The sequence below is a fragment of the Enterococcus sp. DIV0213h genome (assembly GCF_051711285.1).
Classification (GTDB): domain Bacteria; phylum Bacillota; class Bacilli; order Lactobacillales; family Enterococcaceae; genus Enterococcus_D; species Enterococcus_D casseliflavus.
This window is the reverse complement of the sequence record NZ_JBIOMH010000001.1, coordinates 1,576,807-1,634,477: the sequence shown is the minus strand read 5'-3', so window position 1 is coordinate 1,634,477 and position 57,671 is coordinate 1,576,807. Positions and strand designations below refer to the sequence as shown.

The 57,671-nt window shown below is 42.2% G+C and carries 51 protein-coding genes (2 of these 51 only partly in view); 6 read left to right on the top strand and 45 right to left on the bottom strand.

Features of this window, described 5'->3' with window-relative positions:
* On the bottom strand, positions 1 to 132 hold the 5' portion of the coding sequence (locus IGI77_RS07365; protein WP_008378424.1) for a 6-phospho-beta-glucosidase. Its footprint begins 1,302 nt before the window's first position; only the first 132 of its 1,434 coding nucleotides appear in the window; the start codon lies at positions 130 to 132; its stop codon lies off the left edge, out of view.
* 20 nt (positions 133 to 152) lie between these two features.
* Complete coding sequence (locus IGI77_RS07360) at positions 153 to 1,544, bottom strand: 6-phospho-beta-glucosidase (RefSeq protein ID WP_005225822.1); 1,392 nt, start codon at positions 1,542 to 1,544, stop codon at positions 153 to 155.
* 260 nt (positions 1,545 to 1,804) lie between these two features.
* Between IGI77_RS07360 and IGI77_RS07355 the strand changes: the two genes are divergently transcribed.
* Positions 1,805 to 2,725 (top strand): MurR/RpiR family transcriptional regulator, encoded by a 921-nt coding sequence (locus IGI77_RS07355; RefSeq protein WP_010748037.1) that lies wholly within the window; start codon positions 1,805 to 1,807, stop codon positions 2,723 to 2,725.
* Between the two features lie 78 nt (positions 2,726 to 2,803).
* On the opposite strand, the gene IGI77_RS07350 is transcribed toward IGI77_RS07355, so the two are convergent.
* From IGI77_RS07350 to IGI77_RS07265, 18 genes are all read right to left on the bottom strand, one after another.
* Positions 2,804 to 4,723 carry a beta-glucoside-specific PTS transporter subunit IIABC gene (locus tag IGI77_RS07350; protein ID WP_081116556.1) on the bottom strand — a complete coding sequence of 640 codons (1,920 nt, stop codon included), beginning with the start codon at positions 4,721 to 4,723 and terminating at the stop codon, positions 2,804 to 2,806.
* Positions 4,724 to 4,923: 200 nt separating this feature from the next.
* Positions 4,924 to 5,766 (bottom strand): BglG family transcription antiterminator LicT, encoded by an 843-nt coding sequence (licT, locus tag IGI77_RS07345; RefSeq protein ID WP_438769787.1) that lies wholly within the window; start codon positions 5,764 to 5,766, stop codon positions 4,924 to 4,926.
* 415 nt (positions 5,767 to 6,181) lie between these two features.
* Positions 6,182 to 7,291, bottom strand: a complete 1,110-nt coding sequence (locus IGI77_RS07340; RefSeq protein WP_438769786.1) for a LacI family DNA-binding transcriptional regulator — start codon at positions 7,289 to 7,291, stop codon at positions 6,182 to 6,184.
* Positions 7,292 to 7,439: 148 nt separating this feature from the next.
* Positions 7,440 to 8,174, bottom strand: a complete 735-nt coding sequence (locus IGI77_RS07335; protein ID WP_438769785.1) for a hypothetical protein — start codon at positions 8,172 to 8,174, stop codon at positions 7,440 to 7,442.
* A complete protein-coding gene (locus IGI77_RS07330; protein WP_438769784.1) occupies positions 8,171 to 10,300 on the bottom strand; it encodes a hydantoinase/oxoprolinase family protein in 2,130 nt (709 codons plus the stop codon). The genes IGI77_RS07335 and IGI77_RS07330 overlap by 4 nt, the downstream gene beginning before the upstream one ends.
* Positions 10,301 to 10,362: 62 nt before the next feature.
* Positions 10,363 to 11,715, bottom strand: a complete 1,353-nt coding sequence (locus tag IGI77_RS07325) for an SLC13 family permease (protein ID WP_167822444.1) — start codon at positions 11,713 to 11,715, stop codon at positions 10,363 to 10,365.
* A gap of 673 nt (positions 11,716 to 12,388) precedes the next feature.
* A complete protein-coding gene (locus tag IGI77_RS07320) occupies positions 12,389 to 14,164 on the bottom strand; it encodes an ABC transporter ATP-binding protein (RefSeq protein ID WP_010748035.1) in 1,776 nt (591 codons plus the stop codon).
* Positions 14,164 to 15,912, bottom strand: coding sequence for an ABC transporter ATP-binding protein (locus IGI77_RS07315; protein WP_128488598.1), 1,749 nt, complete (start codon positions 15,910 to 15,912; stop codon positions 14,164 to 14,166). Before IGI77_RS07315 ends, IGI77_RS07320 begins: the two co-directional genes overlap by 1 nt.
* A 200-nt stretch (positions 15,913 to 16,112) precedes the next feature.
* Positions 16,113 to 16,331, bottom strand: a complete 219-nt coding sequence (locus IGI77_RS07310) for a YneF family protein (RefSeq protein ID WP_005235432.1) — start codon at positions 16,329 to 16,331, stop codon at positions 16,113 to 16,115.
* Between the two features lie 107 nt (positions 16,332 to 16,438).
* A complete protein-coding gene (locus IGI77_RS07305) occupies positions 16,439 to 17,242 on the bottom strand; it encodes an ABC transporter permease (RefSeq protein ID WP_005225815.1) in 804 nt (267 codons plus the stop codon).
* Positions 17,243 to 17,244: 2 nt separating this feature from the next.
* Positions 17,245 to 18,153 (bottom strand): ABC transporter ATP-binding protein, encoded by a 909-nt coding sequence (locus IGI77_RS07300; protein WP_438769783.1) that lies wholly within the window; start codon positions 18,151 to 18,153, stop codon positions 17,245 to 17,247.
* 240 nt (positions 18,154 to 18,393) lie between these two features.
* Positions 18,394 to 19,917 (bottom strand): helix-turn-helix domain-containing protein, encoded by a 1,524-nt coding sequence (locus IGI77_RS07295; RefSeq protein ID WP_438769782.1) that lies wholly within the window; start codon positions 19,915 to 19,917, stop codon positions 18,394 to 18,396.
* Between the two features lie 297 nt (positions 19,918 to 20,214).
* Positions 20,215 to 21,267 (bottom strand): LPXTG cell wall anchor domain-containing protein, encoded by a 1,053-nt coding sequence (locus IGI77_RS07290; protein WP_438769781.1) that lies wholly within the window; start codon positions 21,265 to 21,267, stop codon positions 20,215 to 20,217.
* 182 nt (positions 21,268 to 21,449) lie between these two features.
* Positions 21,450 to 22,856: an Ig-like domain-containing protein gene (locus tag IGI77_RS07285; protein WP_438769779.1), complete on the bottom strand. Its 1,407-nt coding sequence runs from the start codon at positions 22,854 to 22,856 to the stop codon at positions 21,450 to 21,452.
* A 305-nt stretch (positions 22,857 to 23,161) separates the two neighbouring features.
* Complete coding sequence (locus IGI77_RS07280) at positions 23,162 to 25,252, bottom strand: ABC transporter permease (protein ID WP_438769778.1); 2,091 nt, start codon at positions 25,250 to 25,252, stop codon at positions 23,162 to 23,164.
* The gene (locus IGI77_RS07275; RefSeq protein ID WP_016610278.1) at positions 25,224 to 26,000 is read right to left on the bottom strand and encodes an ABC transporter ATP-binding protein; all 777 of its coding nucleotides are present in this window, start codon (positions 25,998 to 26,000) and stop codon (positions 25,224 to 25,226) included. The genes IGI77_RS07280 and IGI77_RS07275 overlap by 29 nt, the downstream gene beginning before the upstream one ends.
* Positions 26,001 to 26,089: 89 nt before the next feature.
* Positions 26,090 to 27,037 carry a sensor histidine kinase gene (locus tag IGI77_RS07270; protein WP_154694402.1) on the bottom strand — a complete coding sequence of 316 codons (948 nt, stop codon included), beginning with the start codon at positions 27,035 to 27,037 and terminating at the stop codon, positions 26,090 to 26,092.
* On the bottom strand, positions 27,034 to 27,729 hold the full coding sequence (locus IGI77_RS07265) for a response regulator transcription factor (RefSeq protein ID WP_005225805.1): 696 nt from the start codon (positions 27,727 to 27,729) through the stop codon (positions 27,034 to 27,036). The genes IGI77_RS07270 and IGI77_RS07265 overlap by 4 nt, the downstream gene beginning before the upstream one ends.
* A gap of 162 nt (positions 27,730 to 27,891) precedes the next feature.
* Between IGI77_RS07265 and IGI77_RS07260 the strand changes: the two genes are divergently transcribed.
* Complete coding sequence (locus IGI77_RS07260; RefSeq protein WP_005225804.1) at positions 27,892 to 28,509, top strand: FMN-dependent NADH-azoreductase; 618 nt, start codon at positions 27,892 to 27,894, stop codon at positions 28,507 to 28,509.
* Between the two features lie 134 nt (positions 28,510 to 28,643).
* Here the strand turns inward: IGI77_RS07260 and IGI77_RS07255 are convergent, their stop codons facing one another.
* From IGI77_RS07255 to tyrS, 4 genes are all read right to left on the bottom strand, one after another.
* Complete coding sequence (locus tag IGI77_RS07255) at positions 28,644 to 29,030, bottom strand: cytidine deaminase family protein (protein ID WP_284591247.1); 387 nt, start codon at positions 29,028 to 29,030, stop codon at positions 28,644 to 28,646.
* Positions 29,031 to 29,074: 44 nt separating this feature from the next.
* Entirely contained in the window at positions 29,075 to 29,968 is an 894-nt protein-coding gene (locus IGI77_RS07250; RefSeq protein WP_005225802.1) for a deoxyribonuclease IV, read from the bottom strand.
* Between the two features lie 88 nt (positions 29,969 to 30,056).
* On the bottom strand, positions 30,057 to 30,968 hold the full coding sequence (locus tag IGI77_RS07245) for an AEC family transporter (RefSeq protein WP_005225801.1): 912 nt from the start codon (positions 30,966 to 30,968) through the stop codon (positions 30,057 to 30,059).
* Between the two features lie 69 nt (positions 30,969 to 31,037).
* Positions 31,038 to 32,300: a tyrosine--tRNA ligase gene (gene tyrS / locus IGI77_RS07240; protein WP_005225800.1), complete on the bottom strand. Its 1,263-nt coding sequence runs from the start codon at positions 32,298 to 32,300 to the stop codon at positions 31,038 to 31,040.
* Positions 32,301 to 32,562: 262 nt separating this feature from the next.
* On the opposite strand from tyrS, the gene IGI77_RS07235 reads away from it, so the two are divergent.
* Positions 32,563 to 35,007, top strand: a complete 2,445-nt coding sequence (locus tag IGI77_RS07235; RefSeq protein ID WP_034868505.1) for a transglycosylase domain-containing protein — start codon at positions 32,563 to 32,565, stop codon at positions 35,005 to 35,007.
* Positions 35,008 to 35,149: 142 nt separating this feature from the next.
* On the opposite strand, the gene ccpA is transcribed toward IGI77_RS07235, so the two are convergent.
* Positions 35,150 to 36,148, bottom strand: a complete 999-nt coding sequence (gene ccpA, locus IGI77_RS07230) for a catabolite control protein A (protein WP_005225798.1) — start codon at positions 36,146 to 36,148, stop codon at positions 35,150 to 35,152.
* A 194-nt stretch (positions 36,149 to 36,342) separates the two neighbouring features.
* On the opposite strand from ccpA, the gene IGI77_RS07225 reads away from it, so the two are divergent.
* The gene (locus tag IGI77_RS07225; RefSeq protein WP_438769777.1) at positions 36,343 to 37,443 is read left to right on the top strand and encodes a M24 family metallopeptidase; all 1,101 of its coding nucleotides are present in this window, start codon (positions 36,343 to 36,345) and stop codon (positions 37,441 to 37,443) included.
* Between the two features lie 54 nt (positions 37,444 to 37,497).
* On the top strand, positions 37,498 to 38,376 hold the full coding sequence (locus IGI77_RS07220; protein ID WP_438769776.1) for an NAD-dependent epimerase/dehydratase family protein: 879 nt from the start codon (positions 37,498 to 37,500) through the stop codon (positions 38,374 to 38,376).
* Positions 38,377 to 38,457: 81 nt separating this feature from the next.
* On the opposite strand, the gene IGI77_RS07215 is transcribed toward IGI77_RS07220, so the two are convergent.
* The 6 genes from IGI77_RS07215 to hprK form a co-directional block, all read right to left on the bottom strand.
* On the bottom strand, positions 38,458 to 39,138 hold the full coding sequence (locus tag IGI77_RS07215) for a YtxH domain-containing protein (RefSeq protein ID WP_087627328.1): 681 nt from the start codon (positions 39,136 to 39,138) through the stop codon (positions 38,458 to 38,460).
* A 14-nt stretch (positions 39,139 to 39,152) separates the two neighbouring features.
* Positions 39,153 to 39,578: a DUF948 domain-containing protein gene (locus tag IGI77_RS07210; protein ID WP_005235398.1), complete on the bottom strand. Its 426-nt coding sequence runs from the start codon at positions 39,576 to 39,578 to the stop codon at positions 39,153 to 39,155.
* A gap of 160 nt (positions 39,579 to 39,738) precedes the next feature.
* Positions 39,739 to 40,656: a UTP--glucose-1-phosphate uridylyltransferase GalU gene (galU, locus tag IGI77_RS07205; RefSeq protein ID WP_428206345.1), complete on the bottom strand. Its 918-nt coding sequence runs from the start codon at positions 40,654 to 40,656 to the stop codon at positions 39,739 to 39,741.
* A 17-nt stretch (positions 40,657 to 40,673) separates the two neighbouring features.
* Entirely contained in the window at positions 40,674 to 41,702 is a 1,029-nt protein-coding gene (locus IGI77_RS07200; protein ID WP_005225792.1) for an NAD(P)H-dependent glycerol-3-phosphate dehydrogenase, read from the bottom strand.
* Positions 41,703 to 41,777: 75 nt separating this feature from the next.
* The gene (gene lgt / locus IGI77_RS07195; RefSeq protein WP_010748008.1) at positions 41,778 to 42,608 is read right to left on the bottom strand and encodes a prolipoprotein diacylglyceryl transferase; all 831 of its coding nucleotides are present in this window, start codon (positions 42,606 to 42,608) and stop codon (positions 41,778 to 41,780) included.
* Between the two features lie 14 nt (positions 42,609 to 42,622).
* The gene (hprK, locus tag IGI77_RS07190; protein ID WP_005225790.1) at positions 42,623 to 43,558 is read right to left on the bottom strand and encodes an HPr(Ser) kinase/phosphatase; all 936 of its coding nucleotides are present in this window, start codon (positions 43,556 to 43,558) and stop codon (positions 42,623 to 42,625) included.
* 157 nt (positions 43,559 to 43,715) lie between these two features.
* Here hprK and IGI77_RS07185 point away from each other — a divergent pair, with 157 nt between their 5' ends.
* The gene (locus IGI77_RS07185; protein WP_142967236.1) at positions 43,716 to 45,416 is read left to right on the top strand and encodes a M3 family oligoendopeptidase; all 1,701 of its coding nucleotides are present in this window, start codon (positions 43,716 to 43,718) and stop codon (positions 45,414 to 45,416) included.
* A 63-nt stretch (positions 45,417 to 45,479) separates the two neighbouring features.
* On the opposite strand, the gene IGI77_RS07180 is transcribed toward IGI77_RS07185, so the two are convergent.
* The 14 genes from IGI77_RS07180 to IGI77_RS07115 form a co-directional block, all read right to left on the bottom strand.
* Positions 45,480 to 45,839, bottom strand: coding sequence for a phage holin family protein (locus tag IGI77_RS07180; protein ID WP_005225788.1), 360 nt, complete (start codon positions 45,837 to 45,839; stop codon positions 45,480 to 45,482).
* On the bottom strand, positions 45,839 to 46,147 hold the full coding sequence (locus tag IGI77_RS07175; protein WP_010748006.1) for a PspC domain-containing protein: 309 nt from the start codon (positions 46,145 to 46,147) through the stop codon (positions 45,839 to 45,841). The genes IGI77_RS07180 and IGI77_RS07175 overlap by 1 nt, the downstream gene beginning before the upstream one ends.
* A gap of 49 nt (positions 46,148 to 46,196) precedes the next feature.
* Positions 46,197 to 47,759: a daptomycin-sensing surface protein LiaX gene (gene liaX, locus IGI77_RS07170; protein ID WP_010748005.1), complete on the bottom strand. Its 1,563-nt coding sequence runs from the start codon at positions 47,757 to 47,759 to the stop codon at positions 46,197 to 46,199.
* Positions 47,760 to 48,287: 528 nt separating this feature from the next.
* The gene (gene phoU, locus IGI77_RS07165; protein ID WP_005225785.1) at positions 48,288 to 48,965 is read right to left on the bottom strand and encodes a phosphate signaling complex protein PhoU; all 678 of its coding nucleotides are present in this window, start codon (positions 48,963 to 48,965) and stop codon (positions 48,288 to 48,290) included.
* Positions 48,966 to 48,976: 11 nt separating this feature from the next.
* Positions 48,977 to 49,735: a phosphate ABC transporter ATP-binding protein PstB gene (gene pstB, locus IGI77_RS07160; RefSeq protein WP_005225784.1), complete on the bottom strand. Its 759-nt coding sequence runs from the start codon at positions 49,733 to 49,735 to the stop codon at positions 48,977 to 48,979.
* Between the two features lie 31 nt (positions 49,736 to 49,766).
* Complete coding sequence (gene pstB / locus IGI77_RS07155; protein ID WP_005225783.1) at positions 49,767 to 50,573, bottom strand: phosphate ABC transporter ATP-binding protein PstB; 807 nt, start codon at positions 50,571 to 50,573, stop codon at positions 49,767 to 49,769.
* 13 nt (positions 50,574 to 50,586) lie between these two features.
* Positions 50,587 to 51,471, bottom strand: coding sequence for a phosphate ABC transporter permease PstA (gene pstA, locus IGI77_RS07150; RefSeq protein WP_005225782.1), 885 nt, complete (start codon positions 51,469 to 51,471; stop codon positions 50,587 to 50,589).
* A complete protein-coding gene (gene pstC, locus IGI77_RS07145) occupies positions 51,471 to 52,391 on the bottom strand; it encodes a phosphate ABC transporter permease subunit PstC (protein WP_005225781.1) in 921 nt (306 codons plus the stop codon). Before pstC ends, pstA begins: the two co-directional genes overlap by 1 nt.
* A 97-nt stretch (positions 52,392 to 52,488) precedes the next feature.
* Positions 52,489 to 53,343, bottom strand: a complete 855-nt coding sequence (locus IGI77_RS07140; protein WP_010748000.1) for a phosphate ABC transporter substrate-binding protein PstS — start codon at positions 53,341 to 53,343, stop codon at positions 52,489 to 52,491.
* 400 nt (positions 53,344 to 53,743) lie between these two features.
* Positions 53,744 to 54,475, bottom strand: a complete 732-nt coding sequence (locus IGI77_RS07135) for an alpha/beta hydrolase (RefSeq protein ID WP_201290572.1) — start codon at positions 54,473 to 54,475, stop codon at positions 53,744 to 53,746.
* Positions 54,476 to 54,570: 95 nt separating this feature from the next.
* On the bottom strand, positions 54,571 to 56,244 hold the full coding sequence (gene recN, locus IGI77_RS07130; protein WP_016610293.1) for a DNA repair protein RecN: 1,674 nt from the start codon (positions 56,242 to 56,244) through the stop codon (positions 54,571 to 54,573).
* Between the two features lie 15 nt (positions 56,245 to 56,259).
* Positions 56,260 to 56,709 carry an arginine repressor gene (gene argR / locus IGI77_RS07125; RefSeq protein ID WP_005225777.1) on the bottom strand — a complete coding sequence of 150 codons (450 nt, stop codon included), beginning with the start codon at positions 56,707 to 56,709 and terminating at the stop codon, positions 56,260 to 56,262.
* A 97-nt stretch (positions 56,710 to 56,806) separates the two neighbouring features.
* Positions 56,807 to 57,628: a TlyA family RNA methyltransferase gene (locus tag IGI77_RS07120; RefSeq protein WP_005225776.1), complete on the bottom strand. Its 822-nt coding sequence runs from the start codon at positions 57,626 to 57,628 to the stop codon at positions 56,807 to 56,809.
* Positions 57,625 to 57,671, bottom strand: partial view of a polyprenyl synthetase family protein gene (locus tag IGI77_RS07115; protein ID WP_081116532.1) — the end only. Its footprint extends 850 nt past the window's final position; only the last 47 of its 897 coding nucleotides appear in the window; the start codon falls outside the window, past its right edge; it ends in the stop codon at positions 57,625 to 57,627. Before IGI77_RS07115 ends, IGI77_RS07120 begins: the two co-directional genes overlap by 4 nt.

The window sequence follows — 57,671 nt, the reverse complement described above, 5'->3', positions numbered from 1 at the left end:
GACTGGAAAACGATCTTTGCCGATCGGTACCACGTCAACGTTTGCCAAGCCGCGTCCGCCTTCTTGGTAGCCTCCTTCACATTGATTGGCAGCTGTTGCGCCGCCCCATAAAAAGTCTTTTCTAAATGCCATGTTTCTTTCCTACTTTCTCTTTATTTAACTAGTTCGCGATCAAGTTCGCGGGCTACTTCATCTTGTACTTCTACGCCTTCTTTTTCAAGACGTGCGATCGTTTCCTTAAATTTAGGCAAGTGATCTTTGTGGGCAATAAACAGTTCGTCCATGACACGTTTTGCCGTATCACCTGATGGAACCAATGGGTTGATGGTGAAGGCTTGTAATGCGATATTGTAATCCCCCGTCACAGCTGCTTCGATCGTTAATAATTCCATTGCTTTCATTACCTGTAACCAACCTTTTTCAGCTGTCGGTAACTCACCAAAGGCAACATTTCTAGCCCCTTGTCCGCCAACGTAAGCTGTTACTTCGACTACGCAATCGGCAGGAAGATCTGGAACGGCGCCTTCATTTTTGGTTGAAACGACGATTTGGGTATTTTTATTAGCATAAATGGAAGCAATCGTTTCACACGCTGCATCTGAGTAGTAAGCACCACCACGTTTTTGCAGCTGTTCTGGTTTATGATCTAATTCAGGATCTTTGTACAACTCAAACAATTCGGCTTCGGTTTGTTTCACTTGCTGTGCGCGTGTACCGACAGTCTTGTACTCTTCGATCGCATGATTCAACATTTCTTCTTGACGATAGTAATAACGGTGATACCCGCAAGGAATCATCTTCATTTGTTCCAGCTGTTCTTTGTAAAATGGTACATCAAAGATATTCTTCGGTAAGCCATTGTCTTCTTCATACATTTTATCAATAATGTCCATCGTAACGTCATTGCCGTGTGAGTCGGTAACTTTGTGCCAGTGAAAGTGGTTCAATCCTGCAAATTTGTAAATCAATTCGTCAGGTTCTTTGCCAAGCAACGCAGGTTCAACCATCGTTGCCATGACAGGCACGTTACACAACCCGATGACTTTGTCCCATTTTCCGTAACGCACGATTGCTTCAGTCACCATACCGCTTGGATTCGCAAAGTTGATCAACCAGGCATCGGGACACAAGCGTTTCATGTCTTCAACGATTTCAAGAATGATTGGAACCGTACGAAACGCTTTGAACATACCACCAGGGCCGTTGGTTTCTTGACCAATCATGCCGTAATAGGCAGGAATTCGTTCATCTTTGATACGGGCATTCAGCAATCCTACTCGGAATTGAGTCGTAACGAAATCAGCATCTTTTAACGCTTCTTCTCGATCCAATGTCATGTGGATTTTTACATCGTAGGGTGACGCATCCCACATCCGTTGTGCCATCGCACCAACGATTGCTAATTTTTCTTTTCCTGCTTCGATATCTACTAGCCAAATCTCACGAATCGGCAATTCTTCATAGCGTTTGATAAAGCCTTCCATTAACTCCGGGGTATAGCTGCTGCCGCCACCAATGGTTGCAATTTTAATTCCTTTTGTCATTGTATTGCTCCTTTGCTATTTTATTTACATTCTTATTATCATTCATAAAAACATTTGATTCAATGTAAATAGCATATTTAGAAAAAGCGTTTGCAAATCTCGCTTCTTCTTGCAGGTGTTTTGTAAAAAAGATTTACAAAGAGCATCAAATAAGGAATAATTAGGATGTAAACGATTCGCTAGGTACTGAATAAAAACGAACTTCTGTAAAAACCATTTACAAATAATCATAAAAAAATGTAAAAAGGAGCATATACACCATGTTGTTACAAGAAAAAATGCGCCAAATCAAACTAGCCCCCGCCGAACGATCGTTGATTGATTATTTATTAGCCAATCCGACCGCGATGGCGGATCAAACCATCAAGGAATTATCTGAAAAAACCTATGTTCATCCTTCTACTTTTATTCGGATCGCCAAAAAATTAGGCTTCAATGGTTGGCTCGACTTAAAAACGGCCTTTGTGGAAGAGCAAACATATATGAGCAGCCATTTTACCGATGTGGATGCGAACTTTCCCTTCTCTTCCCATGACGGGATTATGACCATTGCCAAAAAGTTGGCAAAGCTTGAACAAACAACGATCGAAGATACGCTTTCCTTGATCCATCATGATGAATTACAAAAAGCGAAACAATCGTTGCTCAATGCCAACCATATCAGGATTTTCGCCAGCAATGCCAACACCTTGATTTCTCAAGACTTTGTTTTGAAGATGCGGCGTTTAGGAAAAAGTATCCACGTCTGCGATACCTTCGGCGAAAGTGCCTATGAGGCATCCAACTGTACCTCCGATACGACCGCGATTTTGATTTCTTACACAGGTGAAAACAAAATGGTTAAAGAAATCGGTAAGATCCTCGCCGAACGGCAGGTCTCCATCATTGGGATGACCAGTATTGGCGAGAATGCGTTAGCGAAATTAAGCGATTGTGTCTTAAATATCACAACAAGAGAAAGGCTTTATTCAAAGATTGCGAATTTTACGATCAATACCTCGGTTTGCTACTTACTAGATTTGTTGTATGCAGTCGTTTTTTCGGAACATTATGAGAAAAATCTGCAGCATTTGATCGATATTGGGATGGCGTATGATAAGCGCCCCACTTCATCAACGATAATCGCTGAACCAACCTATGATAAAAACCTTCATTATAAAGACTCACTATTTCCCAATTAAATGACTGTCAAAAAGCGATCGAGCCTTCACGACCGATCGCTTTTATCCTTATATAGCTGTTTTGCAAGTAAACATTTCCTAAACTAAAGCCGTGATCAAGTCATCGGAACAACCAACTTCTCGTTTGTCAGACTCGATGATATCCAAATAATCCGCTGAGTTGGTCACTAGCACTGGGGTCTCAATATTGAATCCTGCTTTGATCAATGCATCTTTATCAAAGCTGATCAATTTTTGCCCACGAGTGACTTTATCGCCTTGCTTCACATGCGCTTCAAAGAACTCACCATTCAATTGAACAGTATCCAAACCAATATGGATCAAAAGTTCTAAACCATTCTCAGAAATCAACCCGATGGCATGTTTGGTTGGGAACAATGTCATCACAGTACCATCAAAAGGAGCCACGACTTCGCCTTTTGAAGGATGGATCAGGATGCCTTTTCCTAGCACTCCTTGAGCAAAGGCTTCATCTTTGGCACTGCTTAGTGGCGCGATCGTTCCTTCCACTGGAGAAGTGATCACTTCTTTTCGAACAGTCATCGCTGGTTGTCCTTCTGCGATTTCTTCTTCCACTGCATCATCTTTCCAGAAAGCCATGGTCAAACCAAAGCCAATCGCTGCAGCGATCAAGATTCCGAAGACAGAGAACCACATGCCACTAGCGTCGCCTTCTGGAGTGATGTAGTTGAAAATGCCAAAGACCCCTAACCCACCAGAGGTGTAGCTCGTTGTTCCATTGATCATCAAGAAGGCACCTGCGACCGCACCACCAATCATTGAGTAGAAGAACGGCATTTTTTTCGGTAACGTGATTCCATAAATCGCTGGCTCCGTTACACCGAAAAGCCCTGAGATAATAGCTGGTGGACATAGTGCTTTCAGTTTTTTATCTTTCAGTTTAAAGTACATCGCCATCACTACGGCTGTTTGAGCAAAGCTGGCACCAAACGTAGCTACCAAAATCTGACTGTAGCCTAGTTGTGTCACTTGCATAATGTGTAGCGGAACAACTGACCAGTGAAGACCGAAAATAACCAATACTTGCCAGAAGAAACCTAGCAACAAGCCATAGGCAGCTGGTGAGAAGTCCATCAGCGCTTCAAATCCTGAGCTCAAAAGATCCGTCAACATACTGATCACAGGTCCAATCACCAAAAAACCAATTGGCAATGCAATCAAGAGAACTAAGAACGGTACTAAGAACGTTTGGACAACAGAAGGAATGATTTTTTTTGCAAATTTTTGAACTTGTGCAGCAAAGGCAATGATAAAGATGACCGGCACCACACTGCTAGTATACGTTGCGCCAACCCACGGAATCCCTAAGAACGTTTCGTACGCTGGCAAGCCTAACAAGCTATACGGTGCAGCAGCTCCCTCGCCAGCCCCTGCAAGAAATGCGGCTTGCAAAGCAGATCCTTGAATCGTTGGGTAACAAAGCGCTGATCCGATCACGATTCCCACCATTGGATTTAAGCGAAACTTTTTCGCTGACGTATACCCTAAAATCACTGGCATAAACATGAAGATCGAATCGCCGATCGCATTGAACATAACGTAGGTACCTGTCGTCGTTGTAAAATCGATCAAGCCTGTTGTACCAATAAAAAGCAACAGTGCGTTTAGTCCTTTGATCATCCCCGCCGCACACAAAGCACCTAAGAAGGGTTGGAAGCAGCCGCTCAAAATATCGATCAAACGATCAAACAAGTTGCCACCTGAAGCTGTTTCTTCAGCATCACCACTGATTCCTGCAACATCGATCACTTCTGCATAGACATCTGGCACATGGTTTCCGATAACCACCTGGTATTGACCGCCACTCTTCATGACCGTCACGACCCCATCCATGTTCTTTAAGACTTCATCATTTGCGACGCCTTCATCCTTTAATTTAAAACGCAGGCGTGTGATACAATGCGTCAAGCTATTGATGTTCTCTTTCCCACCGACATTTGCTACGATTTTTTCTGCTAATTCACGATATTTTCCCATTTTTGATTCCTCCAATTTTTTTGTATTGAAGGTTTAGCCAACTGAATGTCACTATCCAAAATGTTTTCTTTTTTTGATTTCTTGCTACATGGTCAGATGCCTTGAAGCTGACGTTTGATAAGAATCATTGCGAAGAAATTCTTCTTTTTCGACACCTTCTCATGAATCAAGAAATCCTTCTCCTTTCTTGTTTTTTTCAATCAACGATTCTTTTGCACAAGTCTGGCAATATGAATCGTTAAATACAAACTTTCGTCACTGGACATTTGATACTGATACTGATTTTCTAATAGCTCAGCGATTTTTTGTACGCATTGATACGCATTTCGATACTTCACTTTGACCATAGCCAAAAGATCTTCATCGGTTTCATCCACATGAGTACTATGGTTTTGCATTCTTGAGACAAAAAATTTCAAATGCGTAGTGAAGCGATAAAAATAAACGGACTCTTCATCAAAGGTTGTTTTGAAAAAATATTTAACAATGTTTATGATGTCTTGCATCGTTTGGGTTAGTTCAGCAATATTGCCTTGTTCACCATTCTCAGTTTGCGCATTGACGAGATGCAGAGCAATAAAGCCAGCTTCGTCATCTGGCAGCTGAATCCCGTAATGTTCTTTGATTTTCTCTACTGTTTTGCAGCCTATTTGGTACTCATCGGGGAAAAAACGCTTGATATCCCACAATAAGACATTTTTGACCGTCATTCCTTTTTTCGATCGTTCAATGGCACAGTGCATGTGATCCGTCAACGAGATATAAATGGAATCATTGATTGGGGATGACAATTCTCGCCGAGCATACTCAATGATCTCATTGGATAATTCAAGATATTCCAGTGGTAAGTCAGCAAGCAGCTCTTGAAATTGAGATAAGATCGTCTGATTTTCTAAGCGATACACTTTATCGACCGTTTCTGAAGAAATTTCATCTCCCACTTTTTTCTTAAATGCAATCCCCCGCCCCATAACAATAATCTCGTTTTGACTTTGATCGGTAGTGATCACAACATTATTGTTTAACACTTTACTGATTTTCATGTCCTACCCCCACTTACTTTATCATTGCGGATATGGTTCATTGCTTGTCTTTATTGCTGAGCCAACAGTCAACACAGAAAAAACCTCATGAAAGCAGCGCAAATACCGCAGCTTCATCAGGTTTAGCTTGTTAAAAATCAACAATCACTATCCATTAGAACCAGTTTTATTATCTTTATCATAGCAAAGGTGGAAAGCGCTGTCAATCGTTGTTCGTTATTTTTACCGACACCTAATACGAATCTATTGATCGTTTCTTAAATACACGAGCGATCAATTTTTATTCGTTCTTATCTTAGATAAAGACAAAACCCTTAGCGAACGAAAAAAAACCGCTCCCCAAAGACTTGACTGATCAGTCTAATCTTTGGGGAGCCGGCTATGGTGTCATTTGTTTCTTGTTTTTCAAAAAAACCTAATCATCTTGTTTACGATAATTTTTTTTGATGTAGGGCTGGTTTTCTTGGTTCATACGGATAACGATCTTATCAAAACTATTGTCACTCACTTGTGTCGAACCATTCATTTTGATTTTTGGCTGTACTTCGATCACCTTTGGTTTATACTGCATTTTCCCTTTTGAGATCCGCTTGACTAAGAGTTCAGCAGCTTGCGAACCAATCTCATACGACGGTTTTTCAATCACAGACATTTCATGATGATAAAGTTTGTTCCAGCCTAAATCATCATAGCCCCCGATCGCAACATCTTCTGGAATCCGTAAGCCCAAGCTATAGATCACATGGATCAACGCAAACATCAACTCACTGTTTTCAGCTAGTATTGCTAAACGATAGCCTTGATTTTTTTTCAACAATTCGTTTAGTGATTCCTTACACGCGTCAAATGCCGCTTGTGTTTCTTCGATCTCAAATGCTAGTTGTTCAGGATTTCTAACTGCGATTTTAGAACTTTCCAGAAAAAGAGCGAGCTTTTTCTTCCGACTAGGCGTTGTGAGCGGTGGTGTAAAGTAAGCGACTCGATCAAAGCCTTCGGAATAAATACGTTGAATCATCTCGGCCGTCGCTTTTTCATTATCAACGATGACTGTATCAATCATCCCTTCTTCGATCGTGCAATCAGCCAGCACGACCTTGACCTTTTGCTCAGTCAAGCTTTTCACGAATGCTTCGTCCTGATTCGACGACAGAATCAGCCCTTCCACTTGACGGTCGATCAACGCTTGAATTTGATTCTGCTGAGAAATATTTTTGTGATCGGTTTCAACAAGAATCACTTGAAAAGATTTTCGTATACAATAATCATTGACGCCTCGAACTAAAGCTGCTACTTCCGGGATCATGATATTGCTGACAACGATGCCGATCAATCCCGTTTTATTGTTTTTCAACCCCTGTGCTAGCGCATTTGGACGGTATTCAAGCTCTTCGATCACTTCTTCGATGCGCTTTTTTGTCTCTGCTGACATAAATTCATATTTGCCATTCAAATATCTAGAAACGGTGGTTTTTGAAACATTTGCTTTTTCTGACACCATCTTAATGGTGATTTTCTCATTTGCCATTCAATCCACGCCTTGCTTTTTGCTGTTGGTCAATTATATCATGGAACCCTTGAAAAATGAACAAGGACCGATTTCGTTCGACATGGACTGTCCTATCTCAATAGTGACGGATCGTAAAGAAGCCGGTAAGTGAGCGATTTTCAAAGAACTAGCCCATTGCTTCAATGTGGCGCATTTCTTGCTGCACGACTTCATATATACTTTTTGAAAAGTCGACTTCCAACGGATAAGAAAGCAAAATATCTAACATTTGAGGCACAAAGTCTGTCTCACACAGTTCTTTTGCAAAGGCCATCGCCGCAATTTCCGAAGCACAACCAACCGTTGAACGATGCTCGTAGGAAAATAAGCGCCACAGTGGAATCGTTTTGGTGATATGGTACATCGTTGCCCCATGTTGCTCTTCTAAATAGTGAAAAATTTCATGAGCGATCAAGACTCCTCGGATAACTTCTGGTTTAGGCAATATTTCCGAAGATTGAGTCAGCTCGGTGTAAGCAGCAATGGGTTCAGTGATCAATTCAATGGAGCGCTCCATGATAAACTGCGCAAAGACCATACGAAACTTCGTCGGTTTTCCAGATCTTTCCGTAATCGTTAAACCAAGCTTATTCGCCAAATACCAGGCACGATCTGCCTTTTCCTGTTTTTTTAAATCAAACTGGTCGAGCATTTTTTGCGCCCATGTTCTCCCACATAAAATGGCTTCTTCAATGATTTCGTTTTTTTCCTCTTCACTCACTTTATTACGCAGCATCTCGCGGGTAAACTCAAATACTCCCCAACTGAATTCGTTGATGGGCATGAGCTGTTCATACCACGTTTCTAATAATGCCAGATCAACCGTATGTTGCTGTTTTAAGAAAAACCTCTGCTTGATCATAGGGAATTCGCCGCCAGAACCATCACTTCTTCATTTGGATCTAAAGTCGACATTTCGATATCGATCAACAACATCAATGCCTCCAAATCGTTTACTGAAAAATCCATCACCCGTGGTCCGGCACAAATATAGAAATCTGGACGCAAAATCACTTCTGTCTGATAGATCGCCAAGTCATCCCACAGTTGCTCGACTGCTTGCACATAGTTCTCCGCGGTTGTTTTGATGACCTTCCCTGAAGCTCGTTGTACTTTAATAAAGCCTTTTTTATCAAGGATTCGAATTGCCGGATTGTCTCCTGAAGAAACACGGGTTCCAAACACATAAAAATGCGAGCTTTTCTCTAAAAGATCAATTTCGTTGGTAGGTAGCCCCAAATCGCCTGCTGCTAATTCTTGGGCTTCCTCGACGGTCGCCTCTGCTAAAAGATCCGTCGTCTTGACTTCGGTGGAACCAGTCGCAATGGCTGTGACTTTAGACGTTTGAGGATCGATTTCGATAAAGACTTCCACACTTTCTGGGGTAGCCCCACTCTCAATGGCTTTATTGATAGCCTCTGTTTTGATTGATCGCAAGTCTTCTTTCGAAGGGGAAGGAATGATCCGTTCAACGACATCTCGCACCATCGCTAGGGCGACGCCAATTGAGGAAATCACCTCAGCATTCTCCGGAATCGAATATTTTACGCCCATTTTTTCTGACAAGTAAATAATTAATGACGAAGCGCCGCCACCCACTCCTACTAATGAAATTTGGCTTTTTTCTAATTTGTATTTTTCTGCTAAAGCCAAAATGACTGGCTCTAATTTTGCATAAGAACGCTCCATGATTTGTGTCGCGATATCTTCGATCGTCGTGCCACAATAATCCGCTAATACGCCCATCGCTTTTCGAGCCGCTTCGATATTCCCATAAGAAAAATGTTCCGGTTTGATCAAGCCCAACACATTCGCTGCACACGAATTGGTGATAGTTACCCGCTCACCATTATCAAATTTAATTGCAACATAATCCGCAGGATCTCCTTCTTTCGGACTAAAGAATTCCACCTTTCCTCCTGTCCAATTGGTTGGATCAGAGTAGACTGCGTAGTCCAGACCGGCAATATGAGCAGAACGAGGTCCTACATCTACCACTCCATTAGCAGTTGCACGAATCATGGAACCCCCTGCACAGCCCGTGATCCGAACATCCAAACTGGAAATGTATGTTTCATGTCCGCCAACGACAGAATAGTCGATCGCTGGCCGTCCGTTTTTAATGACACCGATATTGGTGGTTGTGCCGCCTACTTCAAAATACACACCATTTGATGCTCGTAAATACATCAGTGAACCCATTACTGAAGCTGCTGGACCCGAGAGCATAGTCAGAACTGGTCGCTTTTTCATCTCAGCAATCTCCATAACCCCACCATCGCCGCGCATGATCATTAAAGGTACATCTACTCCCGACTCCTTCACAGAGACTTCCGTTGAATTTGCGACAGATAACATTTTAGGTAAAATACTTGCATTGATAGTGGCCGTTCGTGTTCTTCTGGTCAATCCATATAGTTTCGTAATATCCGAAGCAACGGTACAAGGAATTCCTTTTTCTGTACAAACTTCCATCACTAGATTCTCAGCATCATTATTATCTACTCCAAAAGCCATACTAGCGACGATCACTTCTGATCCTTGCCTCACTAGATCATCGATCATCTCTTCCACACTCGCTTTATTCATTCCTTTGAGTTTTGAGAAGGCATTGATGATCTTAATGGATCGCTGATTCCCTAGGACGATATCGGCAATTTTTAATTGACGCTTTGCCAGAAACCCTTCGAAACCACCACGAGCCATACCGAAAACACCAATGTCAGCCACATCCCCTTCAATCAAAGCGTTCGTGGCTTGGGTGGTTGAATGAGCAACAAAAATCACACTTTTTGGGTCAATATCATTTTCTTTCATACAATTTTGAAAACTCTCGACAACGCCAGCAGCTACCCCCCGTTCATGATCATGGGTGGTCTTCACGCTGGATTTTCCTATGATCTCGTGAGTCAGATTATCGATAGCGACAGCTTTTGTATGGGTACCGCCTACATCGATCCCCATTCTAACTTTTCTTGATTCACTCATTTCCACTTTCCTCCTACATCCATAGTTGCATGATTTATTGATCAGCTACGTTCTTTCATCGACTAGTTATTCAATCCGAACAAAATGAGCGCAATGATACACAGGATCGCACTAGAAAGCCACCCAGCTGGTATCGAAAACTTCATGAAATCTTTAGAACCAACTTTATGATGTCCTAGCCCCCATGCTACCCATGACTGAGTAATATCTAAATGCTGAGGAGCGATCGTGACCACAGCGAAAAGTGGAAAAATGAATGCCAGATCCCAATTTGTGGCAGCTAAGATCACTGCCGCTACTGCGCCTCCTGATCCAACTAAGTTCAAAGGACCACGGAAGAAACCAAGGGGTGCTAAGATGGCAAATAAGATCGCAAGAGCCACGGTACTATGAGGAACTAGACCGCCAACGATTGGTTCAAAGAAAGGAACCGCGAGACTTGCAGCTGAATTAAACATAGCCAGTACTAATAAGAAACCTACTAGGGGCGCAACATCGACAGCACCATCTGCAAATTGTTTAGCTAACATACGGCAAATATTTACGAAGCCACCTTTTAATTTTCCGCAAGTCAGTAAGGCGTACAAAGCTGCCAGAATAAATGCAGGAATAATAGGAAACTCAGCAAACACAACGAGTAAGACTGGTGCGATCACAGCCACCCAAGAATACCAAGGAGCATCGCCTGAAGTTGCACCAGGTGTGGAAGCCCACGCTTTGACTTTTGATGATTTCGCACGACTTAAAGCAATATTGGCAAAAATCAATGTCACAAGTAAGGAAACGACTAGTGCGATCATGCCGAATGTGAAATAGTCGGAAAACCCATATTCCATCATGGATTGACTTCCTTCAGGTTGTAATGCTGCTAAAATACCTTGGTATTGCACAAAATTTGTTACATTGGCAAAAATTCCCGCCATGATGGAACCCATAAAAGCGAATAAAGCAATCGCTGTTGGAATACCCAACGCTTGCAAAATCGGCATAACGATCACTGCGATAGAGATTACAGGACCAATGCCCGTCATGGAAGTGAAACATAAGGCAGTAACAGTACATAAAAGGGTCATGGTGATTCGTGGTTTATCTCCACCAAGTTCAACAACCTTCCGAATCAGCGTTGCTGCGATCCCTGTATCCATCAAAATCCGACCAAAGAAGGAACCGAAGAAAATATTGACCAGAATCGAACTAGCAAAACCGGCGGGTCCTGTTTGATAAATGTTCGTGATCGTATCGACAAAATTCAAAGCTGTTAAATCCGGACTCAACGCATTGCCAATAAAAGCTAAAACGGTCCAAAGTGTTGCCATAACGAAGAAACCTACCATCAGGTTGAACCCTTTGACGCAGTACCAAACCATTCCTAAGAAAGAAACGATCATTAAAATACCAATTATAATTTCTACCATAAATTTTCCCTCATCTTTCCATTTGAACTATTTTTTGTTCATAGATCGTGTTGCAAGTTTCAACGTTTGCTACTTTCCCTATTCTCGCTGAATGCGACCTTTGTCATGAAAAAAACGGCTAAACTTGTGACCATTCCCCACGTTTGCTTTCCTCCTCTTTTTTGTTAACCGTTTTAGTTAACCGGTTAACAAAGAATTTAAAAAAATAAAACAACGAATGATTTCTCGTGTTTATCCACTCGACTATCTTTGAGCTCTCAATACATTCCTTTTCGCCCCCTTCTCGAAGGGACTGCCTTTATTCCAATCACCCTCCACAATCCTCTCTCGTTGGTTGGGTACTTCGTAAAAATAGGCTCAGGATACTTGCCTTTTGCTTAGAGCAGCTTCCCTCATATATCTAATCTATAATTTGATCCTCCTATTTGCGCAACTTTTCACATAGAGCTCCTCTGCCACTCGCTTGACTGCGCGTGATTCCTAATCTTAACCGAAAGGTCTCGCGACCGTTTGATCCGTTTGTATGTCTAGGAGCTAGTTGCTTTAATGTCTACATGATAGCAAAGGGTGAAAACGCTGTCAATCACAAATAGAAATTTTTTCCTCCATTTGTTCAATTTATACAAAATAGACCTTAAAATACCTAGGTGGTATTTTAAGGTCTATTGGTCGTTTAAACTTCACTTGCCTGCAAACGGTACATATCGGCATACAACCCTTTTTGAGCCAAAAGTTCATCATGGGTGCCTCGTTCGACGATCGAGCCTTTATCAAGCACCAAAATCAACTCGGCATCGCGGATGGTAGATAATCGATGGGCGATCGCGATCGTGGTTCGCCCTTGACGCATATTTGCCAAACCTTCTTGGATCAGCCCTTCTGTTTCAGTATCGATATTGGCAGTCGCCTCATCCAAGACCAGCACTTTCGGATCGGTCACCATGGTGCGGGCAAAGGAAATCAATTGCCGCTGCCCACTTGAATAGCTGGCGCCCCGTTCAATCACTTTGGCGTGGTATTTACCAGGTAATTTTTGAATAAAGGCATCTGCTTGAACAAATTTTGCTGCTGCTTCGATCTGTTCCTCACGAATGTCCTGATTCAATAAGCGGATATTGTCAGCGATGTCCCCATAAAACATGAAGGCGTCTTGCAATACGAGTCCGACTTTTTTCCGAAGCTCTTCCATCGTGAAGTCGCGGATATCTTGATCATCGATCAAAATTTGCCCTTCCCCGAATTCGTAAAAACGCATCAACACATTGATGATAGAGCTCTTGCCACTTCCTGTGTGACCGACTAAAGCCACGGTCTCACCTGGATAGGCGATAAAAGAAATATGATTCAATACGTTGTTTTTACCATCATAGGAAAAACTGACATCGCGAAATTCGATTTTTCCTTTGGTGATGGTTTGACTCGCATCGGGGTTTTGCTGCGGCGTGTATTCTTCGTTATCCATAATCTTTAGAATACGGCTGCCGGCGACCATCCCATCAGTAAAGACGCTGAGAAAATCCATCATCTGTGTCATGGGATTAAAGAATCCTTGAATATAGGTCGTAAAGGCGAAAATCAACCCGACTTCAATGGGTGATTCTAAGGCATCAAACCCAAAGACCGTCAATGACAAGGCGATCGCTAAGGCATACAACAAACTAATGATTGGTGATAATAGCAGCGCATTCGTGCGGATCATAGCGTATCTGGTTTTCAAATAATCATCATTAGTCGCTTCGAATTCTTCATTCAGCCGCGCCTCTTGACGGAATTGCTGAATGATCTGCATACCAGAAATCGATTCATTCAATTTCGTATTCAGCTGACTCAGTTTTTCCCGCATTTGACGATAGATACGAGAGCTGAATTTTTGATAATACCAGATGACTACCATTAGGATCGGCAGAAAAATCAAGTTCAGTAAGGCAATTTTGACGTTGATGCGGAACATGGCGGCAAAAGAAGAAACCACCGCAAAAATTCCTGTCAATACCATCAAGAAGACATACCAAAATTCATACAACGTTTCTGTGTCGTTGCTGACCCGTGAAACGATCGAACCGGCTGGCGTCTGATCGAAATAGCGCATCCCAAGACTATGCAATTTTTCAAATAATTTTGCTCGAATATACTGATAGGTTTTTAAAGAACCCATCGAATAAAGGAACCATTGGAAAAACCAAATCACAGCTTTTACCAACACCCCAAAGAAATACAATGCAGCAAAGAAATAAATGACTTGCTGGGTCGCCGTTTGATTGGTCAAATAATTATCCATAAAGGTTTGAATGATCAAAGGCAACAGGATATTGACGATCGATAGCACAAAAGCAAAAAAGATCGCTGCATAGAAGGTTTTTCGAAATGGCTTGGCAAAAAGAAACATTCGTTTGATGATGTTTTTTTGCTCTTTAAAGGGAATCGATTTACTCCATTCTGATTCTTGCATTAGGCTTCACTCCCTTCGATTTTGGCTTCTAGTTGCTGTTTGTCCCACATTTTTTTATACCAGCCATTTGCAGCCAATAATTGTTCATGGGTCCCGCGTTCACTGATTTTCCCATTGTCGATCACCAGAATTTCTTCTGCATGCTTGACACTGCTTAGGCGGTGGGCAGCAATGATCGTTGTTTTATTCTGACGGAACGTCCGCAACTGTTGTAAAATAGCTTCTTCCGTTTTGGCATCTACTGCTGAAAGGGCGTCATCTAAAATCAATAATTCTGGATCAGTGATCAAAGCACGGGCAATGGATAACCGCTGTTTTTGTCCGCCAGAAAGAGAAACACCACGTTCCCCCACCATCGTTTCGTACCCTTCAGGAAACTGACTGATATCCTCGTGGATCACTGCCAATCCAGCAGCTGCTTCCACTTCTGCTTGAGAAGCCCGTGGTTGCGCAAAGCGGATATTGTCTCGAATCGTCATGGAAAATAAGAAATGATCTTGCGGAACATAACCGATCGACCCCAAAAGAGCATTCAAGGAGTATTGCTTGCTGTCGATGCCCCCGAAGGTGATCACCCCGTCAAATGAATCATACTCTCGCAACAAGAGCTTCATCAAAGAGGTTTTTCCAGCACCGGTTTTCCCGACGACACCTAGTGTCTGACCCGCTGGCAAAGTAAAGTGGATGTCTTGCAGGGCAAAATCATCTCCTTGATAGTGAAAATCATTGATTTGAACGTTCACCGTTCCTTGGGCTGGGGCATCGACCGCATCTTTGGCTTCAATGATATGGGTCTTTGCCGCCAATAATTCGGCAACCCGATCATAACTAGCATTGCCTCGTTCCAGCACATTAAACAGACGTCCGATGGCAAACATCGGCCAAACTAACATACCGATATAACTGATGAAGGATACCAATTGACCGATCGAGATGGTACCGTCCATGACATAATTGCCGCCGACGATGATCGTCAGCACATAGGAGATTCCGATGATGATCGTAATAAACGGATCAAACAAGGCATCCAGAAAATTGACTTTGCGGTTTTTGATGATGGCATGGTCGATTTTGGTTTGAAAATCAGCGATGTCCTCTTTTTCCTGTCCAAAGGTTTTGATGACTTTCATCCCAGTAATACTTTCTTGGGCTTTGTCGTTGATGGAAGAAAATGCTTCTTGCGAGTCACGAAACGCATCGTGCAATTTGCTGCCAAGAACCCTTGCCATGACTGCTAAGAAAGGCAGCGGCAATAGAGCAATGATCGTTAACCGCCAGTCGATAAAGAGAACCATCGCAATGATGGTTGCCCCTCCCGAGATGAAGGAATCGGCAAAGGTCAAGATCCCTGCCCCTGCCACATTTTGGATGGCATTCAAGTCATTGGTGGCATGGGCCATCAAATCACCTGTCCGATGCTTTTGATAAAACAACTGATCCATCCTTGTAAAATGTGCAAATAGCTGTCTGCGTAACGTTTTTTCTAGCCGAGCGGCACTGCCCCAGATATGCGTTCGCCAGACAAAACGAAACACGTATTGAGCGATGGCTGAAGCAATCAAGATCATGACCCAAAAAAAGATCGTCTGCATCGAGATCTCTTTTTCCGCAATCTCATCGATGATGATCCCGATAACTTTGGGAGGTGCCAACTGTACCAAGGCGACCAAGACTAAAGAGCCTACGCCTAACAAATAATGTTTCTTTTCTTGTTTAAAAAACCAACCTAACTTCCTAAATATTGACATAACACTCTCCATTTCTTTATGACCTGTTGCCTAAATTTTGCGATTTTTCCGAATATTCATTGGATTCAGTTACAATTGCTACCCCGCTATTTACAGAACGTAAACAGAAAAAGCAGCTTAGGGACATTTTTTATTCGTTGCTGCGTTTTGCCGCAATAAAAAGCGAGCTGATAAAATCAGCCCGCTTTTTAGAAAAAAACCTACTTTTGGTTTTTCATTTGCTGCATCATCTGACGAATTTTTTTCTCAGAAGGTTTTTGACCCATTGACATCATCATCGAGCGAAGCATATCCTCATTAACGGGAGGATTTTTCTTTAGATAATCTTGCATATATTTACGCGCCAAAAAGAAGCCGCCGACAGCGCCTAGTAATGCTGCAACAACAGCGATCACGATTACGATTCCTACACTAACCATTCGAAAACTCTCCTTTCTCTTGTACTCTCAATGAATCATTTTACTAGAAAAAAACACAAAAAGAAAGAGTGAAAGCTGGATTTATCCAAAAACTTTCACTCGTTTCCTCAACTTAATGCGACATCTCTTTTGTTGAATAACCAATTTGTTAAAAGGTAGATTAAAACACTGTAAACAAGGATCCCGATCGCCATTTCCCAATAGCCCAATCCCGGATCAAAGGCAGTCATCTGCATGTCAGGACTATTTAATACACTCGGTATCTGCTCTTTGATATTCATAAAATTAAATGGATTCCACTTCAGCCATGGGTATTTTTCTTGCGCAAAAAGCATGATCGAGTTGATGATGCTGCTTCCAAACAACATACCCAAGCCTAAGCCTACCGCCAAGCTTTGGGAGCGAATGACGGCGGAGATAAAGATGGTCAATGCAATATAAAAGACAATCAATAGCAAGTTGGTTCCCGCAAAAACAAGGGCAACGAGAATCGCCGCTAGCCCGTTGTAGCCAGTAGCAGCAAAAGGTGATTCAGCAGCTAAAAATAAATTGGCAGCTGCTAAACTACTGATGAGTAAAACAGCGGTCCCTAACAGCGCAAATAAAAACGTGTTGATGGCTTTTGCTGCTAAGATTTGGCTTCTGGAAAAAGGCCGAATCAATAAGAACTTGATCGTTCCTCGACTAAACTCTTCCGCCACTGAAGAAGCTGCCACGATCACTACAAATAAGTTTAAGAACGACGTCATATCGCTTAAAGAAGCGAATAAATCATTGGCACCAATTTCTGGACTACCTAAGCGTACAACATAGGTCAAGCCAAACGTCATTAAAACCAATAAAAGCAGCATGATCCAAGTAGAACGCTTTTTGGTTAATTTGATCCATTCATTTTTAATCAATGTCAGCATGCTTACAAACCTCCTTCTTCGGTCCAAGCCAAGAATGTATCTTCCAAAGAAGATTGCTTTGTCCGTAGTTCTTTTAAGCCGATACCCGCCTTCACGATCGCTGCAGCGATTTCTGAACGCTGATCTGTTTGCAACGTGACTTGCAATTCGTCTTCTACATGCAAGACCTCGACGTCAAAGGAAGCTTTTAACAGTGCTTCGGTTTGCAAGTTATCATCGGTTTTGATGATCAACACATTTTTCTCTGCTTTCAACTCTGCCATTGCTACTTGATGGGTGACTTTTCCTTTTTGCACCACGATCAAATGATCCGCAATTTGCTCGATGTCGCTTAACTGATGACTGGAAACTAAAACAGAGACCCCTTTTGCTCGCAAAGAAAGAATCATTTCTCGAAACTCCCGCATGCCTTTAGGATCCAGACCATTCATCGGCTCATCTAAAACTAATAGATCTGGTTGATGGACCAGCGCCTGGGCAACACCTAAACGCTGACGCATCCCTAAAGAATAAGTTTTGACTTTTTGATGGATATGTCCTTCTAAATGCACCTGACGGATCAGGGCTTCTAGCTCAGAGGCTGTGCCTTTTTTCTTCGCCATACGCTGATACTGCATCAAATTCTCATAACCGGTCATATAATTATAAAACTCAGGATTCTCAACGATCGCTCCGACTGAGGCAATCGCTGTTTTAAAAGAAGAATCCAATAAATTTCCCATAATGGCAATCGATCCTGTGTTGTGCTTCATCAAGCCAACGATCATTCGGATGATCGTCGTCTTCCCAGCCCCATTGGGCCCTAATAAACCAACGACTTGTCCTTGGTCCACCACAAAGGAAACATCATCAATGATTCGTTTGGTCCCAATCAATTTGGAAACATTTTGCAGTGCTAATACTTCTGTCAAAGTTACCCCTTCTTCCTAACACCATTTCTGCAACGATTTTAAATAAAAAACGTTATGATAATATGTATACCATGCCATCTCTGTAAAAAAAAGTCAAGAAGCGAAAAAGGAACATCGATGCTCCTGTTTTTGCTTCTTGACAACTTCGTTTATCACTGATGCTTTTCACGTTTGCCCTATTGCTGCTGGTCAAAAGCTTGGCAAAATTATAAGTTCTATTTGCTCGATCTTATAGCTGGCTCACTCCGTTTGGGTGAATGCCAGTTGGGCGAACGCTGCCTTGTTCTTGGCACTTCTGATCTGTTTGATCACTTGCTTGAGCTGTTTCCATTCCTTTGCGCTTGGGTGACCATTCCAATAAAAGAGGTAAGGCTGTTCTTCCTCGGAAAATTCCTGATGGATCGGATAATCGCTGATCACCAAATCTGGTTTTTGAGACAGCGAATAATGGGCCATCGCTCGATGCGTGGCATTCATCAAGCGGTTCTTGATCCAAAGCTCTTGCGTTTTTCCGTATTTCGAATGGATCGAGAACGTGACCGGCTGTTCATATTTGATAAAAATAACTCTCAGTAACATACAGTATTGGAAAATCAAACGATCATTCATTTGCAGTAATCTACGCAACGCTGGTAAAGAAACAGTCGCTTCCAAAAAAAACCGTTTCATGGTTGGATAAAGCACTGGAAAAGCGGCTTGCAGCTCTTGCTCGTCGGTTGTTTTGCCAAAACTATCGCTTTTTTGTCGCGTACCAAAACAGCCAGAGGCGGAATGGATCATGACCAGATTAACCAGTAAATAGTTTTTTTCGGCTTCTGTAAACGTCAACCGAAAATACACGGCTAGTTTTTCAACGAGCTGCGCTTCTTGCTGGTACTTTGGCTGAGTCAGCCACGAGATGTTAGCAGCATCGAGATCCTCCTCAAGATAGGTGTTCATTACCCCAAACATATAATACAAGAAGCTGCGTTCAACCTCCGAAATTTCAGAAAACGGCAGATGATTCCTGTGAAACAATGGGTTCAAAAAGACCTGATCAAACTGATTTTTTTCAATTAATGGGTGCTCAAACGTCAGTACTTCGTTGGGTAAAAACGAAAGCGGATGCTTTTGATGGATTCTTTGCACGGAGATAGCGAATAGATGAAGAAATTTATCGATATCGATTTTTCTCATATAAGAAGCATTGGTTTCTAACAACGCTTCAGCCTGCGCTTTCTCCTTGATCGATGCCAAGACTTGTGAGTCCTTCTCATCAAAAATTTGCCAATAGGTAAGATGATAAAAATAGCGGATCGCATATTCAGCACCTGCTAAAGGATCACCTTTTTTTAAACTATAGGACAAATGATAGTTCGCCAAAACATGATTTAACTCCTGCAATTTTCGTTGAATCGTGCGGGGACTGCTAAAGGTTTTGTGGCTGAGTTGTTCAAGGGAATGATAATCCCCCTGAAAGAGTGCATCCAGCAAGATAAACCCAACGGTTCCCTGCAACAATACACTATAGGCTTGGCTCAATAGAAATCGTGGAGAAAAAGCAATCGACACTTCTTTTTCCAGCGGATCATAGGTCAAAGTAAACTGAGGATAGCGTGCACGAAACACCTCTACTTGCTGAACGATCGACTGCATTTTGTTGGTTTTCCTATCGAAAACACCTGAGAGCTCTTTAATTGTATAGTCTTTCTTGTTCGTTTCGTAACAATAACTTAGAAACGCATAAATTTGTTTTTCTGTCGTATCCAAAAGTGCCTGTAACATGAAATTTCCCTCGCTCGTATAATCAGCAAACGCTGTTTTTATCCTAAATTTGTCATCTTACAAAATTGTAAGCTGGCAGTGTTTGGTGATCGTACCACCGTGCGCTCTTTTCTGTCAAATCACTTTTAACAAATTTTCCTTTCGTTATCTGTATATTTTCATAAAAAAAGTCTGACGCCTCAAAACGATCGTCAGACTTTTTGTTAAAAACGGTAAAACAAAACGTGATTGTGCTTTCTGGGGAAGAAAATTCCAATCGTGGGTTATCAATTCTCTCATTATCCTCGGCTTTATTCTTTACTGTCTCTCATCAGAAAATAACTTTCGATTCAGCCAAAAAAGGAAGACAGTAAGGATAACCACGCCTAGACCAAAGAATAAATAGCGAATACTCGTATTTTTGCTGCCGGTTTTCGGTAGTAAGGCTCCATTGACCTCATTAGCACTGCTTGTCTCCGTAGGTTGTTCCTGTTCCATTTTCACTGAAGACGATGCTTTAGCGAGTTGTTTGCCTACGGGATCATTGGAGGAAACACTTCGCTTGCTTGACTGACTTTGGTTAGGCGCTAATTTGTTTGGTTTCGTTTCTGAATCTGAAAGATCCTCAGATGCCGCTTCACTAACGGTCATTGTTCCTGTTGTTGCGGTGGTTTCTTGACTCCTAATTGTCTGACTCGATTCACTCTCACTAACTGGTTGGGTGTTGAAGTTTTCTGACTCACTTGCATTGTGACTACTTTCGATACTTTGAGAATCCTGACTTGTGTTTTCCGTAGTAGAAGTCCTTGGATCCGTCGATTGAGAGTCGCTAAATTTCGGTTCGATACTACTAAAGGAAGAGCTTGTTTCTTCAGACACCTTAGAGCTTGCGCTTATCTCAGAGTTCGTGGTCTCACTAGAGCTCGGGGGTGTTATTACCTGCCATTGACTAGGCTTCAAGTTTTCAGTAATCGTTGTTTCACCGTCATAAATCACAACTAAATCTACTTTATCCACACTTTTGATCTCATCGATGGCCATCTCAGCATAGATCCTTAAGTAGTTTTCAACACCTGAAAACCAATCGACATTTGTTAGATACGTTTCACCAATCACCTTTTCACTGTGTCCATTGCCATCCCAACCATAAGTTAAACGGATACAAACGTTTTGTGAAGTCAGCGTTTTGTTCGGCCGTACCGGGATCGTAATGACTTTCAAGGCTTCATCATAGATCACTCGATTCGTTTGAACAGAAAACGATAAATTCCCTCCGGCTCGTTCTTTTGCTGAAGTATGATCGAAACCAAACACCAGTAGCAATAATCCCGCTAACAGCAAAATCAACACAATTCCAACCAGTTTTCTCATTTCCTCACTTCCTAAATGAATATTTCAAGATAACTTGATAAGGAAATTATAATAAATTCTCAGAGAAAACATGCGCCGAAAAAAAAAGGAAAGACCCAATAAAATGGCATCTTCCCTTTAAATAAGTCTTTATTAATTATTCTTCCAAGTAAAAAAACTGCCTCCAAAATTTCAGTTTCTATCTACCTGATAAATTTACTCCAACTTAACTTCAATGCGCATCCTGCTAAAACCATTCCTATTGCAATCCATAAATGATTAGACGATTCATTCGTTTGAGGAAACTGCTGTTTTTCTGATTGATTATGCAAATTATTTGATTGGGATACCTGCATGTTCCCAGGGGTTGAACTTTGATGTGTAATCGCTCCATTATTACTAGAACTACTCCCGTTATTTGATTCTGAACTACTAATCATACTGCTTTCGCTACTTGGTTCCGTACTACTACTCGTACTGCTTTCACTACTTGGTTCCGTACTACTACTCGTACTGCTTTCGCTACTTGGTTCCGTACTACTACTCGTACTGCTCTCACTACTTGGTTCCGTGCTACTGCTGGTGCTACTTTCACTACTTGGTTCCGTACTACTACTCGTACTGCTTTCACTACTTGGTTCCGTGCTGCTGGACTCCCCTGGTTCACCGGTTCCGCCACCACCGCCACCATAGCGTGGCGTATAGCCAGTAATACTGCTTGTTCTTGGCACATCATTGACCAAAGCATCAAGGATGCCCCGATTGGTATATTGTTCCAATGAACCATCCGTTTCTGTTTTGTAGGTAATGTAGATCCGTTCCTCTGTATCCCGCAAAGGAATTTCAAAGGATCCGTCACTATTTAAAACGATCGGTACTTGCTCGACATACGTTGGGTTGGAAACGCTGGGTCCATAGACCACTCGAGCACTCGTACTGACTAGTGTCTGATGAGGACCTAAAAAGTCAATAAACGTTCCATCTTTGATCGTCACTTGGTCCGTGTCAAACGAGTTGATATACACTCGCCAATCAATGATCCGTTTGGGTTCTTGCGTACCTAAATATAGTCCTTGTTTGGTGAGTAAGGCACCCTCCCCTGAATCATCCACTGCTTGAATAAAAATAGGCACCGATTGCGTCCCATTTGCCGTTTCAAAGTGGATGTTGTTGATCTGGTTTTCTATCACGTCATCACTGAACTTTGTCCAAAAATAAAAGTCCCCATGTACATTGGTATTTTGTTCGACAAATTCTGTGAAAACAAAGGTTAGCTGATTGCCAACTTGGGTAACATTGACCACTAAGTTGTTATTTTCATCGTATAAAGCATACGTATTATTAACGCCTTCAATCTCAGCTGGCAAGGTGACGGTCGCTTTGTCACCTGCTTTTAAATCACCTAAGTCCTCCAAACTCCAGGTCATATCTATTTTGAAGGAATCATCCTTTTCAATACTTGTGATGACCTCGTTGTGGCTATTAACGATCGATACATTGGTGATCAGCTTGGCACCCACATCGGTTTCCCCATAAACAACCCGCATACCAGCAAAAACAGGAATCAACAGCAGCAAGACAGCAAATGCTTTTCCTAAACGTTTGATCATTGGTTTCCTCCCTTAAGTGAGCGCTTAGCTAACCCCATCGGTCACAGCAATTACTGTACTCGACATGAATATTTTCATTAATAGTTGTCTTTTCGTTTCACGGTAAGAAAAATAGACTTCCAGTTGCCACATTCTTGCCGCGTATCCGCGACTGCCTAATAGAATCAGTGTTACCTAATTTTATCGGCTTTTCGGTGATTTACACAATTAAAACGCTTCATTGGTGAAAGAAAATAACAATGCAGCAAACAAAAAAACCAAATCCCAATCTGTGTTGATTGAAAGGGATTTGGCTAAAAAATAAATCACTCTGTCGGATCGGCGATTCGATCAATTTGCTGGAAGTACCGGTACTGACAAACAAAGTAAAAAACGATTTGGAAAATCAAAAAGAGACTAACGATCACGCCATAGTATTGCCAAACAGGCAATTCTACTAAAATACGCAAAGCGGTCATTGCCACCGCAAAATGGATCATTGCCACGACTGTTGGCAAGAAGTACATCACTTGCAGCTGGCGTCTCAGAACGTTGTGACGCTCCTTGGGCGACACGCCTAAAATATGCAAGGAACGATGGTACGCCCCATCTTTATCTAAATCTGCAAATAAACGGAAATAGATAATCGAAGCGGAGAAAATAAAGAAAACCGAACCTAGTAATACCGTGATCATTAAGATGATGCCATTTCCTTGACGATTTTCTTGGAAAACTTGGTATTTCGAGGTATAAAATGTGCGGACGGGTATATCTTTTGTAGCTTCGGTCCACTCTTCATCTGTATACTCACCTTTGGCCTCCAGCTCCTGACTAATTTCTTCATATTGCTGATCGATCAAGGCATTTTCTTTATCTAACTTTCCATTGAAATCAGATACCAATTCAGGTGTTTCAGCCCATTCTGGATAGTCTAACCAAATAAAACCAGATTCCATATCATCGTTAGATTCTTGTAAGAGAGCTTGCCATTCCTCAAAGGTCTTATCTGTCACAACTGACAAACCAAAGTGATTCAGAGAAAGCATTGAGGGGCTGTGGACAATCGTAATATCCTTTTTTATACCGGTTTCTGAACCCAATTCAAGTGGATAGATACTTGTGCGTTCGTTCTCAGGGACTTCTAGAAGCTGTTTTCGACGTGAATAATTAGCACTAAGTGTCATTATTTGATTATCTGCAACGGAATCAGCTTCCTCACCGATTTGTTTCATCATTTTCTGATAGTCGCTTTCTCGCATAATTGAAAAGCCATTCGTCGTATAAAATGAATCATTCATAACTGCAGATTCATCAAGATTCGCATAGGCCCATAGTAAGGAAACACTATCCGTTACAGGTGCGTACCCTTTTTCTTCTATGGCAGTTTTAATTTCATTCATTTTCCCCTCAGAATGATCGAGGTCTTCTGGCCCAGACCATGGAAACACATAGGCTACACTGATTCCTTGGATCGAAGAAAAAGAAGAACTGCCGATCGCCAGCATCACGGAAATCCCAACGAATGCCACGGAGGTACTAATAGCGATCAAACTATACATCGCCGCATTGTCTCGCATGCGAAAGATCCATTCGCTGATAGTCAGCATCCGAGTCCCTCGTAAGAAGGTTGGGCGTTTCTTTAATCGTTTCAATAGAAATACGCTGAACTGATGGAATGACAAGATCGTGCCTGCAACAGTCAACAAGACTCCTAGCATAAGTGGCAGCATTGAGTAGGTTTGGTAGCTAAAATAAAAGACCGATCCATAGCCAACTAGTAACAGCACAATTCCTGAAAATGCCAATGCCCAATGACTTTTTGGCTCAGGACGTGGTTTTTCATTTTCCTTGATCAATGAGATGATCTGTTCTCCTTGCAAGGCGCGAGTACTGAAAAAGGAGATCAAAAGAAAAATGAAGACATAGATCCCAAAGGTCAATCCTAAAGCTTCCAGAGGAACCATAAATTTCAGTCCTTCTGTTAAGTACATGACATTTTGCGCAATCAGCAGCAACAATTTCGTCACTAAAATCCCCAACCCAATACCGGTCACTGTGGCGCCGGTTCCTAAAAGGGCATTTTCGACAAACAAAATCTTTCGCAGATCTTTTTCTTCGATCCCCAAAATCAAGTAGATCGCCAGATCACGTTTGCGTCGTTTCAAAAAGACCACAAATGTATACCATAAAAACAACAGCGACAGTAAGGCGATCACCACGAGTGCGACGGATAGACCAACCTTAGCTAAGCTTGAAAGTGTATCGCTATTAGATAAGTTTTCTTCCAATTGCGGATGAAAGAGCAAAAGACTAAAGATATAAAACACCATCGCCGCAAAGGCGCTGCTGACGAAGTATGCTGCATAGGTTCGAAAATTCCCCCGCAGATTACGAATGATCAACTGTCTGAAATTCATGACGGCGACCTCCTAAATGTGCTAGGACTTCAAGAATTTTTTGATAAAATTGCTGTTGATCAGCACCACGATAGACTTCGTTATACAGCTTTCCGTCTTTGATGAAAACGACCCGATCAGAAAAGCTGGCGGAATACGGATCATGGGTGACCATCATAGTGGTGACTTTTCGCTGTTTGTTCATCTGACTTAGTATTTCCATGACATCTCGTGCTGCCTTGGAATCAAGATTACCCGTCGGTTCGTCTGCTAAAAGCAATTCTGGTTGATGGATCAAAGCTCTAGCAATCGCAACTCGCTGCTGCTCTCCACCGGAAAGCTGATAGATGCGTTTGTCTTTTTTCTCATAGATCCCAAGTTCACGTAATAGCTGCTCCGAACGTTCTTTCATCTCAGGAACTGCCACCCGATCCAATGTCAGTGGTAAAATCACATTCTCAAGCACGCTCAATGGCGAAAGCAAATTGTAGTTTTGAAAAACAAAGCCTAGTTGCCGACGACGAAACTCCGCGAGTTTTTGCTTAGATAATTCTAGTGGCTGCTCTCCCTTGAGGATCACCGAACCTGAAGTGGGTTTATCCAATGTTGCCACCAAATTCAGCATGGTGGTCTTGCCACTGCCAGATGGACCCATAATGCTGATAAATTCTCCTTCTGGCACTTTGAGATCGATTTGTTGTAAAACCTCAACAGACACTTCCCCTGTATAGGTTTTCGATACATTTTTCAATTCTAGTAAAGCCATCATCTTCACTCCTTTGCTACCAGTTTAGCAGGCGACACCGCAATCAGTTATCGATTTCATGATAGAAAGCTTACAAAATTGTAAGAAAGCCTTCACCTCCGAAATGTTAAGGTAACCGTCGTGCCTTGATTCTCCTTAGAGGCAAGCGATACATCGATATCTAATTGCGTACTGATCGTTTCAACTAAATAAAGACCGATCCCAGTTGCCTCTCCTGTTTGCCGCCCATTCTGACCTGTATAAAAGGGGCGGAAAACCCGCGGGAGATCCGCTGCTGCAATCCCGCAGCCTTCATCTGCGATCGTTAAGCTTCTAGAAAAAGGATCGATCTCAAAATAGACTTTACTGTCTGGCTTTGAGTACTTGATGGCGTTGCTGATGAGTTGAAACAGCAAAATACCTAGCCATTTTTTGTCTGTTGTCACCGTGATATCTGCTTCACTCATCAGCTTCGGATAGACTTCACTGCGAATAAAATTTCGCTTCTGGTCACCGATACTGTGTTTTAACAATTCCAACAATGAGGCTGATTCGATAACGAAGTCCTCCGTGAAATCTTCCAAGCGCACAAAATTCAGCGCAGTCGCCAAGCCACTTTTTAAGCGATCTGTTTCAGCCAAAAGATCATAGCTATCGACTTCTTCACTTTCAGCCATTAGCGCCAAAACTGAGACAGGTGTTTTCATTTGATGAACCCAGATATTCATGAAACGAATATGATTTTGATGGTGCTGATCTAATTCTGTCAGCCGCTCTTGCTCTTGCTGTTCATGGGCATCGAACTGCTTGCGCCATTGCTTGGAAAGGTAGCCATTGCTTCGGTGTGTCGCTCTTCCATGCTTGATATACTGATAAAACGCAGTATTGGAAAGGTAATCTACCAAATAAACAAGAACAATGAACAGCCCGAATAGAAGCAGACCATAACCAATTACGAGGTAATTTCGATAGCCATCCAACCAAATCACTAAAACGAACAATGAAATGGCTAGGAACGTAACGAGTAGTTTAGGTAAATGAACACTTGCATATGCTTTCATTCTTCCGTACCTATCACTGATAAGGCGTAGCCCTTTCCGCGAATCGTTTGGATCGGATCATTGATGCCCATTGCCGCCAGTTTTTTTCGCAAACGGCCGACATTGACAGAAAGCGTATTGTCATCAACAAAGCGCTCATCATCCCATAATAGATTTAAGATCCGTTCCCGTTTGACCATCTCTGGGTGTGCCGACATTAACAGGGTCAATAATTCTCCTTCTCGAACAGTCAGCCATTCACTGGCTTCACGATAGACCATCTTCAATGCTTCGGGATAGTAGATCAATTCGCCAGCTTTCAAACTTCTCGCCCGATCAGACTGTGCATAATCCCCGTAGACTCTACGAATGTGGCTTTTTACTTTTGCCAGCAGCAAATCATAAGAAAAAGGTTTGACTAGATAATCATCAGCACCATATTCTAGAGCCATCACTTGATCCATATTGCCGTCACGGGCGGAGATGAAGAGAATTGGAACCAACGAACGTTCCCTGATTTTTTGGCACCAATAAAACCCATCATAATAAGGTAGATTGACATCCAACAAAACCAAATCAGGTTGGATCATCAAGAATTCATCTAAAACCGCAGCGAAATTTTCTGGAACAAAGGTTTGATACGCATAGCGGGATAATTGATTTTCCATCATTTTGACTAACGATTTGTCATCTTCGACCACGAATATTTTCATAGAAATCCTCCTGTTTTCTCTAAAGTTTACCAAATCTGTGTGAAAAAAACTGCAAAATTCCAGCTTTTTTAAAAAAAGTGTACTTATTTATTGTAAGCAAAATTATTTTATAGTATACTACGTTTTGTGATTAAAACTTACTTAAAGTAAAGGTGGAAAAAAATGAAAAATATTTTAGTTGTTAAAGCCAATAACCGTCCTGATGGAGTATCTGCAAAAATGTTTGATACGTTCGTTGAAAATCTTGATACCAACAATGTGGACGTTGTAACCTTTGATGTGTACGCACAACCAATGCCTTATATCGGTCAAACGTTATTTGAAGCATTTGGCAAACTTTCACAAGAACAAGAATTAAACCAAGAAGAACAAGAATTGATGACTGTCCGTCAAGACGTGATGAACAAATTCGCAGCAGCGGATACCATCGTTTTCGCTTTCCCAATGTGGAACTTAACGATTCCTGCTGCCTTGCACACATTCATCGACTACATCTTCCAAGCTGGCTTTACTTTTTCTTATAACGAAGATGGTTCAATGAACCAATTATTGAAAGACAAAGAAATCGTTCTATTGAATGCCCGTGGTGGTGTTTACTCAGGCGAAATGAGCGCAATGGAAAACGCTGTAACCTTTATGGAAAAAGTTTTCGGTGGTATGTTCGGCATGAACATCACAGAAGAAGTAATCATTGAAGGCCACAATGCAGATCCTTCTAAAACAGCAGAAATCATTGCTGAAGGTTTAGAACGCGTAGCAGCTGCTGCGAAAAAATTCTAATCATTGCTATCGATCAACTCCTCAACAAAGCGCTATTGCTTGTTGAGGAGTTTTTTTATCCAAAAACTTAGCTCGTCCATGGATCGATAAAATAAAGAAGCCCCTTAGAACACAGCGGTCTAAGGGGACTCTTTTTATTTTGATGCTTTCCAATCAAAAGGCAACAGCTCTTCTAGCGTCATGATTTTTCCTGCTGCGATCATGACCTGCGTGTTATGGTTGGCAGGATCCAGCTGGCTGATGAATTCACGGCAACGACCACAAGGTGGGATCGGCTCACCTACCGAATTGATTGCAACCATCTGTAACACCCGCTGCTGACCATCAGTGATCATTTGCGCAGCCGCAGCCTGTTCGGCGCAAAAACCCATAGAACAGCTGGTATCGATACAGATCCCTGTATAAATCTGTCCATCTGCAGTAGCCAGAGCTGCCGCAACACTCCCTGCTTCTGCAAATTGAGAGAGCTGTCTGAATCCCAGTTTTTGCTTCGCGGCATCGATCAGCAACTGAAAGTCCATTTTTCTTCCTCCAATAATAAGCTGCTCATGGTTAAATGAACCGTTTAAGCACCCGCCATGATTTTCGTCAATAGCTCAGGATCAAAGGTCTTTTCCCGCAGCATCGCGATTTCATAGCCATAAGGGGCTTTTTTATTCTTTTTGTCTTCGCCAACATAGGGTGTTTCCAAAATTTTCGGTAACGCTGATAATTGCTCATGATGAACGATCTTATTCAAGGCTTCAAAGCCGATCGTGCCAAAACCAATATTCGCATGTCGGTCTTTGTGGCTGCCCTGTGGATTTTTTGAATCATTGACATGGATGACCTTCAAGCGATCCAACCCGATGATTTTGTCAAACTCGTTTAACACGCCGTCAAAGTCTTCTTTGACATTGTAGCCAGCATCGTTCGTGTGACAAGTATCTAGTGTAACGGATAATTTTTCATTTAAGGTGACACCATCGATAATTGCTGCCAATTCTTCAAAGCTGCGACCGATCTCGGTGCCTTTACCTGCCATTGTTTCTAATGCGATCTGGGCAGTTTGATTTTTTTCAAGGACCTCGTTCAAGCCTTTAATGATCTGCTTGATCCCAGCTTCTGGTCCTGCACCGACATGGGCACCGGGGTGCAATGTGATTTGAGTTGCACCTAAAGCTTGGGCTCGTTGGATTTCTTCTTGTAAGAACGAAACAGCAAAGCCAAAGTTTTCTGGTTTGATGGTATTGCCTAAATTAATGATGTACGGGGCATGGACGACGATATTCGAAATTCCTTTTTCCGTCATAAAATCTTGTCCAGCTGCGATCTGCATCTCTTCGATCGGTTTGCGCCGCGTGTTTTGCGGAGCTCCGGTATAGATCATAAACGTAGTAGCTTGATAGCTAGCTGCCTCTTCTGCTGCTCCTAAAAGCATTTTTTTGCCGCTCATTGAAACGTGTGAACCAATCAACATTTTTCTTTTCCTCCTAAATCTAGTCTTCTCTATTATCGATAAAAGCGCCTTGTAAAGCGATTATTTTGCTCATTGCCGTATTTTTTTATCAAGCGAGTCCAAATAACATCAGAACACCCGTCATTAGCGGCATACTTATCAAAAAGCTAATGGAAGAAACGAACCCCACCGCTTCTTCCTCCATTCCAGCAATCACGGAATTAATGACACCGAATAAAGGAATTGGAGCAAACACTAACAAACAAAGAACTGGCTTTAATAAAACTGGGATTGGTAAAACATAGAAAGCTGCGAACAGCACGAATGCCAGTCCGTACCGCAAGCTTAAAATTTTGATCACTGTTTGGGTGGTGTGCTTCGGTAAGCGGAAATCCAAAAATAAGCCAATCATAAACATGGACAAAAACGTATTTGCGATCCCGATTGGTTGGACAAGCGCCAATGCCGCTTCGGGAATCCTCCAATCCGCACTGCGGATAATCAGCATCACTAGATAAATAGTAAACGTTGGCGAACGCAGGAGATTCAAAAAGATTTTCCCTGGTTCAAACGTCGTCCGCTTTCCAATCAAGAATTCGATGAAAATCGTCGTTCCCCCTGCCAACATGATACTGTTCCCCATATCAAACAGCGAAATCAGCGGAATCCCTAAAGGATAAAAGCTTTGGGCAAAAGGAATCGCAAAATTGCCGATATTAAAGCCTGAACCGCAGTACATCGCAAACTGCTGCAGCGTGTTCGATTCTTTTTTGGTCAAGAAAAATGCGAAGAGGATCTGAACGATCGTAATGATCAACGCGATCACAATCAAACTAAGCGCACTGACTTGTACTTGCATTGAAGCTAAATTCAAAATGATTGCTGCCGGTAACGTCACATTCAAAATAATTTTGGATAAGATCGAGCCATCCGCTTTTGAAAGGACGTTTAGCCGCTTAAGAAAATACCCTAAGAAGATCATGGCAAATAAACCGGCGGCATTCAACACTATATTTCCCATTCCAACAAAAACCCTTCCTCTACAAAAATTTGAAAAAAGCGAACCAACAAGGCGGTTCGCTTTTTGCGATTAAAATGTTAATAAGAAATATTTTTTCTTGCCACGACGAATCACGACGTATTTTCCACCGATCCGATCACTTGCTTGGAGCTCGTACGTTAGGTCTTGGACGCGTTCCCCATTGATGTAGATGGCACCATTTTGAACGTCTTCTCTTGCTTGACGTTTTGATGGTTCGATTTTAGCAGTCGTCAACACTTCAACGATGTTCAAAGAATCATCTGCTGTTACCTGATGGCTTGGCACCCCTTTGAAGCCTTGTTCGATCTCTTCAGCGTTCAATTCTTTGATATTGCCACTGAATAAACTTGCTGAGATGCGTAAGGCTTGTTCATAAGCCTCTGCCCCATGAACCAAAGTAGTGACTTCTTTTGCCAAAGCTTTTTGTGCTGCTCGAGATTCTGGTGCAGCGTTAAATTCTGCTTCGATCGCAGCGATTTCTTCTAATGATAAGAAGGTGAAATATTTCAAGAATTTGACTGCATCACGATCATCCGTATTGATCCAGAATTGGTAGAACTCGTAAGGCGTCGTTTTCTTGGCATCTAGCCAAACCGCATTGCCTTCTGTTTTCCCAAATTTCGTTCCATCTGCTTTTGTGATCAATGGCATAGTCAAACCGAACCCTTGGACTTCACGCTCACGACGTAATAATTCGATCCCAGAGGTGATATTCCCCCATTGATCGCTACCGCCTAATTGCAACAAGCAACCGTGGTTGTCGTAAAGATTCAAAAAGTCATAGGCTTGTAATAGCTGGTATGCAAATTCCGTGTAGGAGATCCCAGTTTCGATCCGACGTTTGACACTTTCTTTGCTCATCATGTAATTGATGGTAAAGTTTTTCCCAGTGTCGCGCAAGAAATCAATCAGTTTCAATTCCCCTAGCCACTCATAGTTATTGGCAATGATGGCAGGATTTTCTTGGTCATCAAAATCAATGAAGCGAGATAATTGGCTCTTGATACTTTGTGACCATTCTAAAACGGTATCTAGTGTGTTTAATTGACGTTCTTGATCTTTAAAGGATGGGTCACCGATCATTCCTGTACCACCGCCTACTAATGCGATCGGCACATGTCCGTTTTGTTGGAAACGGCGCAACATCAAAATAGGCAATAAATGACCAATATGCAGGCTATCTGCGGTAGGATCAAAGCCGATATATAGTTTCACAGACTCTTCATTTAATTGTTTGGTCAAGGCTGCTTCGTCTGTGGTCTGATGAACTAATCCGCGTTGCTTTAGCTCTTCAAAAAAGTCTGTACTCATTCTTTCTCCTCCTAATAATTGCTTCATTGTTCATCTTAACTGAAAAAGAGGTCAATGAAAAGTCTTTCTCTCAAAGTCCTTTACCAAAAAAGAAACTTTTAGGCAAATCCGTTCATTTTCCTTTATTATCGCTGGTTCAATACAAACACCAACTGGCATTTTCTCCCACACTTCTTTCGATAACAGATAGGGTGCTACCCAAGCGCCTTGTTTTTTGCTATAATTACACGGAATCTATTCTAATTTATTGAGGTGACTCTTTTTGTCCCAGAAAACGAAAAATCAAAAGAATACAGAAAACAAAAATAGAGGCTGGTTCTATTTCAACATCAGTCTTAGGGTTTTACATGCCCTGTTCTTAGTTGCTATTTCTTTGCTGGTTCTAGGCGGTTCTTTAGCCTTAGGGATCGGTGCCGGCTACTTTGCTTTTCTTGTGGAAGATACCGCAGCTCCTTCTAAAGATGAGTTACAAAAAGAATTGACCGACATCACAGAGACTTCTCAACTCGCATACGCTGATGGCAGCAAAATCGCAACGATTCGCTCGGATCTAATGCGAACGTCGGTTAATTCCGATCAAATTTCAGATTATTTGAAAAAAGCGATCATCGCAACAGAGGATGAATATTTTAATATTCATAATGGGGTCGTACCAAAAGCAGTCGTGCGGGCATTATTGTCAGAAGCGACAGGCTTTGGCGGCAGCGGGGGTTCCACTTTGACCCAGCAGCTGGTAAAACAACAAATCCTTTCCAGTGAAACGACCTTTAAACGCAAAGCCAATGAGATTTTATTAGCCATGGAAGTGGAGAAATTTTTCGATAAAGATGAGATCGTCACTATGTATTTAAACATCTCCCCTTTTGGTCGAAACAATAAAGGGCAAAATATCGCAGGTGTGCAAGAAGCGGCGCAAGGAATTTTTGGCGTCAACGCAGCTGACCTGTCTTTACCGCAAGCAGCCTTTATTGCGGGTCTGCCACAAAGCCCGATCGTCTACAGCCCTTATACAAATACGGGTGAGATCAAGGAAAACTTGACCGCTGGCTTAGAACGAAAAGACTTCGTGCTCTTCAGTATGTATCGTAACCACGATATCACGAAAGAAGAATACGAAGAGGCGCTTAATTATGACTTGAAGCAAGACTTCAAAAAACAAGAAGCCATTGAACAAACGGATCAAAGCTTCCTTTATTACACTGTGTTAAATGAAGCAAAAGACATTATTGCCAAACAGCTGGCAGATGAAGATGATGTCAGTGACGAAGAATACGCCAAAGAGGAAACCTATCAAAAATACTTCGAATTGGCGCAGCAAAAACTTGTTAATGGCGGCTATACCGTCACATCAACGATCGATAAAGATATTTATAATGCGATGCAAGATGCCGTCGACAAATACGGCTATATGCTAGACAACTGGGGTGACTCCACCATCGAAGTCGGCAATGTCATGATGGACAACGCCACTGGGAAAGTACTAGGCTTTATTGGCGGTCGTAACTATGCTGACAATCAATTCAACCATGCCTTTGATGCCAAACGCCAAGCAGGTTCAAGTATCAAACCCATGCTGGTTTACGGACCGGCGATCGAAAGTGGCTTAATGGGCTCTGAATCGATGGTTTCTGACTATGCCGCAAAATGGCGGACAGGAGAAAACGCCGGTGAGCCGATCGTCAATGCCACAAACCGTGGAACCAATACTTTTATGTCGATTCGTGAATCATTGGAGGTTTCCAGTAATATCGCAGCGACAAATATTTTCCAAGATCTTTGGGAAAAAGAAGGCGATCATTTTTATGCCTACACAAATTATTTAAGCAAAATGGGCTATCCCGAAGATAATAGCTGGGCGTATGAATCAGCGCCATTAGGGGTTACAGATGTCACAGTCTTGAATCAAACGAATGGCTTCCAAACATTTGCCAATAATGGTGTTTATCAGCAAGGCTATATCATCGAATCAATCAAAGACAATGAAGGCGAAGTGCTTTACCAGCATGAAGCCAAACCTGTCCAAGTCTTTTCAGAAGCGACGGCTTCCATCATGACCGACATGATGCGTAGTGTCATCGATGAGCAAAAAACCAGTTCCTTTAAATCGGTTATCAGCGGATTGGATTGGAACCTCGGAAATGCCGATTGGGTCGGAAAAACTGGTTCCACCAACAACTGGTCGGACTCTTGGCTAGTCGTCTCCACCCCATCGATCACCATCAGCAGCTGGTCAGGTCGAGATGACAATAAGGGGACCGATAGCGCTGCAGGAACTCGGACAGCCAACTATATGGCTTACTTGATCAATCGTATTTATCAAACAAACCAAGAAGTCTTTGGTGTGAATCAGAAGTTTGAACTTTCTAGTGATGTCAAAAAAGCTCAAGTTTCCAAGTTTACTGGTACCCAACCAGGAGGAACCGTGCGAGTCGATAATCGGACCTATACCAATCCAAGCAGTACCGTTACTTCGTATTGGGCCACTGGCGGACCAGATACGGTCGATTTCAAATTTGGACTCGGTGGTTCAGATGCAAACTACGCTGACTATTGGAGAAAAGCATCTTCTAGCCGTTCAACAAATCGTTCGTCGAATACATCATCGAATAACGCATCCAACAATGTTACACCTACGGCAAATGATGAGGATGACGATGAGGAACAGCAAGACAATAATCAACAAAATACCAACAATAATGATGACTGATCAGCCTTGTGCTGATCAGTTTTTTTATGCAAAAAAAGTGTGAGGAGAAAATCCATAGATTTTCTCCCCACACGAACGATCGCTGAAGCAAAAAGTGGAACAACAAGGCGTTGTTCCACTGATCGTTTGATCAAATCGCTGCTTATTTCGTAGAGCTTTTTTCTGAAATACCGTAAGGCAAGACGATCGTTTTTTGTTCTACATCTTCTTTGTTCATCATTTTTGTCAATAGACGCATCGCAACGGCACCCATATCATACAATGGTTGCGTCACACTTGATAAGCGTGGACGAGCTGCTTCAGCCAATAATGAATTGTTGCTGGTGATGATCTCGAAATCTTCAGGAACTTTAACACCTTTGTCTAACAAACCATCTAAGACACCGATGGCTAACTCATCGTCTGTGACATAAGCTGCTGTTGCACCACTGTTGATGATGCGATCAACTAAGGCTAAGCCTTCTTTAAAGCTGTATGGTGATTCAAAGATCAACCCTTCAGAATATTCAAGGTTGTTTTCTTTCAAGGCTTCTTTATAGCCTTTCAAGCGGTTTTGGCCATTGATTGGATCGATCAAAGCACCGCTGACAAAAGCGATTTTTTGATTGTTTTTCGCCAATAATGAAACAGCATCTTTGGCAGCTGCTGTGTAATCGATATTGACACTTCCTACTTGTTCATCAGGATCGATCGAACCAGCTAAAACGACTGGTGTTTTTGAGCGAGAGAATTCTCCGCGAATTTCATCCGTGATGCGATGACCCATGAAGATAACGCCGTCCACTTGTTTTGCTAACAAGTTGTTCAAAACGTTGACTTCTTTCATTGTATCGCCATCAGAGTTGGCTAAGATGATATTGTATTTATACATGGTCGCTACATCATCGATCCCACGAGCAAGTGATGAGAAGAACATATTGCTGACATCAGGAATGATGACACCAACAGTCGTGGTCTTTTTACTTGCTAACCCTCGAGCAACTGCGTTTGGACGATAATCCAAGCGGTCGATCACTTCCAGCACTTTCTTACGAGTTGCTGGTTTTACATTTGGATTTCCGTTGACTACCCGTGAAACAGTTGCCATCGATACATTCGCTTCCCGTGCAACATCATAAATCGTAATTGTTTGTTTTTCCATGATATATCTCCCTTATTCTATTTTCAGAAAATCTTATTTACATTTCTTTGTTAGGATAGCAAATTTTTTCCGTATTTGCAACCGTTTTAATTTTGTTTTCATGAAAACTTAGCAATTTCCTACTTTCCCCGCCCCTATTCTCTTCTAAAGCATGATAAAATAGAAAAAGAATACTTGAAAGAAGGTTTTTTCAAATGAATGATAAAAAAATCAATGAGTTAAATGGCTGGTTGAAAACCAATGGCGCAGATGTTGCCTATATTTCTAATCCAGCAACGATCGCTTATTTTTCAGGTTTTAAAAGTGAACCTCATGAACGGGTCCTTGCTTTGTTTGTCGCACCTGGAAAAGATCCCTTTCTTTTCACACCAGCTCTGGAAGTAGAAGAAGCAAAAAATAATGGCTGGCCCTTTGACATTATCGGTTATCTCGATAGCGAAGACCCTTGGGCGAAAATCTGTCAGGAATTGACCTCTCGTTACCAAGTTTCTTCCTTGGCACTAGAAAAAAATGACCTTTCCGTCGAGCGCTATGAAGCATTGAAACGGTTTTTGCCACAGACCGATTTTTCTTTAGATGTGACTCCGGTCATTCAAAAAATGCAGTTAACCAAAACGGCTGCTGAAATTGACACCTTGCTAGAAGCTGGCAACTGGGCAGACGTTGCTTTTGAGATTGGATTTGCTGCCATCAAAGAAGGCGTCAGCGAAATGGCAATCGTTGCGGAAATTGAGTACGAGTTGAAAAAGCGTGGGGTTTCCCATATGTCCTTCGATACGACGGTGTTAGCTGGTGCCAATGCAGCAAGTCCTCATGGCGTACCTGGTGACCGCAAAGTGACTGCCAATGAACTCGTCTTGTTTGACCTAGGGGTCGTTTGGAAAGGATATTGCAGTGATGCAACCAGAACGGTTGCCTATAAAGAACCGACTGCATTACAAAGAAAAATTTATGACATCGTTCTTGAAGCTGAACTAGCAGCGCAAGCAGCGGTCAAACCTGGGATTACCGCTGGAGAATTAGACAAGATTGCTCGTGATGTGATTACTGGCTATGGCTACGGCGACTACTTCAACCATCGTCTAGGTCACGGAATCGGGACCACGGTTCATGAGTTCCCCTCTTTGATCACTGGCAATGATTTAGTGATCGAAGAAGGTATGTGCTTCTCTATCGAACCGGGCATTTATTTACCAGATCAGGTCGGTGTCCGCATTGAAGACTGTGTGTATGTCACTGCAGATGGCTGTGTACCTTTTACCAAGACAGCAAAAGAATTATTGATCTTATCTTGATTTTCCTAATGAAACGGCGCAACATGTTAGCATTACATGAAAAGGAGTGTTCTTATGAGTAAAAAAGTGTTGGTTTTAGGCGGCACGCGTTTTTTCGGTAAATATTTGGTCCAATCACTAATTGATCAAGGATTGGACGTGACGATCGCTACCCGAGGGAACACGAAAGATTCCTTTGGCGATCAAGTCAACAGAATCATCTTCGATCGCACCGACGAAGAAAGTATCAAAACGGCATTAACAAAAGAAACCTATGAGGTCGTTTACGACAATATTGCTTATACTTCCAATGACATTGAGATTCTCCTGCGTCATGTCACACCGAAGCGCTACATCGTTACTAGCTCAATGTCTGCGTACCATGAATTACACTTCGATTTGATTGAAGCGGATTTTGACCCTGCTAAAGAACCCTTCAGACTGGTCAGCTCTGAGGAGGTCGATTATGCACAAGGCAAGCGAACCGTGGAAGAGATCCTGACCCAAAAATACAGTCAGATCCCGTCCGTTTTTGTCCGCTTTCCTTATGTGATCGGTGCAGATGATTACACAAAACGTTTTACCTTTTACATTGACCATCTGATAAAGCAAAAGCCAATGGCTGTCGATAATCTAACGCATCAAATGGGCTTTGTGGATGCCCAAGAAGCTGGTAAATTTTTAGCGTTTCTAGGTACTAGCTCGTTCACAGGACCCATCAATGGTGCGTCAAAAGGTACAGTTTCCTTAGAAGAAGTGCTGCAATACGTAACGAAAAAAACTGGTCTTTCCCCGCTCTTTTCAGAAACAGGCGATCAAGGCCCTTATAATGGTACACCTGCTTATTCGATCAATGTGGAGCTCGCTGAGGAAATTGGCTTTCCATTCAGTCACCCGCAGGATTGGCTCTATCAACTTTGCGATTGGGAAATCACCCAAGCATCAAACGAATAACTACCAAAATCACAAAAAAACGTTCGCCGATTTAACTGGCGAACGTTTTTATCTTTTGAAGTAATCAAGTTTTATCCTTACTTATGCTTCAGGATTGTTTTTTTCTAATGTATCTTTTAATTCTTCTTTCGCATCTTCTAAGTCAGCTTTAGCATCTTTTGCTTCTGCTTTCGCTGTTTTTTTGGCATCATCTGCTGCTTTTCCAGCTTCTTTTTTCAAATCAGCTGCGGCTGCTTGACCGTCTTTTTTGGCTTCTTCAACGACAGGTTTTGCTTCTTGTGCTCCTTCTTTGACGGTTTGTTTCATATCCGCTGCAGAAGATTTTGCATCAATGATGATATCTTGCACCGTGTCATCAGCGTCTACTTTGGCATCTTTCGCTGATTCTTTGACCTCGTTCGCTGATTTTTTGAAGCGTTCTGATAGATCACCTGCTTGTTTCTTTAACTCTTCAACGGTTTCTTCTGATGAACCAGCTGCTGTTTCTTTTAAGTCATCGACTTTCGCTGTTAAAGAACCGGTGAAGTCAGATGCTTGCTCGCTTAGTTTTGCCGCTTTGTCTTTAGCGATATCGACAAGATCCGTACTTCTTTCTTTGGCTAAATCACCATAATCAGATGCTTTATCTAATAAATCGTCTGCTTGTTTTGCTAATTTATTTCTTAATGTCTTACCAGATTCTGGCGCCAACAAAAGTGCTGCTGCTGCTGCCGCTGTTCCTCCGATGATTGCTCCTAATAAAAATCCGCCTTTTTTACTCATTGAAAGTCCTCCTTTTATTTTTGGTTATTTTTGTCTTTGAAAAATTTCATGGCTGTTTGACCGACTTTTCCAGCTACCGTTGCTTTGGCAGTGGTCCGGCCAAGACTACCCACGCGCGTAATTAAATTTTTTCCAGAAACATTTAGTTCTGAAACACTGGTACTTAGATCTGCAACTGCTGTGAACAAAGGATCGATGGTTGCGACTTTTCCGTTCACATCTTGTAAAAGCTCATTCGTTTTTACCAAAAGACCTTCAACCTCTTTTGAAAGAATATCAACGTCTTTGGTAATGACACGGATGGTTGTGTTTGCCTCTTCGACCGTTTTGTCTACTTTGGTCATTGTCTTGCTGACTTGCATCAACAAACGAACGACGAAAATGACCAATACGACAAATGCGATCGCAGCAATCAATGCAGCTAGTTCTCCTCCTGACATAGAATGGCTCCTTTCCCCATTTACTTATATTAAGAATAGCATTTCACTGCACTTTCTACAAATAAAAGACTGCATTTTTAAGAAAATTATCCGCTTTCAACAGGAAATAATAAAAAAACAAAGCAATTTCATCAGAAATCGCCTTGTTTAGGAGTTTTTGTTATTTTTTTGACGCTTTCGGTGCTTCTTTGACTTCTTTTTGAACCGGAGCTAGTTCTTTTCCTAACTCGATCAAATACTCTTTCAAGCTGTCTTTGACTTCAGGATGCACTAGACCATACTCGATACTTGTTTTTAAGAAACCGAATTTATCTCCAACATCGTAACGCTTGCCATTAAATTGATGAGCAAATACGCGTTGGGTTTTATTTAATGTGTCGATGGCATCCGTCAATTGGATCTCGCCACCAGCACCTGGTTCTTGATTGGCTAAAATATCAAAAATTTCAGGGGTCAGCAAGTAGCGACCAATAATTGCTAAATCACTTGGCGCATTTTCTGGCGCTGGTTTTTCAACAAAGTTTTTGACATTGAACAAGCCTTTTTCAACTTCCATACCAGGATCAATGATCCCGTATTTTGATGTATCTTCATGAGGAACATCCATGACAGCGATTGTTGATGCATGCGTTTTTTCATAATTATCGATCAACTGTTTCGTCAATGGTACTTGATCTTCCATCAAGTCATCACCTAGCATAACTACAAACGGTTCATTTCCGACAAATGCCCGAGCCTGTAATACGGCATGGCCTAATCCTTTCGGATGAGATTGGCGAATGAAATGAAGATTTACGTCAGTTGTTTCTTCCACTAATTTCAAAAGCTCCGTCTTGCCTTTTTCTTTTAGATTCATCTCTAATTCTAAGTTGGCATCGAAATGGTCTTCGATTGGACGCTTTGCTTTCCCTGTTACGATCAAAATATCTTCGATCCCCGATTGTAAAGCTTCTTCCACGATAAACTGAATCGTTGGTTTGTCAACGATCGGCAACATTTCCTTTGCCATTGCCTTTGTAGCTGGTAAAAATCGGGTACCCAGACCGGCTGCTGGGATAACTGCTTTTTTGACATTCATGTGACTCGCTCCTTTAATCATAATGATTGATCTACCGAAAATTCGTTTTCTTCTTTGCCGTCTCGCAGCATAATATCTTTCGCTGCTTGCTTGATGTCTTTGCCTTCATACAAGACCGAATAAATCGTTTCTGTGATTGGCATTTCCACCGACAAAGCTTCTGCTAATTCGCGGGCAGCTTTTGTGGTTGAAACTCCTTCAACGATCATCCCCATATTGTCTAATACTTCATCTAAGCTATGGCCTTTTCCTAATAGGTTTCCTGCACGCCAATTTCGTGAATGGACACTGGTACAAGTGACGATCAAATCGCCAACCCCACTCAATCCGATAAAGGTTAAAGGATTGGCACCCATTGCCACACCAAGACGACTGATTTCTGCTAACCCACGGGTCATGATCGCTGCCTTCGCATCATCCCCAAAGCCAAGTCCTGCGATAGCACCGGCACCAATGGCGATGATGTTTTTCAAAGCGGCGCCAGTTTCGACACCGATCACATCGTTATTCGTGTAGATTCTAAAGTAATCATTCATAAATAGCTCTTGTACATACTTAGCAGCCGCTTCATTTTCTGAAGCTGCCGTGATCGTGGTGATATCATGGACAGCGACTTCTTCCGCATGAGATGGTCCTGACAAGACAACGATTTCTTGCCGTTTATCAGCTGGGATCTCTTCGGCAAGTACTTCTGAGATTCGTTTATGACTGCCTTGTTCTAACCCTTTTGAGGCATGGATAATGACTGGCTTGCCAGTTGTTTTCTTAGTGAATTCTTGTGCCACGGCACGAATCGCTTTAGTTGGTACGACAAACAAGACGGCATCTGCCCCTTGGATCGCCTCTTCTAAATCTTTACAGCCTAGAATATTTTCAGGAAGCTTCAGATCTGGCAAATAATGCCGATTCGTATGATACGTATTGATTTCATCGATTTGGGCGGGATTGTTCCCCCAAATAGTCACTTCATGTCCATTTTCAGACAAGACTTGTGCCAAAGCAGTCCCCCATGATCCGGGACCTAAGACGGCGATTTTCTGTTTCACTATGGAAACCTCCTCTATCCTTTTCGCAAATTCATGCACTTCATCATTTTACCATAATTTCGATAAAATAACTGTTTAGATAATCGCTTGGTTCTTACCAAAGCTGCGGTTGTAATCCTTTAACGCTTGTTTTTTCCTGCGCCAGATCATTAAAGCGATCGCTCCGAAGAACAATAAAGCGGAAAGTGCCTGTGACACACGGATTCCACCAAATAAGTATAAACTATCGGTACGCATTCCTTCAATAAAGAAGCGCCCGAATCCATACCAAATCAAGTAGCTCAAGAAGACTTCGCCTTCTTTTAATAACCCAGTTTTCTTACGCAAGAAGATCAAAACGATAAATCCAATCACGTTCCAAACCGATTCATAAAGAAAGGTCGGCTGCCGATACGCTTCATCGATATACATATTATCGATAATGAATTTCGGTATATACAAACTTTCTAAGAAGGAGCGGCTGACTTCAGCGCCAAATGCTTCATGGTTCATAAAGTTGCCCCAACGCCCGATGCCTTGTGCCAATAAGACACTTGGTGCGGCGATGTCTAAGAAGGTCCAGGGAGAAATAAAATTTCGTTGGCAGAAAAAGTATAGCCAGATCCCCCCGGCGATCAGTGCGCCGTAGATCGCGATCCCACCAGAGCGAATATTGAAAATTTGACTTGGGTCATCAATGTAGTATTGCAAGTCAAACAGAATATAATAAAGCCGCGCACCAATGATCGCTACTGGCAATCCAATCAACATAAAATCAGTCACATCATCTGGCTTGAGCCCGACACGAACCGCCTCTCTCGTGCTTAACCACATAGCAATGATCACGCCTGATACGATAATGATCGCATACCAATAAATCGGCAAACCAAATAGTTCAAATGCGACTCGATTTACTAAACCTAACATCTATCTTATCCTCTCTAGTTTCCAGAATTTTCTTCGATCAATTGCGTCAATCGGTTTTCAAAGGTCTTCGTTGCATCGTAGCCCATCGTTTTCGCTCGGAAATTCATGGCAGCGACTTCGATAATGATCGCAACATTTCGACCAGTTTTTACGGGGATCTTGATTTGTGGTACATCGACGCCACCAATTTCAACCGTCGTATCATCGGTTCCTAGTCGATCATACTTTTTGTCTTTCGCCCAAGCTTCTAAATACACCGCTACTTGAACCTGCATATACCCTCGTACGGCACTGGCACCAAAAAGATTCATGACATCGATGATTCCGATTCCGCGGATCTCGATCAAGTGCTGCAAGATTTTCGGCGGTTCCCCTACCAAAGTCAATTCATCTTGCTTATACACATCCACCCGATCGTCAGCGATCAATCGATGCCCACGTTTGATTAACTCTAAGGCTGTTTCGCTTTTCCCAATTCCGCTATCGCCTTGAATCAAAACACCTAGCCCATAGACATCCACTAATACCCCATGGACACTGGTTCTTGTGGCTAAGCGTCCATCGAGGAAACTAGAAAGCTCTCCTTGCAGACGTGAGGTTGAGATGGGCGAACGCAAAATTGTGATCTCATGTTCTTTGCAGGCTTGAATCATTTCTGCTGGTACTTCCAAGCCGCGAGAAACGATAAACCCTGGGGTATCCTCGGCACACATTTTGCGCATCACCATCAAGCGTTCTTCTGGCATCATCCGTTCCGCAAAGGTGATCTCTTTGCTGCCGAATAATTGCAGACGATCATGGGAATAGTAATTAAAATAACCCGTCAATTCCAAACCAGGTCGGGAAATATCGCCGGTAATGATTTCTCTTTCTAAACTGTTTTCAGTTCCTTCAACTATCTCTAAATTTAAAGCCTCCGCCAGCTCGCTGACTTTGACGGTTTCTGCCATAGGTTTTCCCTCTTTTCTCAATGATTCTTGCCGCTGTTTTTTGTAAACGACACTCTGGTTCTATTTTATCATTCTATCAGTAAAGTTACTACCTTCGCCAATAGAAGTCCTCATTCTTTTTCGTTTGTGTTATTATTTTACTAAGGAGGGATTTTTAATGAAATTTTCAGCATACAAGTATCAACGCCCTGATTTTCCAGTTTATCAAGAAACATTCAAAAAAGCATTAGCAAACCTTCAGTCAGCCGATACCTTCTCGGAGGCGAAGCAAGCCCTTGATGCTTTGAACGAACTAAGAGGAACGATCGATACTGCAATGAACTTGGCTTCGATCCGCTATTCGATCGATACCAACGATGCCTTTTATGAAGCAGAAGACACTTTTTGGAATGAATACCAGCCTCATTTTGAAGCTCTGGATTTTCAATTCTATCAAGCACTTCTGGCTTCACCTGTCTTAGATGAATTAAAAGCCGAATATCCAGAAACACTTTTTTTATTTGCCGAAAGCCGTGTGAAGCTTTTTGATGAGGCCTTGATCGAATTATTTCAAAAAGAAAACCAATTGGCTTCTGATTACAGCAAATTGGTCGCTTCTGCCCAAATCGACTTCCAAGGAGAAACCTATACCCTCGCACAACTGCGACCATTTACCGAAAACAAAGATCGCAGTGTTCGAAAAGAAGCGTTTGAAAAACAAACGGCTTTCTTCACGGAAAATGAAGACCGTTTTGATCAAATTTATGATGAGATGGTCAAGGTTCGTACCGAGATCGCCCACAAGCTCGGCTTTGAAAATTATGTTGCCTTTGCGGATACCCAAATGAATCGTTGGGACTATGATCGTTCAATGATCGAGACCTATCGTCGGGAAATTTTAGAAAAAGTCGTCCCAATTACCCAAAAACTGTACCAAAGACAGGCGCAGCGTAATCAATTGACTCAGGCAACCTTTACCGACCTGCCGCTTGTTTATCCTAGTGGTAACGCAGAGCCTAAAGGAACTCCTGAAGAACTAGTAGAAAAAGCCCGTGTGATGTATCAGGAACTATCCCCTGAAACTGGCGAATTTTTTGATTTTATGGTCGAGCATGACCTACTTGATCTACTAAGCAAAAAAGGCAAACAATCTGGCGGCTATTGTACGTTTATCCAAGACTATCAATCGCCATTTATCTTTGCCAACTTTAACGGCACTTCTGGTGATGTCGATGTTTTGACCCACGAAGCTGGCCACGCGTTTCAAGCCTTTCGCTCTCGTTGGATCAAAGAACCGGAAATTCTCTTTCCCAATTATGAGTCTTGCGAGATCCATTCAATGTCGATGGAGTTTATCGCCTGGCCATGGATGGATGCTTTTTTTGAAGAAGAAACAGAAAAATACAAATTTGCGCATCTTGCTAGCAGCCTGCAATTTTTGCCTTATGGCGTTTTAGTGGATCACTTCCAACAAGACGTTTATGAGCATCCTGAGTGGTCACCAGCACAGCGCAAAGCCCGTTGGCGGGAATTAGAGCGCCAGTATTGCCCAGAACGGGATTATTCAGAATATCCTGACCTTGATCGTGGCTTGTATTGGTTTAGACAAGGGCATATTTTTGAATCACCTTTCTATTATATCGATTATACATTGGCGCAAGTGTGTGCGTTCCAATTTTGGTATCGATTCATCGTGGCAAAAGACGAAACCGCTTGGCAAGATTATTTGGCCATCTGCGAAGTCGGCGGCACGAAAACATTCCTTGAGATCCTGTCTCTTGCTCATTTGCGTTCACCTTTTGAAAAAGGGGCGCTTGATGAGACGTTACAGGCAGTAGATACGTACCTTGCTGCTATCAAAGAAGAACAGTTAAACTAAAAAAAGACGTTTCCGTTTCTCCACTAGCTTTATAGCTAGTGGGAGAAAACGTGAAACGTCTTTTTAACGTGAATATTTTTCGATATGGTGTTCAGTCACGATCATATTGATCACTGACATGATCAGTGCCACTAATAGCGCTGCCCCAAACGAGGAGAAGCCGAAGTTGGCTGACCCAACAAAATATGAAGTCAAATTCAGCATGAGCGCATTGATCACAAAAGTGAAGAAACCAAGCGTCAGTAAAGTCAATGGAAATGAAATGACGATCAGAATTGGTTTAATCAAAGCATTCAGGATCGACAGTACGAAACTGGCGATCACTGCAGTCATAATGCTTTGAACATGGATCATATTTGGTAATAGAACCGCCAATGTGACAAACGTCAGTGTATTCATGATAAGCCGTTGAAAATAAGACACTAGAAGTCACTCCAGTCCTCATCCTCCACCTTTTCCGCTTCTTTACGGGGACGATTTGCTTCATTGTATTTGTTTTGCTTGTAGTAGTGATTGTCGTGGCCATATCCTGAGGTACTCTTGCGACCAGAAGGAATCAAGACCGCCATGATGATATATAAAGTGATTCCAGGAAACGCAGCAGTCACTAAAGATAGAAAGACATAGATCACGCGAACGATGGTTGGATCAATTCGCAAGTATTCTGCCAGCCCCCCTAGAGTACCTGTAATGACAACGTTATTGGCTGATTTTGTTAATTTTTTGTTCATTTATCTACACCTTCCTTCTTTTCTTTAATGAGTGTAAACCCAGCGATTCTTATTTGTCTGTATCTTTGATAAAGACATTTCCTGTTGTTGTGGATAGATCGATTTGAGCGACTTTATCGGCAACCCGACGGAATTGCAATAGTTGGTTTAGGCGTTCTTTTTTCTCACGCACAACTTCCATCTCGCTTAAACGATTGTTGATGCTACCTAAACTTGTTTTTGCGATCCCTTCAAAACCGATTCCTGTCGGTAATGCTACTTTGACATTCCCGTTTACAGAGCTGGCGTTTAATTTTTGGACCGTTTCTTCTTTGTAGGTCACACGGATGTTGCCGTTAACTAAAGAAATACCGGTATTTTGTGGCGTTGCTGTCAACGTAACGTCGCCGTTCACCGTTTCAATAATGGCATCTAAAATCTCACCCTCTTGAACAGTGATCGTTCCATTCACGCCTTCAATCTCTAACATCGATGCGTTTACTTTGCGGAAATCGATATTGCCGTTTGTTGATTTTGTATAGACATCTTTCGCATCCAATTCATTGAATGTAACATTGCCGTTCAGCAATTTCACTGCCACATGATCATAGGTACGTTTTGGCAAGTAGAAAACGAGATCGGCACGAATGCGTTTGTTGGGAATTTGGAAAGAGATGCGTTCATCATCGACATTGATTTGGCTTCTTGCTTCAAAAGCATCGAAAGGCTCCGCCGCATCCATTTTACCATATAGTTTGATTTTGGCATCTACTTTGACACCTGGTTCATCCCATAATTGGAAGGAAACATTGCCGTTTGCCAATTTCACATCGATCAATGTCGCTGCCGTTTCATCATAGCTGAATGTGTGCTCAAATTTTGTCGCTGCAACACCAGGAACTTTCAAGTTGATGTCTTTCCATTCCATGTTGTCATTGACTGACTCTGTCACTGCACGAACTGTTTTCTTCAAGAAGTGTCCGAAGTGTGTGCTGGCATCGACCATTTTTTCACTTACTTGGTTAAAGGTGTCAGTCGCTTGCTCTTTCCAATCCTCTGGAATATCTAATTTTTGAGAAATTTTTTCTTTTGTTTGAGACCATTGGTCTTTGCGAATATTTTTTAATTTTGCTTCCAATTCTGCTTTTTCTTCAGATAAACCATCTAAGGTTTCTTCCAAGGCAGTAATGGTCGCTTCTGTTTCGTGACGCGTAGCCAATTCATCTTCTGACAATTGATCCAACTCTTCTTTGGTGTTCAATTGCATCAGTGTTTCTTGTGCTTCTTTTAATTCTTCTTTGACGCCAAGAATTTCAGCATTGATTTCGTCCAACTCAGCAGATGCTTGGTTGGCTTCCGTTGCTAAACCATCGAGAATCTTTTCAAGATTTTCTTTGTCTTGCGCTTCGTTTTGACGAAGTTTTTCTTCGCTGTCAAACGTGAACATCTCATCGTCGTTTTCAGTATCATCAAATGGGCTTGTCGCATTCTTATCCGCGGTTACCTCAGCAGCAGCTTTGTTAATTTGTTTTTCGTCTTTGGCTTTTGCCATACCTTCTAGTAAATCCAAGGCTTCTTCTGTAGAAAGCACACCTTTTTTTACTAGATCCAATATACGTTCTCTTTCGTTCATGGAAATTGCCTCCTTCAGCAAATGTGTGATTGCAAGTTTAGCTTACGAACCTATTATGCCTTGTTTTTGCAAAAGTGTCATAGGTCTTAAGTACCAAGTTTTTCTCAATCTGCAGATTGGCAAGCAAAACCGACACTTTTTCTTCATTACACTAGGCTCAAAACGATCTTCCTATTATTAACAGTACCACGAAAAACCAATAGAAACAAAAGTTTCAGCTAGAAGAACTCTTAAGGAATAGGCCTGCTAGAGTAAATGAGTGATTGCTCCTTTCACTGCAGGTCGGCGACGAAAAGCATAGACGGCTCAACTAGTAAATTTCAGGGACGATAGAATCGATTTCCATTGGCCATCTTTATGGAGGAGCCATTTTCTATTTTGCCTATCCTATTCACGTCATCGATTGAAGCGATTCTTTCAAATCAAAAAGACCGCCGAGAGAAGTTACTCCTTAAAGGACAACTGCTTTCGACGGTCCATCCCATCTCTTTTAAAAGAGATACATGATCAAGAACCCAAGCTGGTTTCTTAAATCATTTCCGTACGGTTTGTATTCAATTCACTGATTTTCCCAGTAGCAAGATACACGATCCATTCACAAATATTCGTTACGTAGTCACCGATTCGTTCCAAGTATTGAGCAACGGATAAATAATCGGTCCCACTGACAACTGTTTCTGGATTTTCTTTCATACTCTCGATCGTTTTGTAATAAATGTCTTTGTAATATTCATTGACCCGATCGTCCATTTGAGCGATCATGCGAGCATCATCTTGATCGGTTTTTACATACGCCACTAAGACATTATCAACCATTTTTTTGACGTAATCCGACATATCTGAGATTTCTTTTTCGATTTCGGCGATCCGCGTTTCGCCTTTGACCCGAATTGTTGACTTCGCGATGGATACCGCATGGTCCCCCATCCGCTCCAAGTCAGAGCTGGCTTTCATTACAGTAATGATCATTCGTAGATCGGTCGTTACTGGTTGTTGCAAAGCAATCATCTCAAAGCTCTTTTTTTCTAAACGAACTTCCATATTGTTGATCGCCAAATCATTTTCAATTACTTCCTGCGCAATTTCTTTGTCATGTCTGACATATGCTCGCACAGATTTATGAATGGCACTGCTGACTAGCATCCCCATTTCATAAAATTGATTGTGTAAATTTAATAATTCTTCTTCAAATTGTGTACGCAACATCCCTTTTCCTCCTAACCAAATCTTCCTGAGATATAATCTTCTGTTTCTTTTTTGCTTGGGCTTAGGAACACTTTTTTCGTGTCATTGAACTCGATCAAGTTGCCGTCCAAAAAGAACGCGGTTTTATCTGAGATTCTTGAAGCTTGTGACATGTTGTGGGTCACGATGATCATGGTGTAGCGTTCTTTCAGTGCTAGAAGGGTATTCTCGATTTTCCCTGATGAAATGGGGTCTAACGCACTGGTTGGTTCATCCAGCAAAATGATTTCTGGATCGACAGCCAATACCCGAGCGATACAAACCCGCTGCTGTTGTCCACCTGATAAAGAAAGCGCACTTTGGTGAAGTTTGTCTTTGACATCTTCCCAGACAGAAGCTGCTTTCAGGCTTTCTTCTACCGTCTTATCAAGAATCTCCTTGTCCGTGACTCCTTTTAATTTTAACCCATAAATCACATTTTCGTAAATTGAAAAGGGAAAAGGATTCGGTTGTTGAAAAACCATCCCGATTTCTTTGCGCAAATCAACGATGTCTTGCTTTGGACTATAAATGTCTTTCCCTTTATAGACAACACTTCCTGTAATTGTCACACCAGGGATCAAATCATTCATTCGATTAAGAGAACGCAAGTAGGTCGATTTCCCACATCCTGAAGGTCCGATCATTGCAGTGATCTCGCCTTTTTTGATGGAAAGGTCGATTCCTTTTAATGCTTCTTTTTTTCCGTAGTATAAATGCAGATCTTTCGATGTAATAATTTCTTCTGCCATTGTTTTGCCTCCGTTTACTGATCGAATCGGCTCAGCCAAAATGACCGGATACGTAATCTTCTGTTGCTTTAATTTTTGGACGAGTAAATATCTTACGGGTCTCATCGTACTCGATCGCATTTCCTAAGTAGAAAAAGGCAGTATAATCGCTGATCCGAGCAGCTTGCTGCATATTATGGGTCACGATGATGATTGAATAGTCGTTTTTCAAGTTGATAAGAGTTTCTTCCACTGTCCCGGTTGAGATTGGATCAAGGGCACTAGCTGGTTCATCTAGAAGCAAAATATCTGGTTTCATCGCAATTGCTCGAGCGATACACAGACGTTGCTGCTGTCCACCGGACAATGCCAAAGCACTTTTGTCTAAGCTGTCCTTTACTTGATCCCAAAGTGCGGCTTGTTTCAAGCTGGTTTCGACTGCTTCATCCAATTTCTTTTTGTTTCTTTCTCCATGACGTCGCAAAGCAAAGGCGATGTTGTCATAGATCGATTTACTGAAAGGGTTTGGTCGTTGGAAAACCATGCCGATACGCTTGCGCATTTCGAAGACATCGACTTCTTTTGTATTGACGTCGACTCCTTTATACATGATGTTTCCTGTGACTCTCGTGTTTGCGATCCCATCATTCATTCGATTCAAAGAACGCAGATACGTTGATTTACCGCAACCGGAAGGTCCGATCAATGCGGTGATTTTATTTTTTTCAAATTGTAGATCAATGCCTTTGATGGCTTCATTTGATCCATACCATACATGCAAGTCAGTGGTATAAAGCGCCACATCTTCTGGTTTATCGAAGGTAATGATATTTCGATCGTCCCAATTGTAATCGTTCATACTGTCATTCTCCTTATGCTGACGTCATTTTCTTGTACAACCGTTTGCCAGCTGCACGGGCGCCAAAGTTAAATAGCAAGACGGCAATGATCAATACCGCCGAAGCCCCGGCTGAAACTTGAGCGCCATCAGGCATCGTACCTTCTGTATTGATTTTCCAAATATGGACTGCCAGCGTCTCCGCTTGTCGGAAAAGACCGATCGGGCTGGAAACACTCAATGGATTCCAGTTTGTAAAATCAAGGGCCGGTGCACTTTGTCCTGCAGTGTAGATCAGCGCTGCCGCTTCACCAAAAATTCGACCAGAACTTAGAATGACCCCAGTCAAAATTCCTGGTGTTGCTTCTGGAACAATGATGCGTGTGACAGTTTCCCAACGGGATAAGCCTAAAGACAAGCCCGCTTCACGCTGCGTATAATGAATCGCTTGTAGAGATTCTTCCACATTTCTAGTCAATAGTGGCAAATTGAAGAAAGTCAATGCCAAGGCACCTGAAATGATCGAAAAGCCATAACCAAACTGGATAACAAAGACCAAGAAACCAAAAAGACCGACAACCACAGAAGGCAGTGAACTCAAGATTTCGATCGATGTCCGAATGATATCCGTCAACCAGTTTTTCTTCGCATATTCTGATAAGTAGATCCCCGCTCCTAAAGAAATCGGAAAACTAATGATCATTGTCACTAAAAGCAAGTATAGGGAATTGAACAATTGGATGCCGATCCCGCCACCTTCTTGATACGCTTTTGAAGAAGAAGTCAGAAACTCCCAATTGATATGGGGAATACCACGTACCAAAATGTACAATAGTAAGGAAGCCAAAATCAAAACAATGACTCCAGCAACAGCATACAAGACGCCGGTAGCAATTTTATCTGAACGTTTTGCATTCATTATTTCAATGCTCCTTTCTTCCCAATAAAGCGAATGACAATGTTAAATAGTAAGGACATCAATAAGAGAATCAAGGCTAATGACCATAGAACGTTGTTTTGGACTGTTCCCATGATCGTATTCCCAATACCCATGGTTAAGATCGATGTCAATGTTGATGCAGGTGTCACTAAGCTCGTCGGCATCAATGCCGCATTACCGATAACCATTTGGATCGCCAATGCTTCCCCAAATGCGCGAGCCATTCCGAAAACAACCGCCGTTAAAATCCCAGGGACAGCTGCTCGTAAAACAACTTTATAGATCGTTTGCCAGCGTGTTGCACCTAAAGCTAAGGATGCCTCACGGTAGTGCCGAGGGACTGCCCGTAACGCATCAACAGTCATCGTAGTCACTGTCGGCAAAATCATGATAAATAGGACAAAGGTCCCCGCCAAGATCCCAAACCCTGTACCGCCAAAAACAGAACGGACTGCTGGTACAATGACAGACAAACCGATAAAACCATAAACTACAGAAGGAATACCGACTAATAGTTCGATGACGGGCTGCAAAATCTTCTCTCCGTTACGAGGGGAGATCTCCACCATAAAGACTGCTGCACCGATCGCAAATGGTGTTGCGACGATCGCTGACAGGAAGGTTACGAAGAACGAACCAAGGATCATCGGTAAAGCACCTACTAATGGTTGGCCATCAGGACCAACAGCACTTGGATTCCATTGCGTACCAAACAAAAAGTCGAAAACATTGACTTTGTCTACAAAGAATGTCGCTAATCCACGGCTAGCAACGAAATAAAAAATGGAGATCACAACCAATACAATCAACGCAATACATAGAAAGCTAACCAGCTTTCCTCTTTGTTCCATTCTTGCGCGCTTGGATTTTTTTGTTAACACTTCTTTTACATTTTCCACGAGGGTTCCTCCTCAAAAATCAAACTAAACTCATAACCATTAGTTTATCGGTTCAACATCAATTTCTGTTAAAGCTTGTGTAAATTTTGTGTAAAGATTACTCGACGATGTTGCCTTCCCAATCTCTTTCCACCTGCATGATGGAAATTGGAATATAACCCAGATCCCCGACGATATGCTCTTGTACTTCATCAGAAAGCATATATTCGAGAAATTCAGCGGTCAATCCCGTTGGTTCTCCTTTTGTATACATATGCTCGTAAGCCCAAACTTTCCAATCATTGGTCGTTACATTTTCAATCGTTGGTTGAACCCCATCGATCGAAAGGACGTTGACTTCATCTGTCACATAAGAAAATGCAACATAACTGATGGCCCCTGGTGTATCTGAAACGATCGAACGGACCATCCCACTAGAATCTTGCTCTTGGGAAGGAATCGCTGTTTCGCCATCCATGATCCATTTTTCAAACGTACTTCTCGTGCCGCTTCCAGTCGCCCGATTCAACAAAACGATGGGCAGATCATTTCCGCCAACTTCACGCCAATTTGTAATATTTCCTAAGAAGATATTTTTTAAGTCCTCTGTTGAAATATCCGTGATCCCGACGCCTTTGTTGACGATCGGTGTGATACCCACCGTTGCCACTCGGTGGTCAACGAGTGCATCCGCATCGATCCCTGGCTTTTCTTCTGCAAACAAATCAGAATTCCCAATATCGACTGCGCCTGCTTGGACTTGACTTAACCCAGTGCCGCTCCCGCCTCCTTGGACATTGATAAATCGCCCAGGATTTGAGTTTTGAAATTCTTCCGCAACGGTTTCTACGAGTGGCTGCAAGGCAGAAGACCCGACTGCTGTGATGGATTCTCCTCGATCTGCCCAGCTTGCACATCCTGAGAGTAAAATAACCAATCCGATGATAGGACTTAGAAGTTTTAATTTTTTCATCATAACGCTCCTTGTACTTTCGAAAGTCATTGATTGTAAAAATCAATTATTTTCATTTTACCATTAGTTGAAATCAATGAAAATTATTATTTGCTTTTTTTTCTTGAGCTGAGTCTGTCCCTTTATTTAAAACGCTTTTTTTCTTTTACAAAATAACTATTTTGTAAATAAAATGACAAGATTTCTTAATTAAATTACGTGCATCCAGAAGGTATGCTGTGCTATACTGTGAGAGGAAACGTATTTTAAAAAGAACATAATTATTAATCTTGCTTCCCCAATCAAGTACAATATGTTGTTATGTTCAGCGTTTTCACGATTTCATCAACATTTCCCCAAAATGTCTGTTGAATCGAAACGGCAGAAAGAAGCATTCCTATGCATCTTCTGCCGTCTTTTTTTATTCTAATTCACTTAACCATGCTGCCATCTGCTCAATGATGGCTTCTTGCTGTGCTTCATTTGGTAGATCCGCTGCTGCTTCTCCTTTTTGTAACCCATAGGTACCAAAGCCAGCATGATTGCCGCCTTCGATCGTTTGGAACGTCGTAGTTTCTGGAAGGAGGCTGCGGGCAGCTTGCCAATTTTCTTGATTCACTACTTGGTCTTGACTGCCTGAGAGTGACAACACAGCAATCGATTGATCAGCTAAGGATCCTTTTTCATCTGGGTAACTAGCAAAGAAAAAGACGCCTTTTAACTCGTTGTCGTTTTCAGCCAACTGATTCGCTGCAAAACGGCTTGCCATGACGCCACCTAATGAATGACCGCCAATGACATAGGAGCTATGGGGAATTTCTTTCAAGACCTCTTCTGCACGATTGCCTGCTAAAACAGCCATGTTAAAGGGCATTTTAACGATTGCTACAGAATAGCCTTTTTCCGCTAAACCTGCTGCCCATACACTATAGCTTTCGGCATCGACAAGCGCACCAGGATAGAAAATAACCAAAGGCTTTTCTTCATCTCCAGCAAAATAGAGGACATTTCCCTCATCATCTGCCTCTTTCGCAGCTGTAACTGCAGCATCCACTGCTGGGTAATGCAGTTGTTGCCAACCGACCCAACCGGCAATAATTAAAATAACGACGGTGATCAATACACCGATCAAGACTTTTGTTCTTTTTCTCATCATGTCCTCCTGCAAAAAAGAAGATCAGGAAAGGATGGCAGACGAAACTTGCGGGTCCATCATCTCCTGAATCTTTCTATAAGTGTTTCCAATTTTTATCGGTGAGCCAGCGCCAATAGTTCTCGTGCATGTTCAATCGTTAAATCGGTGATTTCTGCACCTGAGAGCATACGGGCGATCTCAGCCACTCGTTCTTCTTCTGATAATTTACGGACATGGGTTTCTGTCCGACCTTCTTGTATTGCTTTTTCGATAAAATATTGATTGTCCGCCACAGCCGCTACTTGCGGCAAGTGGGTGATACACAAGACTTGCGAATTCGCAGCGATCTTGGCGATTTTTTCGGCGATCGCCTGAGCTACTCGGCCACTGACCCCAGTATCCACCTCATCAAAGACAATACTAGTGATTCCTTGCTTGCGGGAGAAAATCGATTTAAGCGCTAATAAGATTCGGGAAAGCTCTCCTCCAGAAGCAACTCGCACTAACGGTTTCATGCCTTCACCGGGGTTGGTGGTCAAATAAAACTCCACGGTATCAAAGCCGCTGCTGCTTAATTGTTTTGAGCCAGATGCAAACCGTACTTCAAATTGCGCGTGCTCCATATACAGCTCTTTTAACTCTTGAACGATTTCTTTTTCTAAACGATGAGCCAATTCACGTCGTTTGACGTGCAAGGCTTCCGCCAGCTGCCAAACTGCTTCAGCTTTTTGGGCAAGCTCTTCTTCTAATTGCTCCAACTGACCTTCCGTATAGGCTGATTCGCTGATTTCTTTGCTGATCTCGTCATAATAAGCAAGAATCACAGGAATTGACTCCCCGTATTTGCGCTTCAATTGACGAATCGTTTCCAGCCGTGAAATGACTTCTTCCAGTCGGCCTTCATCTAATTCAAGGTTGTCGACTTGCCGCGAAATATCAGTGGCTGCATCTTGCAACAGGTAGTACGCACTTTGGATCGCTTCACTGATTTTTTCATACGCAGGATCAAGATGGGCGATCGACTGGATCTCTGATAATGCCACACTGACTCCATCTAGGCTATTAACTTCTTCGGCGGATAGAGCGCCATAGCTTTGCCCTAGAGCATCCACGATTTTTTGATAATTGGTCAGTTTTTCTCGTTCATCGATCAGCTGCTCTTCTTCATTTTCCATCAATTCCGCTTGGGCGATCTCTTCTTGTTGAAAACGCAGCATGTCCATTCGCTGCACATAGAGCTGTTCATTTTCTTGAATGGTCCGCACATGTTTTTCTAAGGAGCGATAGGCTTGATAGGCTTGACGGTAACTTGCAAGTTCCGCTTTAAAGGCATCATCTCCAAAACCATCCATCAACGCCAAATGTTTTTCTGGCTGCAGCAGCTCTTGATGCTCATTTTGTCCTTGGATATCAACTAAAAACAAGCCGATTTGGCGCAAAACCGACAAGGTAACAGTTCGACCATTAACACGACAAATAGTTTTACCCGATTGAGAGATATCCCGTTGTACGATCAGAACTTCCTCTTCATCAATACCCAGATCTGCGGTCAGCTCTTTGAACTCCTGCTGATTCGGCCATTCAAAAATCCCTTCCAAACGGCATTTTTCTGCGCCTTGACGCAAATAGTCACTGGATCCTCTGCCACCTGCTAGTAAGCCCATCGCATCGATAATGATTGATTTCCCAGCACCTGTTTCACCTGTTAGAGCCGTCATCCCCTCATGAAAAGACAGGTGCAGGTTGGAGATAATCGCAAAATTTTGGATCGACAATTCTAAAAGCATCCCTTGCCTCCTCTTTTATACGTAACGTTGGAAATCCTTGAATAGGTTCTCGGTATCTGCTTCTGTTCTAGTGATCATCAAGACGTTGTCATCATCGTTTAGCGTGCCAAATAATTCTTTGGCATAACGCTTATCGATCAAATTCGCCAAAGCCGAAGCATTGCCAGGCAGTGTGCGCAGGATCACAAATTTGTCCATTCGATCGACAGAAACAAACGCCGTTTTTAGGATTTTATCTAGTTTACCACTCACGTCTTCTGTTGTCTCTTGTGGAATACTATAGCGATAGCCGCCTTTTTGGGAAGGAACTTTCACTAACTTCAATTCCTTGATATCCCTTGATATGGTTGCTTGTGTGACTGAGACGCCGCGATCTTTTAACAACTCGACAAAATCTTCTTGTTTCTGAATATCTTGTTCACTTAACAATCGTGTAATCAAGCGATGCCGTTCTTTTTTTCTCATCTCTTGTTCCTCCTGAATGAATTCCTACTAATTTTATCCTATTTTGCGCAAGAAAGAAAGAGAGCCGACAAGTAAAATGTCCACTCTCTTCCATTCTTTATTTTGGCTGATGAAAGGTCTCATGTGCTGATGCAACAACTTTCGGGATGTCGATCCCTGCTGCGGTGCCTTCTTGCAGGCTTTTCTTTAAATGTACGATAAACTCGATATTCCCTTCGCCACCAGTGATTGGTGAAAAACTTAGGTTTAATACATCGAATTTTGTTTTCTTAGCGAATGCCAGTACTTCCTCCAACACTCGTTCATGGGTTTTGGGGTCACGAACGATCCCATTTTTTCCGACCGCTTCTTTGCCCGCTTCAAATTGTGGTTTGATCAGCGCCATCACTTCGCCATCCGCTACCAAAATATCATAAAGGGGAGGTAAGATCAGTTTAAGTGAAATAAAAGAAACATCGATCGTAGCAGCTTCAGGAAGACCATCCAGGAAGTCTGTTGGTTTTGCATAACGGAAGTTGACCCGTTCCATTACAATCACTCGCTCATCTTGCCGCAGCTTCCATGCCAACTGATTGTAACCGACATCCAGTGCATAGCTTTTTTTGGCGCCATTTTGCAACGCCGCATCAGTAAAGCCACCGGTGGAAGCGCCGATATCTAACATGATTTTATCGGTTACGTCAAAATCAAAAACTTTGAGTGCTTTTTCTAACTTGAGACCACCACGAGAAACATAAGGCAGCTTCTTCCCTTTGATCTGCAGCAGTGTATCTGCGGCAATTTTTTCTCCAGGCTTATCTAGGCGCTCATTGTTTTTTTCTTTGTACACCAATCCAGCCATCACTCCTCGTTTGGCTTGCTCGCGGGTCTCAAAGAGGCCTTGCTGGACTGCTAAAACATCTACTCGTTCTTTCTTCATGCGTTCCCTCGAATCTCAAATCGTTCCACAAATGCTAATAAAA

What these genes read in the sequence shown, in the direction of transcription:
- IGI77_RS07360 (WP_005225822.1), bottom strand. Translation starts at nt 1,544, where the DNA reads ATGACAAAAGGAATTAAAATTGCAACCATTGGTGGCGGCAGCAGCTAT.
- IGI77_RS07355 (WP_010748037.1), top strand. Translation starts at nt 1,805, where the DNA reads ATGTTGTTACAAGAAAAAATGCGCCAAATCAAACTAGCCCCCGCCGAA.
- IGI77_RS07350 (WP_081116556.1), bottom strand. Translation starts at nt 4,723, where the DNA reads ATGGGAAAATATCGTGAATTAGCAGAAAAAATCGTAGCAAATGTCGGT.
- licT (WP_438769787.1), bottom strand. Translation starts at nt 5,766, where the DNA reads ATGAAAATCAGTAAAGTGTTAAACAATAATGTTGTGATCACTACCGAT.
- IGI77_RS07340 (WP_438769786.1), bottom strand. Translation starts at nt 7,291, where the DNA reads ATGGCAAATGAGAAAATCACCATTAAGATGGTGTCAGAAAAAGCAAAT.
- IGI77_RS07335 (WP_438769785.1), bottom strand. Translation starts at nt 8,174, where the DNA reads ATGATCAAGCAGAGGTTTTTCTTAAAACAGCAACATACGGTTGATCTG.
- IGI77_RS07330 (WP_438769784.1), bottom strand. Translation starts at nt 10,300, where the DNA reads ATGAGTGAATCAAGAAAAGTTAGAATGGGGATCGATGTAGGCGGTACC.
- IGI77_RS07325 (WP_167822444.1), bottom strand. Translation starts at nt 11,715, where the DNA reads ATGGTAGAAATTATAATTGGTATTTTAATGATCGTTTCTTTCTTAGGA.
- IGI77_RS07320 (WP_010748035.1), bottom strand. Translation starts at nt 14,164, where the DNA reads ATGCAAGAATCAGAATGGAGTAAATCGATTCCCTTTAAAGAGCAAAAA.
- IGI77_RS07315 (WP_128488598.1), bottom strand. Translation starts at nt 15,912, where the DNA reads ATGTCAATATTTAGGAAGTTAGGTTGGTTTTTTAAACAAGAAAAGAAA.
- IGI77_RS07310 (WP_005235432.1), bottom strand. Translation starts at nt 16,331, where the DNA reads ATGGTTAGTGTAGGAATCGTAATCGTGATCGCTGTTGTTGCAGCATTA.
- IGI77_RS07305 (WP_005225815.1), bottom strand. Translation starts at nt 17,242, where the DNA reads ATGCTGACATTGATTAAAAATGAATGGATCAAATTAACCAAAAAGCGT.
- IGI77_RS07295 (WP_438769782.1), bottom strand. Translation starts at nt 19,917, where the DNA reads ATGTTACAGGCACTTTTGGATACGACAGAAAAACAAATTTATGCGTTT.
- IGI77_RS07290 (WP_438769781.1), bottom strand. Translation starts at nt 21,267, where the DNA reads ATGAGAAAACTGGTTGGAATTGTGTTGATTTTGCTGTTAGCGGGATTA.
- IGI77_RS07285 (WP_438769779.1), bottom strand. Translation starts at nt 22,856, where the DNA reads ATGATCAAACGTTTAGGAAAAGCATTTGCTGTCTTGCTGCTGTTGATT.
- IGI77_RS07280 (WP_438769778.1), bottom strand. Translation starts at nt 25,252, where the DNA reads ATGAATTTCAGACAGTTGATCATTCGTAATCTGCGGGGGAATTTTCGA.
- IGI77_RS07275 (WP_016610278.1), bottom strand. Translation starts at nt 26,000, where the DNA reads ATGATGGCTTTACTAGAATTGAAAAATGTATCGAAAACCTATACAGGG.
- IGI77_RS07270 (WP_154694402.1), bottom strand. Translation starts at nt 27,037, where the DNA reads ATGAAAGCATATGCAAGTGTTCATTTACCTAAACTACTCGTTACGTTC.
- IGI77_RS07265 (WP_005225805.1), bottom strand. Translation starts at nt 27,729, where the DNA reads ATGAAAATATTCGTGGTCGAAGATGACAAATCGTTAGTCAAAATGATG.
- IGI77_RS07260 (WP_005225804.1), top strand. Translation starts at nt 27,892, where the DNA reads ATGAAAAATATTTTAGTTGTTAAAGCCAATAACCGTCCTGATGGAGTA.
- IGI77_RS07255 (WP_284591247.1), bottom strand. Translation starts at nt 29,030, where the DNA reads ATGGACTTTCAGTTGCTGATCGATGCCGCGAAGCAAAAACTGGGATTC.
- IGI77_RS07250 (WP_005225802.1), bottom strand. Translation starts at nt 29,968, where the DNA reads ATGTTGATTGGTTCACACGTTTCAATGAGCGGCAAAAAAATGCTTTTA.
- IGI77_RS07245 (WP_005225801.1), bottom strand. Translation starts at nt 30,968, where the DNA reads ATGGGAAATATAGTGTTGAATGCCGCCGGTTTATTTGCCATGATCTTC.
- tyrS (WP_005225800.1), bottom strand. Translation starts at nt 32,300, where the DNA reads ATGAGTACAGACTTTTTTGAAGAGCTAAAGCAACGCGGATTAGTTCAT.
- ccpA (WP_005225798.1), bottom strand. Translation starts at nt 36,148, where the DNA reads ATGGAAAAACAAACAATTACGATTTATGATGTTGCACGGGAAGCGAAT.
- IGI77_RS07225 (WP_438769777.1), top strand. Translation starts at nt 36,343, where the DNA reads ATGAATGATAAAAAAATCAATGAGTTAAATGGCTGGTTGAAAACCAAT.
- IGI77_RS07220 (WP_438769776.1), top strand. Translation starts at nt 37,498, where the DNA reads ATGAGTAAAAAAGTGTTGGTTTTAGGCGGCACGCGTTTTTTCGGTAAA.
- IGI77_RS07215 (WP_087627328.1), bottom strand. Translation starts at nt 39,138, where the DNA reads ATGAGTAAAAAAGGCGGATTTTTATTAGGAGCAATCATCGGAGGAACA.
- IGI77_RS07210 (WP_005235398.1), bottom strand. Translation starts at nt 39,578, where the DNA reads ATGTCAGGAGGAGAACTAGCTGCATTGATTGCTGCGATCGCATTTGTC.
- galU (WP_428206345.1), bottom strand. Translation starts at nt 40,656, where the DNA reads ATGAATGTCAAAAAAGCAGTTATCCCAGCAGCCGGTCTGGGTACCCGA.
- lgt (WP_010748008.1), bottom strand. Translation starts at nt 42,608, where the DNA reads ATGTTAGGTTTAGTAAATCGAGTCGCATTTGAACTATTTGGTTTGCCG.
- hprK (WP_005225790.1), bottom strand. Translation starts at nt 43,558, where the DNA reads ATGGCAGAAACCGTCAAAGTCAGCGAGCTGGCGGAGGCTTTAAATTTA.
- IGI77_RS07185 (WP_142967236.1), top strand. Translation starts at nt 43,716, where the DNA reads ATGAAATTTTCAGCATACAAGTATCAACGCCCTGATTTTCCAGTTTAT.
- IGI77_RS07175 (WP_010748006.1), bottom strand. Translation starts at nt 46,147, where the DNA reads ATGAACAAAAAATTAACAAAATCAGCCAATAACGTTGTCATTACAGGT.
- liaX (WP_010748005.1), bottom strand. Translation starts at nt 47,759, where the DNA reads ATGAACGAAAGAGAACGTATATTGGATCTAGTAAAAAAAGGTGTGCTT.
- phoU (WP_005225785.1), bottom strand. Translation starts at nt 48,965, where the DNA reads ATGTTGCGTACACAATTTGAAGAAGAATTATTAAATTTACACAATCAA.
- pstB (WP_005225784.1), bottom strand. Translation starts at nt 49,735, where the DNA reads ATGGCAGAAGAAATTATTACATCGAAAGATCTGCATTTATACTACGGA.
- pstB (WP_005225783.1), bottom strand. Translation starts at nt 50,573, where the DNA reads ATGAACGATTACAATTGGGACGATCGAAATATCATTACCTTCGATAAA.
- pstA (WP_005225782.1), bottom strand. Translation starts at nt 51,471, where the DNA reads ATGAATGCAAAACGTTCAGATAAAATTGCTACCGGCGTCTTGTATGCT.
- IGI77_RS07140 (WP_010748000.1), bottom strand. Translation starts at nt 53,343, where the DNA reads ATGAAAAAATTAAAACTTCTAAGTCCTATCATCGGATTGGTTATTTTA.
- IGI77_RS07135 (WP_201290572.1), bottom strand. Translation starts at nt 54,475, where the DNA reads ATGAGAAAAAGAACAAAAGTCTTGATCGGTGTATTGATCACCGTCGTT.
- recN (WP_016610293.1), bottom strand. Translation starts at nt 56,244, where the DNA reads ATGCTTTTAGAATTGTCGATCCAAAATTTTGCGATTATCTCCAACCTG.
- argR (WP_005225777.1), bottom strand. Translation starts at nt 56,709, where the DNA reads ATGAGAAAAAAAGAACGGCATCGCTTGATTACACGATTGTTAAGTGAA.
- IGI77_RS07120 (WP_005225776.1), bottom strand. Translation starts at nt 57,628, where the DNA reads ATGAAGAAAGAACGAGTAGATGTTTTAGCAGTCCAGCAAGGCCTCTTT.